Below are 55,816 nucleotides of genomic sequence, written 5' to 3'. Positions count from 1 at the left end.
GTTTTTCCTGACAAATGTCAAAAGATCCTCTTTTGTTTTCTTCAAATGTTTCTCCTTTCCAAACCACTATAGATTCTCGTCTCCAATATAACAAAAATTTGAAACAAAGGCACAAAAAAGCAAAGGGTTGTGAATACCTTTGCTTCTTGGTGTGTTTATTTACGAAGAAGATGCAGCTTCATCCCATCATGCGTAGCTTCAAATCCTAACTTTTCGTAAAAACGGCGTGCTTCTGGCCTCTGTTTGTCTGTTGTCAGCTGAATCATATGACAACCGCGGTCACTTGCGCGTTGAATAGCCCGTTTGATCAACAATGTGCCAATTCCTCTTCCTCTATGAGTCATGGCTGTACGAACTCCTTCTATTGAAGCTCTCCATCCACCTTGATACGTTAGAAATGGAATCATTGTTAATTGGAGAACACCGACTACCTCTTCCCGATCACAAGCGACGATTAATTCATTATTGGGATCCGCTTCGATCGAATGAAAGGCATTGAGGTAGCTTTCTAATAATGGACGAGTGTAGCGTTCTCTCTTTTGGCCTAATTTGTCATCTGAAAGCATCAAAACGATGTTGTCGAGGTCTCCTTGGACGGCTTCTCTAAATGTCAATTGATTCAGATTCAATGAACACACCTCCTATCACGGAATGGAAGCCTTTATTCATTTGCCAAAATACCAATTGATAGCGTTCTCATATAAAATTTTATCCGCCGCTTCCTCATCAAACATCTGTTGAACCAATTCGACATCACCGTATTCAAATGGACGTTTCGCCCTTGTAGATGGAAGATCTGTACCAAACATCAGTGCATCAGGATTCGTTTGATAAATAGACGTCAATGCCTGTTCGACCTTTAAATCAACACGACCAAAGCCCGTTGCTTTCACACGAACCCCTTTTTCAACCAGCTTGAGCAAATGCGGCAAGCCTTCTTCCGATAAGCCTAAATGATCAATCGAAACGGCCGGCAGCTGTTCAAGCGTTGATGAGATGTCAGGGAGATGCTTAGCGTCTATGTAAACCTCACTATGCCACCCAGCCAGCTCATACACCCTTCTCGCAAAATAGTCGAGCTTTGAAATATCCTCCGAACCACCCCGCTTCACATTAAAACGTAAAGCCTTTACCCCTTGTTGATTCAATTGAACAATCTCATCATCAGTTGCTGTAAAAGATAATTGAGTCACACCGCAAAAAGCCGGTCCCATTTCATCTAGTGCTTTCAACAAATAGCCTTGATCAAAGCCCTGAAATGACCCTGATACAATCGCTCCACCTACAATCCCCAGATCAGCCGTCTCTCTCCTATAATCATTCACCACATAACTCGTCGGTGTATATCCTTGGTTTTCTTGAATGGGAAAATCAAAATCAATGATATGAAAATGTGCATCAAAGATCCTCATGCCCGCGCCCCTCTTCTACTTATTTGACCTGATTATATCAATAGAGAAAGCCAAGGGATATTTGGAATGACGAATTACTTCATATCATGAAAACTTATCAAGTTTTCCATTCCTCTCGTAAGATGGCATAATAAAACTCATCCCACCACTCATTTCCTTGTGGTATACATTTTTTAAAATATCCCTCTCTTCTCATCCCCATTTTCTCCATCACTCTCCATGACGGCACATTTTCAGGCTGACAAGTGGCAATGATTCGATGTAAATGCATTGTGTGAAAACCATGATGTAGGACAGCATACGCCGCTTCAGAAGCAAAGCCTTTGTTTTGATATGCAGAATTGAAGACCCAGCCAATTTCATATGTGTGCTCACCAAAGTAGGGATGAAACACGATATGCCCGATGCATGTATGATCTTCTTTTAATAGAACAGCAAAATTCTTGGCCGTCTTAAGACGATTATTTTTGACAAATTCCTGCGCCTCTTCTCTAGAAAAAACACCTTCTGGCATATACTTCATCACCGCTAGATCAGATGTATATGCATAGACATCCTGCCAATCATCCTCAATAAACGGTCGAATGAGACATCTTTCTGTTGTTAGTTTCATAAATGCCATCCCCCTTTAACATCATTTTTTAAACAGAACCTGACTATGATCCTATTTTATATGTTTCCAGACAGAAAAAAACACAAATAAAAAAAGCACCAGCAGCATGCTGATGCTTTTCATATAGGGTTTGTCTGTACAAACCCTTGTAAAACGTCCATACAATATAATATTGATTAACGTTTTGAGAACTGAGGTGCGCGACGTGCGCCTTTAAGACCGTATTTCTTACGCTCTTTCATACGAGAGTCACGAGTAAGAAGTCCAGCACGTTTAAGTGGTGTACGGTACTCAGGATCTACTTCTAGAAGAGCACGAGAGATACCGTGACGAATTGCTCCAGCTTGACCAGAGAATCCACCACCGTGAACATTTACAAGAACATCGTAGCTGTTAGCTGTTTCTGTGATGTTCAAAGGCTGTTTCACGTCTTCGATTAAAGCAGCGAATGGAATGTATTCAGTAATTTCACGATTATTAACGACGATACGGCCTTCACCTGGAACTAAGCGAACGCGCGCTACAGAACTTTTACGACGACCTGTACCGTAATATTGAACCTGTGCCAAATTGTTAACCTCCCTTATAATTAACCGCGAAGTTCGTAAACTTCAGGTTGTTGTGCTTGATGTGGATGCTCAGAACCACGGTACACATTTAATTTTTTGAACATTTGACGACCTAGTGGACCCTTTGGAAGCATACCTTTGATAGCAAGCTCCAACATTTTTTCAGGGTAGTTTGTACGCATCTCAAGAGCAGTTCTTTGTTTCAAACCACCTGGGTGCATCGTATGACGGTAGTAAATTTTGTCCGTCAATTTCTTACCAGTTAATTCAATTTTCTCAGCATTGATGATGATCACGTGATCACCTGTGTCAACGTGTGGTGTATAAGTTGGTTTGTGCTTACCGCGCAAAAGTGATGCTACTTCAGTAGAAAGACGACCTAGAGTCTTACCTGCCGCATCAACCACTAGCCATTTGCGCTCAATTGTGCTTGCGTTCGCCATTGGTGTTGTACGCATGAGTTTCCCTCCTAAATAAATCAATGAATTTTCCTGAATCAAATGCTACGTTCTATTTCAAAACACAGATAAGTCTTCCGGGGCTTATTTGTGGGGTTGAAATACATACCATATGATATCTTATAACTTTCTGCTTCCTGTGTCAAGAACATGTTACACCTGGTTTAGTTGTCATAGAAAACTTCCCATAAATACAGTCCGTGACTGGGCGCAGTCTTGCCTGCCGCTTCGCGATTTCGGGCGGCAAGCATGGCTTTTATCTCCTCAGGGTGAAATTTACCAGAACCAACTTCAAGTAACGTTCCAGCGATAATTCGCACCATGTTGTATAAAAAGCCATTCCCTCTCACACGCATTTCAAGCCCGTCTGAGACGTTTTTCCACTCGAGGGCGTAAATCTCCCTCACCTTGTCCTGAACCTCTGTATTGGCCGCACAAAAGCTTGTGAAATCATGTGTGCCAATCAGGTGCCCAGCGGCTTCTCTCATTTTGTCGACATCCAGCGGATAAGGATAGTGACAGGCATACTGTCTCGTAAACACATTTTGGTGCGTTTCCGTTGAGACCCTATAACGGTACTCCTTTGAAGCGACACCAAATCTAGCATGAAATGACTCATCCACTTCCTCAGCCTTTAGAACACGAATGTCATCTGGCAGCAAGCTGTTGAGGGCAAACGGCCATCTCTCCATCGGAATGGCGAGCGGGGTGTCAAAATGGATGACCTGCCCCTTTGCGTGAACGCCACTGTCTGTCCGGCCGGAAGCCACAATCGGAATTAGTTCATCTTGTTTATGCATTCTAGCAAGAACAGATTCAATCTCCGTTTGTACAGTTCGCTGTCCTGGTTGCACTTGATACCCTTTAAAATGTGTCCCATCGTATGATACGGTACATTTTACTTTCATCTAGGCATCACCTAATTTCTAAGCAGCACAAGGAGTGCTGTTAACAGGATGAATAAAAGCAGCGTGAACGTGTCTTTCATTCCCCAGACAAGCTGACGGTATTTCGTGCGCCCTTCTCCCCCGCGGTAGCCTCTCGCTTCCATAGCGGTCGCCAATTCCTCCGCACGCTTAAACGCACTGACGAAAAGCGGGACAAGCAATGGAACAATCGCTTTTAAACGATCTTTCACGGGTCCGCTTGTAAAATCAACACCTCTTGCCATTTGTGCTTTCATGATTTTGTCTGTTTCTTCGAGTAAAGTCGGAATAAATCGAAGAGAGATAGACATCATAAGAGCAAGTTCATGAACAGGTAGCTTGATTTTACGGAAAGGATGCAGCAGCTTCTCCATACCGTCTGTCACTTCAATAGGCGTTGTGGTCAACGTCAGAAGTGTTGTCATCATGATGAGATAGACAAAACGGAGTGAAATGAAAATCCCCTGTTTTAGACCTTCTTCATAAATATTCAGAAAACCAAAGTGAAAGAGCAAAGCGCCATCCTTTGTCATGAAGATATGCAGGATAAAGGTAAACAGAACAATCCACAGGATGGGTTTCATTCCTTTGAGAATAAAGTACAGCGGCACCTGAGACACCATCACCACAAGGATCGTAAAGACCCCTAAAAGCCCGTAAGTGATGTAGTTATTCGCAAAAAAGACAATAAAGACAAAAAAGAAAATTGATAACAGCTTTGTCCTTGGATCAAGACGATGGACAAAGGATGTACCTGGCACATATTTGCCGATAATCATACTATCCATCATGATGTCGTGTCCTCCTGATATAAAGCTGTTAAGGCTTCTGCCATTTCATCCATGGTCAGAAGCGGTCTTGGAAACGTCATCCCCAGCTTTTCTTCGACAGCCTGCTGGAATTTGATCGTTTCCGGGAGGTCCAGTCCGAAAGAAGACATGTCGGTACGATTGGCAAATAGCTCCCTCGGCGTACCTGTCGCCTTTACTGTTCCTTTGTGCATCACAATCATTTGATCCGCATAATGAGCGGCATCTTCCATACTGTGTGTCACAAGGATCGTCGTCAGGTTGGCTTTTTGATGAAGCTCATAGAACATGTCCATGATTTCTTTACGTCCGCGTGGATCTAATCCCGCAGTCGGCTCATCAAGCACAAGCACTTCTGGCTCCATCGCTAGAACACCTGCAATCGCCACACGTCTCATTTGACCACCGCTTAATTCAAAAGGTGATCGAGATAACAAGGATTCAGGAAGGCCTACAAGCTTCAGCATTTCTTTAGCCTTGGCTTCTGCCTTTTCTTTTGGAACGCCGAAGTTCATCGGACCAAAACAGATATCCTTCAGAATCGTCTCCTCAAAGAGCTGATGTTCAGGAAACTGAAACACGATACCTACCTTTTTGCGAAGAGATTTCAGTTCCTTCTGCTTTTTATTGGCTTGTAAGACCGTATCTCCAAGCGCAATGCTCCCCTTCGTTGGTTTGAGCAGTCCATTTAAATGTTGCAGCAATGTCGACTTGCCAGAACCCGTATGACCAATGACAGCAACATAGCTGCCTTCTTTGATGGAAGCATTGACATCATACAAAGCGAGACGCTCAAACGGCGTTTTCATTTGATAACGATGCTCTAATTCTTTGATCGTAATGTCCATAGCTCTTTCACCAATCCTTCTTGTGTCAAATGGGCATTTGCAAGCGGCACACCTTGCTGCTTCAATTGCTTACTCAACCGGTAGGAAAATGGCAGATCAAGTCCAATCTGAACCAGCTGTTCATCTAGTTCAAATACTTCCTCTGGTGTTCCCTCGGCAAATTTCTTCCCGCCATTCATCACAATAACGCGGTCTGCCTTCGCAGCCTCGTCTAAATCATGTGTGATGGAAATGACCGTGACCGTTCCTTGTTCCTTCAGCAGTCTGACGGTTTCTAACACTTCTTCACGGCCAATCGGATCAAGCATTGATGTTGCTTCATCCAAGATCATGATGTCAGGGCTTGCGGCAAGTACACCAGCGATCGCTACTCTCTGCTTTTGCCCGCCTGATAGATGGTGCGGCTCTTGATCAAGAAACTCCTGCATATTGACCTGTTTGACAGCCCAATCTACACGCTCTATCATCAATTCCCGCTCAACCCCGTTATTTTCTAAACCAAAAGCCACATCATCACGAACCGTTGAGCCAACGAATTGGTTGTCTGGGTTTTGAAAGACCATGCCGACCTTTTTGCGAATATCCCAAACACTTTCTTCTTTCAGCTCAATCTCACCAACCTTGACCGTTCCTGCATCCGGTAAAATGAGCCCATTCAGTACACGGGCAAGTGTGGATTTACCTGAACCGTTGTGGCCAACAATGGCAAGCCATTCATTTTGATTCACATGCAATGACACTTGGTCTAAAGCGGGCTTGTCCGCATCTTTGTGATAACGAAATACAATGTCTTTTACGTCAATTAATGTCTTCTCCATCTCTACCGGACCTCCTCTCAGCTCAACCTCTACTTTGCCTATTGCTAAAAAGCCGTAGTATCTAAAAAAGGGCATAGATCCAGTTATGAACTGTCCCGCCCTTTCTTAGATACACGATATGTGATTAAACTAATTCAATGACAGCCATTGGTGCGCCATCGCCGCGACGAGGTCCAAGCTTCATGATACGAGTGTATCCACCTTGGCGATCTTCGTAGCGAGTTGCAACGTCAGCGAATAATTTTTGAAGTGCATCTTGGTTTGTTTCAGCGTTAGCTACTTCGTTACGAATGTAAGCTGCAGCTTGACGGCGAGCATGAAGATCTCCGCGTTTGCCAAGAGTGATCATTTTTTCAACTACAGAGCGAAGTTCTTTCGCACGTGTTTCAGTTGTTTCGATGCGTTCGTTGATGATCAAATCAGTCGTTAGGTCACGAAGCATTGCTTTACGTTGTGCACTAGTGCGTCCTAGCTTTCTGTATGCCATGTGATGTCCCCTCCTTAATTAGAGATGCTGTATGAATAAAAAACACACGAAAATCCTAGTTCACAATGAAACTAGTCAATCGTCTTTACGAAGACCCAGTCCAAGTTCTTCTAGTTTCGCTTTCACTTCTTCAAGAGATTTACGTCCAAGGTTACGAACTTTCATCATATCCTCTTCTGTCTTGTTAGCAAGCTCTTGAACAGTGTTAATACCCGCACGCTTCAAACAGTTGTAAGAACGAACAGAAAGATCAAGCTCTTCAATTGTCATTTCAAGCACTTTTTCTTTTTGGTCTTCTTCTTTTTCAACCATGATTTCTGCATGCTGAGCTTCGTCAGTTAACCCAACGAAAATATTTAGGTGTTCAGTTAAAATCTTAGAACCTAGAGCGATCGCTTCTTTCGGTCCTGTGCTTCCATCAGTCCATACATCTAGTGTTAATTTATCATAGTTTGTGATTTGCCCAACACGGGTGTTCTCCACTTGATAAGTTACACGAGATACAGGTGTATAGATTGAGTCGATCGGAATCACGCCGATAGGCTGATCGTCTCTTTTGTTTGCATCAGCAGGATTATACCCGCGACCTCTTTGTGCAGTCAAACGAACACGGAAGCTCGCATTTTTGCCAAGAGTTGCGATGTGAAGATCTGGATTTAAGATTTCAATATCGCTGTCGTGTGTAATATCAGCAGCTGTTACAGTTCCTTCATCTTGTACATCAATTTCAAGCGTCTTCTCTTCTTCAGAGTAGATTTTGAGTGCAAGCTTTTTAATGTTTAAGATAATCGTTGTAACATCTTCAACCACGCCTTCGATCGTTGAGAATTCGTGTAAGACACCATCTATCTGGATCGATGTTACAGCTGCACCAGGAAGTGAGGATAAAAGGATACGACGAAGGGAGTTCCCTAAAGTGGTACCATATCCACGCTCAAGTGGCTCTACGACAAACTTGCCATACTTGGCATCGTCGCTGATTTCAACCGTTTCGATTTTTGGTTTTTCAATTTCGATCATCTAATAAAACCCTCCTTCAAAACGTCGAAACCTCGAATAGAATCATATGAGATTCCATCCGAAATTCCTCATTGTTTAGTCCCGTATGTGCTCAGGCAACGAGTCGTGTATTCGTCTCATAAATAACTGTATCATAACCCATTATTGACAGGGACACAAAATCTATACAAACAAATTACACGCGGCGACGTTTTGGTGGACGGCATCCGTTATGAGGAACTGGAGTTACGTCTCTGATTGCAGTAACTTCAAGACCTGCAGCTTGAAGCGCACGAATTGCAGCTTCACGACCAGAACCAGGACCTTTAACAGTTACTTCAAGTGTTTTAAGACCATGTTCGATAGAACCTTTAGCAGCAGTTTCAGCAGCCATTTGTGCAGCGAAAGGAGTAGATTTACGAGAACCTCTGAATCCTAATGCACCAGCACTTGACCAAGAAATTGCGTTTCCATGAACATCAGTAATCGTTACAATCGTGTTGTTGAAAGTGGAACGGATATGAGCGATTCCAGCTTCAATATTCTTTTTCACGCGACGTTTACGCGTATTTTGTTTACGAGCAGCAGCCATTCTTTAACTACCTCCTTTACTTATTTTTTCTTGTTAGCTACAGTACGACGCGGACCTTTACGAGTGCGCGCGTTGTTTTTTGTGTTTTGTCCACGAACAGGAAGTCCTCTACGATGACGGATTCCGCGGTAGCTTCCGATTTCAATTAGACGCTTAATGTTAAGTGAAACTTCACGACGAAGGTCACCTTCTACTTTAAGTTTGTCAATGATATCACGGATTTTACCTAGTTCGTCTTCAGTTAGATCGCGAACGCGAGTGTCTTCAGAAACACCTGCTTCTTTAAGGACTTGTTGAGCCGTCGTACGACCAATTCCAAAAACATATGTTAAAGAAATGACAACACGCTTATCACGTGGAATATCTACACCAGCAATACGAGCCATGATTTGGGCACCTCCTTGTTATTAGCCTTGTTTTTGTTTATGTTTTGGGTTTTCACAGATCACCATTACTTTTCCTTTTCTGCGAATCACTTTACATTTTTCACAGATAGGTTTAACAGATGGTCTCACTTTCATGTGTTTCCAACCTCCTTCTTCCGGAGTTGCTTTATTTGTAACGGTACGTAATTCTACCACGAGTTAAGTCATATGGAGATAATTCTACCGTAACTTTGTCTCCAGGTAAAATGCGAATGAAGTGCATACGGATTTTTCCTGATACATGAGCCAAAACTGTATGACCATTCTCTAGTTCAACTTTGAACATTGCATTTGGCAAAGTTTCTGCTACAGTACCTTCCACTTCAATTACATCGTCTTTCGCCATTCAAGTGTTCTCCCTTCTTCAAATCAGTAACTTGCTCTCTGATAAATGTCCAAATGAGATGTTCTCAATTGTCCATCTATCACCCGACCTGTTTTGAATATACTGTTCTGAACTTCCGGAGATACGCAATCATAAAAGGTTAAATGATTGATATTTTTTCTTAGGAGAATGAATTTACGCTTTTCTCCGTCTGCGATTAGTACTTGGCAGCCATCGAACACGCCGATGACAACTGTATACTGATCTTGTTCTTTCCTTGGACTATACAGACAACCTGCCCGATTTGGGCCTGAAAGGCTTCAGTGAAGACCTAAATCTTAGTCAGTATATCAAAACCTGTATCTGTAATCGCAATTGTATGCTCAAAGTGAGCACACTTTTTCCCATCAACCGTTACAACCGTCCAGTTATCAGCCAGTGTTTTCACATATCGGCTGCCTTCGTTCACCATCGGTTCGATGGCCAACACCATTCCAGGTTTGAGCCGTGGGCCTTTGTTCGGCGGACCATAATGAGGAATTTGAGGGTCCTCATGAAGATCCTGTCCGACCCCATGTCCAACATATTCTCTAACAACTGAGAAATTCTCACCTTCAACATACGTTTGTATGGCATGGGAAATGTTTGACAGACGTTCACCTGGCTTTGCTTCCTGTAAGCCCTTATATAGAGATTCCTCTGTGACTTCCAGTAGTTTGCGGTCCTCATCACTGATTACCCCAACTGGATAAGTCCAAGCAGAGTCACCATGATAGCCATTTAACTTTGCGCCGATATCGATACTAATGATGTCTCCATCACGTAAAACCCGTTTACCAGGAATACCGTGAACGAGTTCTTCATTCACCGAAACGCAAATGCTCCCGCGAAAACCATTATACCCTTTAAAAGATGGGATTGCACCCTGCTTTGTAATAAAACGTTCGGCAATTTGATCCAATTCTTTTGTCGAAATACCTGGTTTTATGTGTTTCTTCAGCTCTTCATGAGTCAGTGCGACAATGCGTCCAGCTTCTCTCATAATCTCAAGCTCGCGAGGAGTTTTACAGATAATCATTTATTTAATCCCCCAAGCAGGTCCTTGATATCAGCGTAAACATCGTTAATGTGCTTCGCACCATCAATGTTTGCAAGATATCCTTTTTCTGAATAGAAGTTCAGTAAAGGTTCAGTCTGCTTTAAGTTCACTTCAAGTCTTGTCGAAACGGTTTCTGCATTATCATCTGCACGTTGATAAAGCTCGCCTCCACACTTGTCACAAACATTTTCTTTCGCAGGTGGATTGAATACTAAATGATATGTTGCTCCGCAATCTTTGCAAATTCTTCGGCCAGTCAGACGCTCCATCAAAGCATCTTTATCGACTTTAATATTAATGACATAATCAATCGTTCTGCCAAGGTCCTTTAGAATGTCTTCTAAAGCTTCAGCCTGAGCGACTGTTCGCGGAAATCCGTCCAGAAGAAAACCTTGTTCACAATCATTCTTGCCAAGTCTTTCTCTAACAATACCGATTGTGACCTCATCAGGAACAAGCTCTCCTTTATCGATAAAGGATTTTGCTTCGAGCCCAAGTTGTGTCTCCTCTTTCATAGCAGCACGGAACATATCTCCTGTTGAGATATGAGGGATCCCATAATCATCAACAATTCGTTCTGCCTGAGTGCCTTTACCAGCACCCGGAAGCCCCATTAAGACTAAGTTCATTTCGGATTTCCCCTTCCTTACTTAGAGAGGTTGGGCAGGAGCCCAGCCCTCTGTTTTATTTCATAAATCCACGGTAATTTCGTTTCACTAATTGGCTTTCAAGCTGTTTCATTGTTTCAAGTGCAACACCTACAACAATGAGAAGACTTGTGCCGCCAATTTGTGCAGCGGAAGGTAATCCAGCGAATTGAATGAAAAAGATAGGAAGTATTGAAATCACGGCTAAGAAAATGGCGCCCACAAACGTGAGTCGGTACAAAATGCTCGTAATTCTATCTTGAGTCATTTTCCCTGGACGAACTCCCGGGATATAGCCACCCTGCTTTTGCAGATTTTCAGCCATTTGTTCAGGGTTTACTTGGACAAAGGCATAAAAATATGTGAAAGCAACAATCAGTGCTACATAAATCGTCATACCGATTGGCTTAGTATAGTCAAAGTTGTTAGTTATCCAGGTTGTCACATTATTTGTTCCGAAGAACGATGCGATCGTCTGCGGAGTAATAATGAACGAAACGGCAAAGATGACTGGAATCACCCCTGCTGGATTCACTTTCAATGGAAGGTGCGTTGCTTGACTAGCAGACATTTGTGCACGGCCAGTTCCTTTTGAATATTGAATCGCAATCTTTCTCACTGCCATTTGAATGTAAATAACACCGATAACAATGACAAGAATAGCAATCACAATAAGGGCAATTTTCAGGATTTGCATGAACAGCTGTCCATCTCCACCTACAAATTGCTGAGCGTACACTTGCTTTAATGTTTGAGGGATACCTGCGATGATACCGGCAAAGATAATAATCGAAATACCGTTACCAACACCGTGAGCAGTAATCTGCTCTCCCAGCCACATTAAAAATGCTGTTCCCGCAGTGAGTACGACCGCAATTAAGAGATACGTTGAAACACCTGGGTTTTCAATCAGCATGCCTCCTGCCATATTGTTAAATCCATATGACATTCCTAACGCCTGGATAAATCCTAGAACAATTGTAAAATACCTTGTGAATTGTGCTAATTTTCGGCGGCCAACCTCTCCTTGCTTTGACCACTCAGTAAACTTCGGTACAACATCCATCTGCAAGAGCTGGATGATGATCGAAGCAGTGATATACGGCATAATCCCCATTGCAAGAATGGAGAATTGGAAAAGTGCCCCGCCCCCAAACGTGTTGAGGATTCCGAAAACACTCATTTGATCCTGTGCCTGGAGAACTTCGGCGTTCACATTAGGCACAGGGATGAAAGCACCTATACGAAAGACGACTAACATTAAAAGTGTAAATATAATCTTATTCCGTATATCTTTCACGCGCATAAAATTGGAGATTGTCTTAAACAAGTTAGATCACCTCGGCTGTACCGCCAGCAGCTTCAATCGCTTCTTTAGCAGAAGCAGAGAATTTATTGGCTTTTACAGTTAATTTTTTTTCTAATTTACCGTTGCCAAGAATTTTTACTCCTGCTTTTAACTTGCTTATTGCACCAGTCTCTAGAAGAAGTTCAGGAGTGACTTCCGTTCCTTCGTCAAAACTGTTTAATCTGTCTAAGTTGATTACCGCGTAATCTTTACGGTTGATGTTTGTAAAACCACGTTTTGGAAGGCGTTGGAATAAAGGCATTTGACCACCTTCGAATCCAGGGCGTACACCGCCGCCAGAACGAGCGTTTTGACCTTTATGACCTTTACCAGAAGTTTTACCGTTACCTGATCCAATACCACGACCAACACGGTTGCGTACTTTACGTGAACCTTCTGAAGGCTTCAATTCATGAAGTTTCATTTGGGCACCTCCTTATCGATTAAAAATGTTTTATTGTTCTTTAACAGAAACTAAATGAGACACCTTGTTAATCATGCCGCGGATCGCTGCATTGTCTTCATGTACGACTGTTTGGTTTGTTTTCTTTAGACCAAGAGTACGAACAGTGACACGCTGATCTTCCGGGCGACCGATTACACTGCGTTTGAGGGTAATTTCTAATTTATTTGCCATTATTGTTCCCTCCTTATCCTAACAGGTCTTCTACAGATTTTCCACGAAGCTTCGCTACATCTTCAGCACGTTTAAGTTCACTTAAACCTTGAAGTGTTGCGCGGATCATGTTGATCGGTGTATTAGAACCTAGAGATTTAGAAAGGATATCAGCTAGACCAGCAAGCTCAAGTACCGCACGCACTGGGCCTCCAGCGATAACTCCTGTACCTTCTGAAGCAGGCTTCAATAGAACGTTTCCTGCACCGAATCGACCGATGATTTCATGTGGAATTGTAGTTCCAACCATTGGTACTTCAATTAAATTCTTTTTCGCGTCTTCAACAGCTTTGCGGATCGCTTCTGGTACTTCTTGTGCTTTACCAGTACCGAATCCTACATGACCGTTTTTGTCACCGACAACAACTAAAGCTGCAAAACGGAAACGACGTCCACCTTTAACAACTTTCGCTACCCGGTTAACCGTAACTAAGCGTTCTTCTAACTCTAATTTGCTTGGGTCAATACGACTCATTCGGATGTGTCCCTCCTTCTTTTATTAAAATTTAAGTCCAGCCTCACGAGCAGCTTCAGCTAGAGCTTTTACACGTCCATGATATAAGTATCCTCCGCGGTCAAATACCACGTTAGAGATGCCTTTTTCAACAGCACGTTTTGCAACAAGTTCGCCAACTTTAGTAGCAGCTGCAGCGTCAGAACTATTCTCGATCTTTAACTCTTTATCAAGAGTAGAAGCACTTACAAGTGTTACACCGTTAACATCATCAATTACTTGAGCGTAGATGTTCTTGTTAGAACGGAAAACGTTAAGGCGAGGTCTTTCAGCAGTACCTGAAAGTTTCGCACGAACACGAGCGTGTCTTTTAAGACGAGTAGCGTTTTTGCTAGTTTTCGTAATCATCCGAGTCACTCCTTTCTTCACATTAAGCGATCTTACTTACCAGTTTTTCCTTCTTTACGGCGAACGAATTCACCTTCGTAACGAATTCCTTTACCTTTGTAAGGCTCTGGAGCACGGACAGCGCGGATGTTAGAAGCTAGAGCTCCTACACGCTCTTTATCGATACCTTTAACGATTACTTTCGTTTGAGATGGAACTTCTACTTCAACTCCAGCCTCAGGAACGATTTCAACTGGGTGAGAGTATCCAACGTTAAGAACAAGTTTGTTTCCAGATTTAGCTGCACGGTAACCGACACCGATTAGTTCTAAACCTCTTTCGAAACCTTTAGATACACCTTCAACCATGTTTGCAATTAAGCTACGTGTTGTACCATGTAATGCACGGTGTTCTTTATTTTCAGACGGACGGCTTACAGTTAAGACGTTGTCCTCAATTTTAATTTCCATATCAGGGTGAAATGCACGAGTTAGTTCACCTTTTGGTCCCTTTACTGTCACTGTGTTATCGTTGTTTGTCACAGTTACTCCTGAAGGGATCTCGATTAGCTTTTTACCTATACGAGACATACCAAGCACCTCCATTCATCTTAAACTTTTTTTACCATACGTAAGCAAGTACTTCTCCACCAGCTTGTTTAGCACGGGCTTCTTTGTCCGATAAAACACCTTGTGATGTAGAAATAATTGCGATTCCAAGTCCGTTAAGTACACGTGGTACTTCATTTGATTTCGCATATACGCGTAAACCAGGTTTACTGATTCTTTTAAGACCAGTGATAACACGTTCGTTGTTTTGGCCGTATTTAAGGAACAAACGGATAATTCCTTGTTTGCTGTCTTCGACGTACTCAACGTCACGGATAAAACCTTCACGCTTTAAGATTTCAGCAATTTCTCTTTTGATTTTTGAAGCCGGTACTTCTAGCTTCTCATGACGTACCATGTTCGCATTGCGAATACGAGTCAGCAAATCTGCAATCGGATCTGTCATAACCATTATTTAATAACCTCCTTCCCATTTATGGGGATTACCAGCTGGCTTTTTTAACGCCAGGAATTTGTCCTTTATATGCAAGTTCGCGGAAACAAATACGGCAAAGTTTAAACTTGCGAATTACTGAATGTGGACGTCCACAACGTTCGCAGCGCGTATACTCTTGAACTTTAAACTTTTGTTTGCGTTGTTGTTTCGCAATCATAGACTTTTTAGCCACGATTTCGCCTCCCTTTCATTGATTATTTCTGGAACGGCATACCTACTTGAGTTAATAACTCACGTGCTTCTTCGTCCGTGTTGGCAGTCGTAACGATAACGATATCCATACCGCGGACTTTTGTTACTTTATCGTAATCAATTTCTGGGAAGATTAACTGTTCTTTAATACCAAGCGTGTAGTTTCCACGACCGTCGAAAGATTTCTTAGAAATCCCGCGGAAGTCACGTACACGTGGTAAAGATACAGAAATAAGTTTATCAAGGAAATCGTACATGCGCTCTCCGCGAAGTGTTACTTTCGCACCGATTGGCATTCCTTCACGTAGACGGAATCCAGCAATAGACTTCTTCGCACGAGTAACGACAGGTTTTTGACCAGCGATAAACGTTAATTCTTCAACAGCAGTATCGATTGCTTTAGCGTTTTGAACGGCGTCACCAACACCCATGTTGATCACGATTTTTTCGATTTTTGGCACTTGCATTACTGATTTGTATTCAAACTTAGAAACTAATGCAGGTGTAATTTCTTTTACATACTTTTCTTTAAGGCGGTTCATGAGAAAGACCTCCCTTCCTTATTTACTATTTATCTAGAACTTGCCCAGATTTTTTCGCTACACGGACTTTCTTTCCGTCCTCAACTTTATATCCAATACGTGTCACTTCACCCGTTTTAGGATCAAGCGGCATTACGTTTGATACGTGGATCGGCGCTTCTTGTTCAGAAATTCCGCCTTGAGGGTTAGCTTGGGTTGGTTTAGAGTGTTTTTTCACAAGGTTAATACCTTCTACTAAAACACGGTCCTTTTTAGGGAAAGCAGCAAGGATGACACCTTGTTTACCTTTATCTTTACCAGAGATAACCACTACTTTATCGCCCTTTTTAACATGCATTTAATCGCACCTCCTTGAGTCGCGGATTGTATTCATTAAAGTACTTCTGGTGCTAAAGAAACAATTTTCATATAGTTGTTTTCACGAAGTTCACGTGCTACTGGTCCGAAGATACGAGTTCCACGTGGGCTCTTGTCGTCACGGATGATGACACATGCATTTTCATCAAAACTGATGTAAGATCCATCGTTTCTGCGAGCTCCGCTCTTAGTACGAACGATAACTGCTTTCACAACTTCACCTTTTTTGACAACGCCTCCTGGTGTTGCTTGTTTAACCGTACAAACAATGACATCACCGATGTTAGCCGTTTTACGTCCAGAGCCACCAAGAACTTTAATCGTTAGTACTTCGCGTGCGCCAGAGTTGTCAGCTACTTTTAAACGAGTCTCCTGTTGAATCATTAATGTTACCTCCCTTCGGAAAAAGAAATCCGAACTTTATTAGATAATAACAGCTTCTTCGACAACTTCAACTAGACGAAAGCGTTTAGTCGCAGATAATGGACGAGTTTCCATGACCTTTACGATGTCTCCGATTTTTGCTTGGTTGTTTTCATCATGTGCTTTGAACTTTTTAGAGTATCTTACACGTTTGCCATAAAGTGAATGCTTTTTGTATGTTTCAACTACAACAGTGATGGTTTTATCCATTTTGTCAGAAACAACACGACCTTGATACACTTTACGTTGGTTACGTTCGCTCATGTTTGCGGGGCCTCCCCTCTAATTATTATTTATTAGCAGCGATTTCTCTTTGACGAATCACAGTTTTCATGCGTGCGATTGATTTACGCACTTCACGAATGCGAGCAGTGTTTTCAAGCTGCCCAGTCGCTAATTGGAAACGAAGATTGAAAAGTTCTTCTTTAAGAGACTTTACTTTTTGTTCAATTTCAGCAGTGGTAAGGTCACGAATTTCATTAGCTTTCATTTGATTCACCACCAATTTCTTCACGTTTTACGAACTTCGTTTTAATTGGCAATTTGTGAGATGCAAGACGAAGAGCTTCACGAGCAACTTCTTCAGACACACCAGAAATTTCAAATAAAACTTTGCCCGGTTTTACTACAGCTACCCAGCCTTCTGGAGCACCTTTACCGGAACCCATGCGGACCTCTAGAGGTTTAGCTGTGTATGGCTTAGAAGGGAAAATTTTGATCCAAACTTTACCGCCACGTTTCATGTAACGAGTCATAGCAATACGAGCAGCTTCGATTTGACGGTTAGTGATCCAAGAAGCTTCAAGAGCTTGGATACCGAACTCACCGAAATGTACTTCAGTACCGCCTTTTGCACGACCACGCATTTTTCCACGATGTTCTCTGCGATACTTCACGCGTTTTGGCAATAACATATTATTTTCCTCCTTCCGCAGTATTCTTCTTAGTTGGAAGGACTTCTCCACGATAGATCCATACTTTTACGCCAAGCTTACCATAAGTAGTATCAGCTTCAGCAGTAGCATAGTCGATGTCAGCACGAAGTGTGTGCAATGGAACAGTACCTTCACTGTAATATTCAGAACGAGCAATATCTGCACCGCCAAGACGACCAGAAACCATTGTTTTGATTCCTTGTGCTCCAGCACGCATTGTGCGTTGGATTGTTTGTTTTTGTGCACGACGGAATGAAATACGATTTTCAAGTTGACGAGCGATGTTTTCAGCAACTAGCTGAGCATCAAGATCTGCTCTCTTGATTTCAAGAATGTTGATGTGTACACGTTTGCCAGTTAGGCTGTTAAGAGCTTTACGAAGTGCTTCAACTTCAGATCCGCCTTTACCAATTACCATACCTGGTTTAGCCGTGTGGATTGTGATATTTACGCGGTTTGCAGCACGTTCGATTTCTACTTTAGAAACAGACGCGTCAGACAAACGCTTGCTGATGAATTCACGGATTTTCAAGTCTTCATGTAAGAAGTCAGCGTAATCTTTTCCTGCGAACCATTTAGATTCCCAATCACGAATGACGCCAATACGAAGACCTACTGGATTTACCTTTTGACCCACGGATTATCCCTCCTTCTTTTCTGATACAACGATTGTAATGTGGCTAGTACGTTTGTTAATTGCGCTCGCACGACCCATAGCACGTGGACGGAATCTCTTAAGTGTTGGACCTTCGTCAACGAATGCTTGAGTAATCACTAGGCTGTTAGCGTCCAACTCGTAGTTGTGCTCAGCATTTGCGATAGCAGATTTTAATACTTTTTCAATAATTGGTGAAGCAGCCTTAGGTGTAAGGTTTAAGATAGAAACTGCTTCTCCTACTTGCTTACCTCGGATCAGGTCCATTACTAGACGTGCTTTACGAGGAGCAATACGGACTGTTCTTGCGACAGCTTTAGCTTGCATTTAAAAGCCTCCTCTCATTAGCGTCTTGTTTTTTTATCGTCACTAGCATGACCTTTGTAAGTACGGCTTGGTGCGAATTCGCCCAATTTGTGACCTACCATATCTTCAGAAATGAAAACAGGTACATGTTTGCGTCCGTCATAGACAGCGATTGTGTGACCGATGAATTGTGGGAAAATTGTAGAACGACGAGACCAAGTTTTTACGACTTGCTTTTTGTCAGTTTCATTCAATTTCTCGACTTTAGCCATCAAATGATCATCAACAAATGGTCCTTTTTTTAAGCTGCGAGCCATTGTGGAACCTCCCTTCGTGATTGAACTACGGTCCTAAATGAACCGTAGACAACCCCGTTACTTGTTTTTACGACGACGTACAATGAATTTATCAGACTTGTTGGTTTTCTTACGAGTCTTGAATCCAAGAGTCGGTTTACCCCATGGAGACATTGGTGATTTACGTCCGATTGGAGCGCGTCCTTCACCACCGCCGTGTGGGTGATCGTTAGGGTTCATTACAGAACCACGAACTGTTGGGCGTACGCCTTTCCAGCGAGAACGTCCAGCTTTACCGATGTTGATTAGTTCGTGTTGTTCGTTTCCAACTTGACCGATAGTCGCACGGCAAGCAGAAAGGATCATGCGTACTTCACCAGAGTTCAAACGTACAAGAACGTATTTACCTTCTTTACCTAGAACTTGAGCAGAAGTACCAGCAGAACGAACTAATTGTCCACCTTTACCTGGTTTTAATTCAATGTTATGCACAACTGTACCAACTGGGATGTTGATAAGTGGAAGAGCATTACCTGGTTTGATGTCAGCTTCTGGTCCAGAAGTAACTTCAGTACCAACTTGGATTCCTTTCGGAGCAAGAATGTAACGTTTCTCACCATCTGCATAGTTTACAAGAGCGATGTTCGCTGAACGGTTTGGATCATACTCGATTGTAGCAACGCGTCCAGGTATACCGTCTTTATCACGCTTAAAGTCGATGATACGGTATTGACGTTTGTGACCGCCACCTTGATGACGAACAGTCAATCTACCTTGGTTGTTACGTCCGCCTTTTCTGTGAAGCGGTGCAAGCAACGATTTTTCTGGTTTGTCAGTCGTGATTTCAGCAAAATCTGAAGTAGTCATGCCACGACGACCATTACTGGTTGGTTTATACTTTTTAATCGCCATTTTGAATTTCCCTCCTTCTTTTTAAGATTTACGCTTCAAAAATTTCGATTTCTTTGCTGTCAGCAGTTAATTTCACGATCGCTTTTCTGCGACGGCTAGTCATACCAGTGTAGCGTCCAACGCGTTTTGATTTACCTTTGTAGTTTTGAACGTTGACTTTCTCAACTTTCACTCCAAAGATCTCTTCAACAGCGTCTTTCACTTCTGTCTTGTTAGCTCTGACATCAACTTCGAACGTGTACTTCTTCTCTGTCATTAGATCAGCAGAACGTTCAGTAATGATAGGGCGCTTTAGAACATCACGAGGATCTTTCATTATGCAAGTCCCTCCTCTACTTTTTCAACCGCTGCTTTAGTGATCAGAAGTTTGTCGTGGTTGACAACGTCAAGAACGTTGATACCGTTAGCTTCAACAACTGTTACTCCAGGGATGTTACGAGCAGATAAAGCAACTGTTTCGTTTGCATCCGCAGTGACGATCAACGCTTTCTTCTCAACAGATAACCCTTTAAGGATGCCTGCGAATTCTTTCGTTTTCACTGCATCAAGAGTAAGATCTTCAAGAACGATGATGTTGTTGTCGATTACTTTAGAAGACAATACTGACTTGATAGCCAAGCGGCGAACTTTTTTAGGTAATTTATAAGAATAGCTGCGTGGTGTTGGACCGAATACGATACCGCCTCCGCGCCATTGTGGTGAACGGATAGAACCTTGACGAGCACGACCTGTACCCTTCTGTCTCCAAGGTTTACGACCTCCGCCACGTACTTCAGAACGAGTTTTTACTTTGTGAGTTCCTTGACGTAAGGAAGCTCTTTGCATAAGAATAGCATCGAATACTACGCTTTCGTTTGGCTCAATTCCAAACACAGAAGCGTTTAATTCGATTTCACCGTTAGTAGAACCGTTTTGGTTAAATAATGCTACTTTTGGCATGACTTGTTTCCTCCTTTCCTAAGAGAGTTATTTAGTTTTAACTGCACTCTTTACAGTTACTAGAGATTTTTTAGCTCCTGGTACGTTACCTTTGATCAAAAGAAGATTGCGTTCCGCATCAACTTTAACGATCTCAAGATTTTGGACAGTGATTTGCTCTCCGCCCATACGTCCTGGAAGAAGTTTACCTTTGAATACTCGGTTTGGATCAACAGGTCCCATTGAACCAGGACGACGGTGATAACGTGAACCGTGAGTCATTGGTCCGCGTGATTGTCCGTGGCGCTTGATAGCCCCTTGGAATCCTTTACCTTTTGATGTTCCTGTTACATCTACGATATCTCCATTTGCGAAAATATCAACTTTGACTTCCTGACCAACTTCATACGCATCTAACTCCACACCGCGTAATTCTTTTACGAAGCGCTTAGGAGCAGTTTCCGCTTTAGCAACGTGGCCTTTCTCTGGTTTGTTAGAAAGCTTCTCACGTTTGTCGTCAAAACCGATTTGGATTGCTTCATAGCCATCCGTGTCAGTAGTCTTCTTCTGAAGAACAACGTTAGCAGCAGCCTCAACAACAGTTACAGGGATAAGATCACCGTTTTCTGCGAATACTTGCGTCATACCAATTTTTCTACCTAAGATTCCTTTGGTCATTCGTCACACCTCCTATAATATGTGTTTTCTATTTGAATTAAAGTTTGATTTCGATATCTACACCGGATGGTAAATCTAAACGCATAAGTGCATCAACTGTTTGCGGAGTTGGATTCACAATGTCGATTAGACGTTTGTGAGTACGCATCTCGAATTGCTCACGAGAATCTTTGTACTTATGCACCGCACGAAGGATTGTGTAAACTGATTTTTCAGTTGGAAGCGGGATTGGACCAGATACACTAGCACCAGAACGCTTAGCCGTTTCAACAATCTTCTCAGCAGATTGATCAAGAATTCTATGATCATATGCTTTTAAACGAATACGAATTTTTTGTTTTGCCATTATTTTCCCTCCTTTTCGCCTACTTACGTTAGACAGTTCTCCGTGAGAAAAACCTGATCACCTTGCCATGGCAAAGCGGCCGGGTGTGTCAGCAACCTCTCACTTCATCGCAGTCAAAGACCAACATGCACTATTGTACCAAATTGGCCTGCGTGTTGCAATAATAAATCGGATAAATTTATGATTTGCACACTTTTCATATTATACAGGGGTTCAGCCTATAAATCAAGCTTTCCCTGAAGATGATGTGTAGCTGTCTTCCTGACGATACGAATAAATTCTTCTGGCTCTTCAATATGCGGAGAATGCGCAGATTCTTTAAAAGTAAACCACTCTTTTATTGGTGCTGTAAGTTGATCAACATATGGTTTTGATACAGCAGCTGGTGTAATCATGTCATGTTCCCCGATGATAAAGTAGCAGGGTATTAATATAGAAGAAACTCGGTATTGAATACTTTCGTTCATCAGCTCGTCCCACAGCAAATCCTGGCTATACTTCTGTCCCATAAGGAATTTCCACTTATCTTTTAGCTGATAATGCTTACTAACAAGAAATGCATACAGCATTTGAAAAAGTGGCTTCCACCTATGCGTGAGCCCTACTTTGGCGAACTCTTTGTATAGAGAGAACAAAGCATGAGCAGAGGTGCGTTTCCAAGGGGGTGGTGTCAGCAATCTTAGACATCTACTGAAGAAATGCTTGCCTTGATATTTTTTTAGAAGAAGTTCGTACGATACAATATCCTCTTTTAATACATCAACCACCTGACTAATTCCATAATAGGCATGATACAAATCTGGTCGTTTATGTACAGCTTGTATCGCAATTAATGATCCCCATGAATAACCCGCAATGTATATTTTCGTTTGATCATTATAAGAAAGCAGTTTTTCTGTCAGCTCAATCGTATCCTCTATGAATTGCCCAATGTTCATAGAAGACTCAGGAATGTTTTTTTGATAAGACAGTCCTGCACCGCGCTGGTCCCAATGAACAACAGTGAAGTCTTGATCAAGTTCCTTATGAAAGGAATCGATATAACTCATTTGAGCTGAGCCTGGGCCACCGTGTAAAAATAATAAAACAGGTTTTGTTTTTTCTGCTTGATCTTCTTTTATCATAAGCCATTGATCAAGCCCGCCAATCAGCCACTTTTTCAATATTGTCTTCGCCATTCCAGTGATCCTCTCGGTTCCATTTAGATTCTATAGCTTATAGTAGCCGTTATGCACTGGAAAAGCAAAAAAAGAGACCCTTTTGCAAGGAGTCTCTTTTAACTGTTATTACTTAATGATAGTAGAAACGACGCCAGAACCTACAGTACGTCCACCCTCACGGATAGAGAAACGAGTTCCTTCTTCGATAGCGATAGTAGAGATAAGTTCAACTTCCATCTCAGTGTTATCGCCAGGCATTACCATTTCAGTACCTTCTGGAAGATGTACGATACCAGTTACGTCAGTTGTACGGAAGTAGAACTGCGGACGGTAGTTAGTGAAGAATGGAGTATGACGTCCACCCTCATCTTTAGAAAGTACATAAACTTCAGCTTTGAAACGGCTATGTGGAGTGATTGTACCTGGTTTAGCAAGTACTTGACCACGTTGGATATCTTCACGAGATACACCACGAAGTAGTGCACCGATGTTGTCACCAGCTTCAGCATAGTCAAGAAGTTTACGGAACATTTCAACACCTGTAACAGTTGTTTTACCGTTTTCTTCTTGAAGACCGATGATTTCAACTTCGTCACCGACTTTAACTTGTCCACGCTCAACACGACCAGTAGCAACTGTTCCACGACCAGTGATTGAGAATACGTCCTCAACTGGCATCATGAATGGCTTCTCAGTGTCACGCTCTGGAGTTGGGATGTACTCATCAACCGCATCCATAAGTTCGAAGATTTTTGCTTCGTAATCAGCATCACCTTCAAGAGCTTTAAGAGCAGAACCTTTGATAACTGGTACATCGTCACCAGGGAAGTCATAGTCAGAAAGAAGGTCACGAACTTCCATTTCAACAAGTTCAAGTAACTCTTCATCGTCAACCATGTCACATTTGTTAAGGAATACTACGATGTAAGGAACACCTACGTTACGAGAAAGTAGGATGTGCTCACGTGTTTGTGGCATTGGACCATCAGCAGCAGATACTACTAAGATCGCGCCGTCCATTTGAGCAGCACCAGTGATCATGTTTTTAACATAGTCAGCGTGTCCTGGGCAGTCTACGTGTGCATAGTGACGAGTTTCAGTTTCATACTCAACGTGTGCAGTTGAGATTGTGATTCCACGCTCGCGCTCTTCTGGAGCACCATCGATTTGGTCATAAGCCATAGCTGTACCTTTACCAGATTTCTTATGAAGAACTGTTGAGATAGCAGCAGTTAGAGTTGTTTTACCATGGTCAACGTGTCCAATTGTACCAATGTTAGCATGCGATTTGGAACGGTCGAATTTTTCTTTAGCCATTCTAAAAATCCTCCTTAAAGGTTCATTGTATTTGGTATGAGTGATAGAAAGTGAAGAGTTACCTCTCACTTTCTGATCTTCAATAGTAGTTATACTTTAGTTTAAAGGCAAAATCAATTATTCACCTTTATTTTTTTTGATGATTTCTTCACTGATGCTCTTAGGCACTTCTTCGTAGTGATCCATGTGCATAGTGAAAGTACCGCGTCCTTGTGTGTTAGAACGGAGTGCAGTTGCATATCCGAACATTTCAGAAAGTGGAACCATAGCGCGAACAACTTGAGCGTTACCGCGAGCTTCCATACCTTCTACACGTCCACGACGAGATGTGATATCACCCATGATGTCTCCCATGTATTCTTCTGGGATAACGACTTCTACTTTCATCATTGGCTCAAGTAGAACTGGGTTACATTTGCTGACAGCATTTTTCAATGCCATAGATGCAGCAATTTTAAACGCCATTTCGTTAGAGTCAACATCGTGGTAAGATCCATCGAATAATTTTGCTTTGATGTCGATTAATGGGAATCCAGCTAATACACCATTTTCTAGTGAATCTTCAAGACCTGCTTGAATTGCTGGAATGTATTCACGTGGAACAACCCCACCGACGATTGCATTTGTGAATTCGAAGCCTGCGCCTTCTTCGTTTGGTTCGAATTCGATCCAAACGTGTCCGAACTGACCGCGTCCACCAGACTGACGTACGAATTTACCTTCAACTTTTGCACTAGAACGGAATGTTTCACGGTACGCAACTTGAGGAGCTCCTACGTTAGCTTCAACCTTGAACTCACGCTTCATACGGTCAACAATGATATCAAGGTGAAGCTCACCCATACCAGAGATGATCGTTTGACCAGTTTCAGTGTTTGTTTGTGTACGGAATGTTGGATCCTCTTCAGCTAGTTTAGCTAAAGCGATACCCATTTTATCTTGGTCAGCCTTAGATTTAGGCTCGATAGCTACATCGATAACTGGCTCTGGGAATTCCATAGACTCAAGGATAACAAGATTTTTCTCGTCACAAAGAGTATCACCAGTAGATGTATCTTTAAGACCAACAGCTGCTGCGATATCCCCTGCATATACAGTAGAGATTTCTTCACGGCTGTTTGCGTGCATTTGAAGGATACGTCCAACACGCTCACGCTTGTTCTTAGAAGAGTTCTTCACGTAAGAACCAGAATCAAGTGTTCCAGAGTATACGCGGAAGAAAGTTAGTTTCCCAACATAAGGGTCAGTCATAACTTTAAATGCAAGAGCTGCGAATGGTGCGTCATCAGTAGACTCACGTACAACCTCTTCATTTGTATCTGGCAATGTACCTTTAATTGCAGCAACATCAGTTGGTGCAGGAAGGTAGTCAAGCACAGCGTCAAGTACAAGTTGAACACCTTTGTTTTTGAAAGCAGATCCAACAAGAACTGGGTAGAATTCAACATTCAACGTTCCTTTACGGATTGCAGCTTTCAATTCAGGAATTGTGATTTCTTCACCCTCAAGGTATTTTTCCATAAGCTCTTCATCAAGCTCAGCGACAGCTTCAATTAAGCTGCTGCGAAGCTCTTCAGCTTTATCTTTATACTCAGCAGGGATTTCTTGTGCATCAGAGCGAGTTCCAAGGTCATCTTCGTAGAAGTATGCTACGTTTTCTACAAGGTCGATGATTCCTTCGAATTGATCTTCAGCGCCGATCGGCAATTGAATTGCATGAGCGTTCGCTTGAAGACGATCTCTTAATGTGCTTACAGAGTAAAGGAAGTCCGCACCGGTTTTATCCATTTTGTTAACGAATACGATACGAGGTACTCCGTAAGTTGTTGCTTGGCGCCAAACTGTTTCAGTTTGAGGCTCTACACCTGATTGTGCATCAAGAACAGCAACCGCACCATCAAGTACACGCAAAGAACGTTCAACTTCAACAGTGAAGTCTACGTGTCCTGGTGTATCAATGATGTTTACACGGTAACCTTTCCATTGTGCTGTAGTAGCAGCAGAAGTGATTGTAATACCACGTTCTTGCTCCTGCTCCATCCAGTCCATTTGTGAAGCTCCTTCGTGAGTTTCACCAATTTTATGGATACGACCAGTGTAGTACAAGATACGCTCAGTCGTTGTCGTTTTACCGGCATCGATGTGAGCCATGATACCAATATTACGAGTTTTGTCTAAGGAGAACTCTCTTGCCATTGGGTAATTTCTCCTTCCTTATTAGGGAATAGTTTTTTTAGTTTGGTATAAATCCTACCAGCGGTAGTGAGCGAATGCTTTGTTCGCTTCTGCCATTTTGTGTGTATCTTCACGTTTCTTAACAGCAGCACCAGTGTTGTTAGCTGCGTCAAGGATTTCGTTAGCAAGACGCTCTTCCATCGTTTTTTCTCCACGAAGACGAGCGTAGTTTACTAACCAGCGAAGACCTAAAGTCGTACGACGATCTGGGCGAACTTCTACAGGAACTTGGTAGTTAGCTCCACCTACACGACGTGCTTTAACTTCAAGAACTGGCATGATGTTTTTCAAGGCTTGTTCGAAAACCTCCATCGCTTCATTACCAGTACGTTCTTTGATGATATCAAATGACTTGTAGAGAATAGTTTGTGACTTTCCTCTTTTACCGTCGATCATCATTTTGTTGATCAAACGAGATACAAGTTTAGAATTGTAAATTGGATCTGGCAAAACGTCTCTTTTTGCTACAGGACCTTTACGTGGCATCTGAATAGCCTCCCTTCTCTTTTAAAAGGATTTCTATCTGTCTTTCATCTCAATTTCATTGTCAGCTGCCTGACTCCACTGATCTGAACTCAACTTCTAAAAACCCTTATGTTTGTTTATATTATTTGCTTTGTTTAGGGCGTTTTGTTCCGTATTTAGAACGTCCTTGCATACGACCGTCAACTCCGGCAGTATCAAGCGCACCACGAACGATGTGGTAACGTACACCCGGTAAGTCTTTTACACGTCCGCCACGGATAAGTACTACACTGTGCTCTTGTAGGTTATGTCCGATACCAGGAATGTAAGCTGTTACCTCAATCAGGTTAGACAAACGTACACGAGCATATTTACGTAGTGCTGAGTTTGGTTTTTTCGGTGTCATTGTACCGACACGAGTACAAACCCCGCGCTTCTGTGGAGATGTTACGTTAGTGTGCTCTTTTTTGAAACTGTTGTATCCTTTGTTAAGTGCAGGAGACTTTGAGTTTTCAACTTTACTCACGCGTCCTTTGCGTATTAGCTGATTAATTGTAGGCATGTTGTTATTCCTCCCTTCATTACTTTTTTTATAACCCACATACCCAGGTGGTTCATCAAAAGGCAAAAAACAATGCTTTTGCATTTTAAGCATGCAAAAACAAAACAAGTACGCTATAACATAATGGCAACAGCTGCTGCCCCAACTTCAATTCCGCAGGCCTTGCCGAGCTTTTTCATGGAATCTACCACTAAAATGTCTACACCCTTCTCTTGCGCTAGTTTCATTACACTAGCGGTTAAAGCAGGATCAGCATCTTTCGCTACGACGATTTCCTTCACTGAATCTCGTTTCAGAGCTTTTACTGTTTGCTTCGTACCAATAATAATGGATTGAGCCTGTGATACTTTATCATAAGACATCGAATATCCTCCAAAGTAACAGGTTTTATTTTGAGCACCTTGGTTATATTATCATCATGGCAGAAGGATGTCAATATCGTTTGACAGATTATCTTGACATCCTTCACCATTTTTTGATGATTTTTATAGAAATCTTAAGAGAAAGATTACTCTACAGGAACCATATCGTCAGACGGCTGCACTTGTGAAACCGGCTTAACTTTACGGTAGTTTGGCATTCCAGTTCCAGCAGGAACAAGTTTACCGATGATGACATTCTCTTTCAAGCCAAGCAGTTCATCACGTTTTCCTTTGATCGCCGCATCTGTTAGGACACGAGTCGTTTCTTGGAAGGATGCTGCAGACAAGAACGAGTCTGTTTCAAGCGATGCTTTTGTAATACCAAGAAGAACTGGACGGCCTGTTGCAGGACGTTTGCCTTCGAATAGTACTTTTTTGTTCGCTTCTGTGAATTGGTGTACATCAAGAAGTGTGCCTGGTAATACATCTGTATCCCCTGCATCAGCGACACGCACTTTACGAAGCATTTGGCGAACCATTACTTCTACGTGCTTATCTCCGATTTCTACCCCTTGCATACGGTATACTTTTTGTACTTCATGAAGCAGATATTCTTGAACAGCTGTCATATCAGTCACTTTAAGAAGTTCTTTCGGATCGATCGAACCTTCTGTCAGTACTTGACCACGAGTGACTTTGTCACCTTCAACAACTTTCAGACGTGCATTGTAAGGAGCTGTGTAAGAGCGAGTTTCAACTTCGCCTTGAACCACAATTTCCTGTTGCTTGTCACGAACATCGTTAATTTCAGCAACGACACCATCAATTTCAGAAATGGTTGCCTGCCCTTTCGGATTACGCGCTTCAAATAACTCTTGGATACGAGGTAAACCTTGAGTGATATCGTCTCCTGCTACCCCACCGGTGTGGAACGTACGCATTGTAAGCTGTGTTCCTGGCTCACCGATCGATTGTGCAGCGATGATTCCAACTGCTTCACCGACTTCAACGTCAGTACCAGTTGCAAGGTTACGGCCGTAGCATCGTTTACATACACCATGAGGCGTGTTACATGTAAATGCAGAACGGATCCATACTTCCTCGATTCCTGCTTCAACTACTTCAAGTGCTTTATCTTCATCAATTAGTTCGTTTTCGCCAACAATGACTTCGCCCGTTTCAGGATGAACAATTGGTTTTCTTGCAAAACGTCCGATCAGACGTTCTTCAAGTTTCTCAATAATTTCATTTCCTTCTTTAATGGACTTCGCCAAGATTCCACGGTCTGTACCGCAATCTGTTTCACGGATGATAACATCCTGTGCAACGTCAACGAGACGACGCGTGAGGTAACCTGAGTCAGCTGTTTTAAGAGCTGTATCGGCAAGACCTTTACGCGCTCCGTGAGTGGAAATAAAGTATTCCAATACGGTTAAACCTTCACGGAAACTAGATTTAATCGGAAGTTCAATGATACGTCCAGCCGGGTTGGCCATCAGACCACGCATACCAGCCAGCTGAGTGAAGTTAGATGCGTTACCACGCGCTCCAGAGTCACTCATCATGTAGATAGGGTTGACTTCATCAAGGGACTTCATCAGTTTACCTTGGATGACATCTTTAGAAGAACTCCAGATCGAAATGACTCTCTCGTAACGCTCTTCTTCAGTAATCAAACCACGTCTGAATTGCTTCATGACGTTATCTACTTTTGCTTGCGCTTCTTCGAGGATCTTCTGTTTATCATCTAATACGACGATATCAGACACCCCAACCGTAATACCCGCTTTAGTAGAGTATTTGAAACCAAGATTTTTCATGCGGTCAAGCATTTTAGATGTTTCAGTGATATGGAATCTCTTAAAGATTTCCGCAATGATTTTACCTAAAATACCTTTTTTGAACGGCGCATTGATTTCTTGTTTCTCGATCGCAGCTTTGACATCTTCACCTTTTTCAAGGAAGAAGCGGTCAGGCGTTTTTTCTTCAATATTGCTCTTAGTCGGTTCATTCATGTATGGGAATGATTCCGGTAAGATTTCGTTAAAGATTAGTTTTCCAACTGTTGTAATCAACAATTTAGAACGCTGTTCATCAGTGAATGTCACATTCTTCAACGAGTTAGCTGCAACAGCTACACGTGTATGAAGATGCACATACCCATTTTGATAAGCTAGAAGGGCTTCGTTCGTATCTTTGAAGACCATACCTTCTCCGATAGCACCTTTACGCTCAAGTGTAAGGTAGTAGTTACCTAGCACCATATCCTGAGATGGCGTAACAACAGGTTTTCCATCTTTCGGGTTCAAAATGTTTTGAGCAGCAAGCATTAAGATACGAGCTTCAGCTTGAGCTTCAGCAGATAATGGTACGTGAACCGCCATTTGGTCACCATCAAAGTCAGCGTTGTAGGCAGTACATACAAGTGGATGCAGACGAATTGCGCGTCCTTCCACAAGTGTAGGTTCAAACGCTTGAATACCAAGTCTGTGAAGAGTTGGTGCACGGTTTAGTAAGACTGGATGCTCACGAATCACTGATTCTAAAACATCCCAAACTTCCGGCTGCACGCGCTCAATCTTACGTTTCGCGCTCTTAATGTTGTGAGCTAATCCTTTTTCAACAAGCTCCTTCATCACGAATGGTTTGAATAGTTCAAGAGCCATTTCTTTCGGAAGTCCACACTGATACATTTTCAAATGTGGTCCAACGACGATAACGGAACGTCCAGAATAGTCAACACGTTTACCAAGCAAGTTTTGACGGAAACGCCCTTGTTTCCCTTTCAGCATGTGAGAAAGAGATTTCAATGGTCTATTTCCTGGTCCTGTTACTGGTCGGCCTCTACGTCCATTATCAATCAAGGCATCGACAGCTTCTTGAAGCATACGCTTCTCGTTCTGAACGATGATGCTTGGCGCGCCAAGATCTAATAAACGTTTCAGACGATTGTTACGGTTGATGACACGACGATAAAGGTCGTTCAAGTCAGAAGTAGCAAAACGTCCGCCATCAAGCTGAACCATTGGACGTAATTCTGGTGGAATAACCGGAAGTACATCAAGGATCATCCAAGACGGTTTGTTTCCTGAGTTACGGAAAGCTTCCAACACTTCAAGGCGTTTGATCGCACGTGTACGACGCTGTCCTTGAGCTGTTTTTAGCTCTTCTTTGAGTGTATCTACTTCTTTCACAAGATCGATATCTTGAAGAAGTTTGTTAATTGCTTCTGCACCCATAGCTGCTTGGAAGGTGTTACCGTATTTATCTAAATAAGCACGGAATTCTTTCTCAGAAAGAAGTTGTTTCTTCTCAAGCGGTGTGTTGCCAGGATCAGTCACGACGTAAGAAGCGAAGTAAATCACTTCTTCTAACGCACGTGGTGACATATCTAGAACAAGACCCATACGGCTTGGGATACCTTTGAAATACCAAATGTGGGAAACTGGAGCAGCCAGTTCGATATGCCCCATTCTCTCACGACGGACTTTTGCCCGTGTTACTTCTACACCACAACGGTCACATACAACACCCTTATAACGAACGCGTTTATACTTTCCACAATGACATTCCCAGTCTTTTTGCGGTCCGAAGATACGTTCACAAAAGAGACCATCTTTTTCCGGTTTCAGTGTACGATAGTTAATCGTTTCAGGCTTTTTCACTTCACCAAAAGACCAAGAACGGATTTTATCAGGTGATGCGAGACCGATGTTCATATACTCAAAATTGTTCACATCTAGCAAGGGGCCTACCTCCCTTTTAATCTTCGGGTTATACCCTAGTCACTTGCTCTAATCGTTTCTGCTATTCTTTTGTGACTGCGTCACGTTCAAGATCGACAGGTGCGAGGTCTGCAGCATCTTCGTCATTAGATAACGCTAATCCGTCTGCTTTCTTCGTTTCCTCATCGTCTTCTAAATCTCTCATTTCTATCTCTTCTTCATCGCCAGATAGGATTTTCACATCCATACCTAAACTTTGAAGTTCTTTAATTAATACTTTGAATGATTCAGGGACACCTGGTTCAGGTACGTTATCCCCTTTGACGATCGCTTCGTATGTTTTCACACGACCCACAACGTCATCCGATTTTACAGTTAAGATTTCTTGAAGTGTATATGCTGCACCGTAAGCTTCAAGTGCCCATACTTCCATCTCTCCGAAACGCTGTCCACCAAACTGTGCTTTACCGCCCAGTGGCTGCTGCGTAACAAGTGAGTATGGTCCAGTTGAACGTGCGTGAAGTTTATCGTCAACCATGTGAGCCAGTTTGATCATGTACATGATTCCCACTGATACACGGTTATCGAATGGTTCACCAGTTCGACCGTCATAAAGGACTGTTTTCGCATCACGGGACATACCTGCTTCTTCAAGCGTTTCCCAAACATCTTCCTCACGCGCACCATCAAATACTGGTGACGCAATGTGGATGCCTAGGTAACGTGCAGCCATACCCATATGAAGCTCAAGTACCTGACCGATATTCATACGAGATGGTACCCCTAGAGGGTTTAACATGATATCAATCGGTGTTCCATCTGGAAGATACGGCATATCTTCTTCTGGAAGGATTTTGGAGATAACCCCTTTGTTACCATGTCGTCCGGCCATTTTGTCACCTTCAGAAATTTTACGCTTCTGAACGATGTATACACGGACTAACTGGTTAACACCTGGTGGTAATTCATCTCCATCTTCACGGTTAAAGACTTTGACATCGTGGATGATTCCGCCGCCGCCGTGTGGTACACGTAGAGACGTATCACGTACTTCACGAGCCTTTTCACCAAAGATTGCATGTAATAGACGTTCTTCAGCTGTTAGTTCTGTTACACCTTTAGGCGTTACTTTCCCGACAAGAAGGTCTCCGTCTTTTACTTCTGCACCAATACGGATAATTCCACGCTCGTCAAGGTTGCGTAATGCATCTTCCCCAACATTTGGAATATCACGCGTAATTTCTTCTGGTCCAAGCTTTGTATCACGAGCTTCTGATTCATATTCTTCAATATGAATAGAAGTGTAGACGTCATCTTTTACAAGGCGCTCACTCATAATGATCGCATCCTCATAGTTGTAACCGTCCCAAGTCATGAAGCCGACCATGACGTTACGTCCTAGAGCCAATTCACCTTTTTCCATAGAAGGACCGTCTGCAAGGATTTCTCCTTTGACGACTTCATCTCCAACACTTACAATTGGGCGCTGGTTGTAGCAAGTCCCTTGGTTAGAGCGGACAAATTTCAGCAAGCTGTATTTGTCTAGGTTTCCTTTGACTTGTTGTCCGTCAACGTCTTCATAACGGCGAACCCAAATATTCTTCGCTTCAACACGTTCTACAACACCTGGGTAACGGCAGATCACAGCAGCACCAGAGTCTTTACCTGATACATACTCCATACCTGTACCAACAATCGGTGATTCCGGCTGCATCAAAGGCACAGCCTGACGTTGCATGTTCGCTCCCATTAGAGCGCGGTTAGAGTCATCGTTTTCTAAGAATGGGATACATGCTGTCGCTGCAGAAACAACCTGCTTCGGCGAAACGTCCATGTAGTCAACGCGGTTTCGAGGAACAACGGTGTTTTCCCCTCTGAAACGAGCAATGATATTATCATCAATAAACGAACCATCTTCACCTAATATAGCGTTCGCTTGTGCTACTACGTAATTATCCTCTTCATCAGCCGTTAAGTAATCGATTCTCGGCGTCACTTTACCTGTTTCAGGATCAACCCGACGGTAAGGTGTTTCGATAAATCCGAAGCGATTCACTTTCGCAAATGAAGATAGAGAGTTGATCAAACCAATGTTTGGACCCTCTGGTGTTTCAATCGGACACATACGACCATAGTGAGAATAGTGAACGTCACGAACTTCCATTCCTGCACGCTCACGTGTCAAACCACCCGGTCCAAGCGCTGATAGACGACGTTTGTGTGTCAATTCAGCAAGCGGGTTTGTTTGATCCATGAACTGAGAAAGCTGAGAGCTACCAAAGAACTCTTTGATAGAAGCGATCACAGGACGGATGTTGATCAGCTGCTGAGGTGTGATCGTGTTCGTGTCTTGAATCGACATTCTTTCACGAACAACACGCTCCATTCTGCTTAAACCAATACGGAATTGGTTTTGCAGAAGTTCACCTACAGAACGCAGACGACGGTTACCAAGGTGATCGATATCATCTGTGTCGCCTACTCCATGAAGTAGGTTAAAGAAGTAACTGATTGAAGCAATGATGTCAGAAGGCGTGATGTTCTTCACAGCTTCCTCTACATATGCATTACCAATCACGTTGATCACTTGCTCGCCTTCTTGATCAGTTGGTGCATAAATCTTGATAGATTGAAGTTCTACTTCATCCTCTACTACGCCACCGTTTGGATAAAGCTTTCTAAATCCGATGCCGTTTTCTAAGTATGGAAGAACTTTATCAAGCACTCTTCTATCTAAAATTTGACCTTTTTCTGCTAGGATTTCACCTGTTTCAGGATCAACTAGCGTTTCAGCCAATTTTTGATTGAATAGTCTATTTTTAATATGAAGCTTCTTATTAATCTTGTAGCGTCCAACATTTGCTAAGTCATATCTCTTCGGATCAAAGAAGCGAGAGTCTAGCAAGCTTTTCGCATTTTCAACAGTTGGCGGCTCTCCGGGACGAAGACGCTCGTAGATTTCGAGAAGTGCTTTATCAGCATTCTCTGTATTGTCTTTTTCCAACGTGTTGCGTAAGTATTCATTCTCGCCAATGAGGTCAAGTATCTCTTGATCAGAGCTGAAGCCGAGAGCACGCAAAAGAACCGTAACCGGCAACTTACGTGTGCGATCGATGCGTACATAGACTACATCCTTCGCATCAGTTTCGTATTCTAACCATGCGCCACGGTTTGGAATGACAGTCGCAGTAAAACCTTTTTTACCGTTTTTGTCTACTTTACCACTGAAATATACACTTGGAGAACGTACTAACTGAGAAACGATTACACGTTCCGCACCATTAATGATAAAAGTACCTGTGTCTGTCATGATTGGGAAATCACCCATAAACACATCTTGGTCTTTTACTTCTCCAGTTTCTTTGTTAATTAAACGAACTTTTACTCTTAGTGGAGCAGAGTAAGTTACATCACGTTCTTTTGATTCTGCTACAGGATACTTAGGATCCCCTAGGCTGTAATCAATGAATTCAAGAGAAAGGTTACCAGTAAAATCCTCAATTGGGGATATATCTTGAAACATCTCTCTAAGACCCTCATCAAGAAACCACTGATAAGAAGAGGTTTGAATTTCAATGAGATTTGGTAATTCTAACACTTCGCTTATGCGTGCGTAGCTTCTGCGCTGGCGGTGTCGTCCATACTGAACTAGTTGACCTGTCAACTGATTCACCCCTCAAATCATGCGTATTATATGTGTAAAAAGTATTTCTGTCTTTCAAATGTCAGTAAAGAAATACTTTTACAAGACAAAAGAAAAAAGGGTTTCTAAAATAAGAAAACCACATCCAAAAACAAATACCGATTTTATTAGTTTTCCCAAGTATGCATAATTTATACAAAATAGTTGTTTTTTAAACCTATCAAGCAAAATATACACATTGGCATTTTATAATGTTAACACAGCTAGGAAACTGCGTCAAACTTTTTTAGCTTTGATAATATAGTAGCCCTTTTTTTTCATAACGACCGTCACTTCTCCAAAAAGCTGCTCTAATTTCTCAATCGCAGATGGTCCACCTTGTTTTTTCTGAATAACCACCCACAACTCACCTTCCGGCAATAAATGATCAGCACTTTTTTCAAAGATCGCATGTACTACTTTCTTCCCTGCCCGTATTGGGGGATTGGTCAGTATAGAGGCAAAAGCAGCTGATGAATGAACATTCGAGAACAAATCACTTTGATAGATGCGGACATTATCAATGCGATTATGCTTAGCGTTTTCCTTTGAAAGTTCGACTGCTCTTTCGTTCACATCAATCATATGAATGGTGCGGCCTGTCATTTCGTTTGCTAACGATAAGCCGATCGGTCCATAACCGCAACCGACATCTAAGACGTCGCCATCCAAGTCAGGTTCTTCAAAAGCTTCAATTAAAAGCCTCGAACCATAGTCGACTTCTTTCTTAGAAAACACTCCACTGTCACTTGTAAAAGTAAAGCTACGGTTTCTCAAGGTGAAGTCCCATGTCTGTTTATTGCTTTTCACTGATGGCTTTTCCGTATAATAGTGGTCACTCATGGTGAATGGACCTCCTCTGGATTCAATCGTTTCAGGAGATAAGAAAAGAAAAAGCCCGCCAGTAAAAGCGAGCTTTCCCAAAAGGTTAGGCGAAGATTACTTAACTTCTACAGAAGCGCCAACTTCTTCAAGCTTAGCTTTAAGTTCTTCAGCTTCTTCTTTAGCAATACCTTCTTTAAGTGGTTTTGGAGTGTTGTCAACAAGTTCTTTAGCTTCTTTCAAGCCAAGACCAGTGATTTCACGAACCACTTTGATAACTTTGATTTTTTGGTCTCCAGCACCAGCAAGTACTAGATCAAAATCAGTTTTTTCTTCAGCAGCAGCACCGCCACCAGCAGCTACAGCTACAGGAGCAGCAGCAGTTACGCCAAATTCTTCTTCGATTGCTTTTACTAAGTCGTTTAACTCAAGTACAGTTGCTTCTTTAACTGAAGCAATGATTTCTTCGATATTTAAAGCCATTTGTAATTCCTCCATTTTTAAGTTTTTTACGTCAAGTACGCATTAAGCGCCTTGTTCTTCTTTTTGATCTGCAACTGCTTTAGTAGCAAGAGCAAGGTTACGAACTGGAGCTTGAAGAACGCTAAGCAACATAGAAAGTAAGCCTTCGCGAGACGGAAGTTCCGCAAGAGCCTTCACTTCTTCTACAGTCGCTACGTTTCCTTCGATAACACCAGCTTTGATTTCTAAAGCTTCGTGGCTTTTCGCAAATTCGTTGATGATTTTCGCAGGTGCGATAACATCTTCGTTACTGAATGCGATAGCGTTTGGACCTGTTAAGAAATCGTTTAAACCCGTTAGTTCAACTTGTTCAACTGCACGGCGAGTCAAAGTATTTTTGTAAACTTTGAATTCTACGCCAGCATCACGAAGCTGTTTACGAAGTTCAGTCACTTCAGAAACTGAAAGACCGCGGTAATCTACGATTACAGTAGACAAACTGTCTTTAAATTTAGAAGTAATTTCATCAACGACAACTTTTTTAGTATCGATTGCATTGCTCATGGTTACACCTCCTGTACATTCTTTGTGTAACACTTATACCGATCAGGCCATCACGTTCCTAACGAACGGTTCTCCATATAAAAAGCCTCCATTAAGACATGGAGGCTGTATATACAAGCATACGTTAACGTAAGACTGTGACATATACACCTCGGCGGGTTAATTAAGCCATAAGGCCCCTGCTGTCTACGGTATAAATGATTATTCTATTTTACAACATTTTGATATTACCAAAACGGTTGTGACAAGTCAAGAATTATTTTGCAGAGAAAGAAGATGGGTCCACTTTCACGCCAGGGCCCATAGTAGATGTAACAGAAACGTTTTTCACGTATACACCTTTAGCCGCTGCAGGTTTTGCTTTAAGGATTGTGTCATAGATTGTTGCAAAGTTCTCAACAAGCTTTTCGTCCTCGAAAGAAACCTTTCCGATTGGCGCGTGGATGTTACCAGCTTTATCAACGCGGTATTCTACTTTACCAGCTTTGATTTCATTGATTGCTTTTTCAACTTCGAAAGTTACAGTTCCTGTTTTAGGGTTTGGCATAAGACCTTTTGGTCCAAGTACACGACCGATCTTACCAACTTCACCCATCATGTCAGGTGTCGCAACGATTACATCGAATTCGAACCAGCCTTGTTGGATTTTAGTGATGTAATCAGAATCTCCAACGTAGTCTGCTCCAGCAGCTTCTGCTTCTTTTGCTTTTTCGCCTTTAGCGAACACAAGAACGCGTTGAGTTTTACCAGTTCCGTTAGGAAGTACAACTGCACCGCGGATTTGTTGATCGTTTTTACGAGGGTCTACGCCCAAACGAAAAGCAACTTCTACAGTCGCATCAAATTTCGCTGTATTTGCTTTTTTTGTAAGAGAAACAGCTTCAGCTACATCATACGCTTTAGTACGTTCGATTAGCTTAGCAGCTTCTACATACTTTTTACCTTTTTTAGCCATTATAAAAATCCTCCTTATGTGGTTTTAGCGGAATAACCTCCCACGAATAAGGGTTGCGAACTTGTCAAAACCAAACTCGCAACCCAACAAGACAAAAAATTAATCTTCGATGACAATACCCATACTGCGTGCAGTACCTTCAACCATGCGCATAGCTGATTCAACGCTAGCAGCGTTTAAGTCAGGCATTTTTGTTTCCGCGATTTCGCGTACTTTATCACGCTTAACAGTTGCCACTTTATTACGGTTAGGTTCACCAGAACCAGACTCAATACCAGCTGCTTTTTTAAGTAAAACTGCAGCAGGTGGAGTTTTAGTAATAAATGTAAATGAACGGTCTTCAAAAACCGAAATTTCAACAGGAATGATAAGACCAGCTTGGTCAGCTGTACGAGCGTTAAACTCCTTACAGAATCCCATGATATTAACACCGGCTTGACCTAGTGCAGGTCCAACTGGTGGAGCTGGGTTAGCTTTTCCAGCAGGAATTTGCAATTTAACAACTTTTACTACTTTTTTAGCCACGAGACACACCTCCTTAAAGTCCGTGATGTGGTAATAGGGGAATCCCCCTCCCACTCAACAACTTCATTCTTTATATGAATGACGAAATAACTAGCTAGCGATCTTGAGCGAACTCAAGACGTACCTTTGCTATATTACCACTTCTATACACTCATTTCAAGCTCTTTTAAATTACAATTTATCGATCTGTGTGAACTCAAGTTCCACAGGAGTTTCTCTACCAAACATATTAACGAATACTTTGACTTTGCTTTTATCATAATCAATCTCTTCGATAGAGCCTGTGAAGTTAGCAAATGGTCCATCGATGACCTTGACTGTTTCTTTTAGTTCAAAGTCGATTTCTGTCTTGCGCTCTTCAAGTCCCATTCTCTTCAGAATGGTTTCTGCTTCGCCAGGTAATAACGCTGTCGGCTTAGAGCCTGATCCAGCTGATCCAACGAATCCTGTCACACCTGGTGTATTACGAACGACATACCAAGAATCGTCAGTCATGACGATTTCTACTAGCACATATCCAGGGAATACTTTCTTTTTCACTACTTTTTTCTTACCGTTTTTAATGTCCGTTTCTTCTTCTTCTGGTACAACAACGCGGAAAATTTTATCCTGCATGCCCATTGATTCAACACGCTTTTCCAAGTTTGCTTTCACTTTGTTTTCATAGCCAGAGTACGTATGCACAACATACCAATTCTTTTCCATTTTCGTTCAGGACTATTTAGTCCTTCCCTCCCCACATTTCGTAATGTCTATTTGACGAATCTCGAGTACCGGTAAATATTTTCAAGCAATTGAAAAAACCCGTAAAACGGGTTTTTTGGCAAGTCATATTATGATCTATTATAGCACGTTCAGCAGACCATTATTCAAGTATTAATGAATTAATTCGATTAATTGTGAGATTCCTATATCAAGAAAAGAGAAAAAGATGGCAAAAAATACGACTGTTAAAATAACAGTGATCGTGTAGCGGACCATTTCGTTTTTCTTTGGCCAGCTGACCTTTTTCATTTCTTTCCCGACACTTTTTAAGAAACTGATAATACGCATGTAAAAGACCTCCACAGATTAAAGAACGCAAATCCTACTTCGTTTCTAAATGTGTTTTATGTGAATTACAAGTCTTGCAATATTTCTTAACTTCTAATCTTTCAGCTGCTGAAGCAACACTTTTCATTGTCGTATAATTGCGGCTTCCGCAGTCTTTACAGGCTAGAGTAATCTTTTTCCTCATATTTACACCTATTTTCTCGACATCATTTCCTTAGTACCTTATCACAGTGTCGAAAAAGCTGTCAATATAGGTTTGATTAGAGACTGATCTCGCGCAGCTCTAAATATTTCTCTAACTTTCTCTTTACTCTTTGGAGTGCGTTATCAATTGATTTCACATGACGGTTTAAATCTTCAGAAATCTCCTGATAGGACCTGCCATCAAGATAAAGCACAAGTACCTTTCTTTCCAGCTCGCTTAGTAATTCACCCATTTTCATTTCAATATCATCAAATTCTTCTTTGCTAATGATTAAATCTTCTGGGTTAAGCGCTTTAGCACCGGAAATGACGTCCAATAATGTTCTGTCCGATTCTTCATCGTATATCGGCTTGTCTAATGATACATAGGAATTTAACGGGATATGTTTTTGGCGAGTAGCTGTTTTAATTGCGGTGATAATTTGGCGGGTAATACATAATTCTGCAAAAGCCTTAAATGAAGTAAGCTTGTCCTCTCTGAAATCGCGGATAGACTTATAAAGTCCGATCATCCCCTCTTGGACAATGTCCTCTCGATCCGCTCCAATCAAGAAATAAGATCTTGCTTTCGCACGTACAAAATTGCGGTATTTCGTTATTAAATAATCTAGCGCATCACTATCTCCGACATGAACCCTTTCAATGACTTGTTCATCTTCCAACTGGCAAAATTGCTCTCTGATGGACTTACCCTTGCTGTTGTTTAGATTCACTTCGATCCCCCCGACCGCACCTAGATAGAAATATTATACAATAATGGTTGAAATATCGTCAAGCTATTCCAAGTTTCCCCGCCGCCATTTTTCAAACGTTTTCAATACATCTTCTGACAATTCAATTTTGGATGCTGGTTTATCAGAAGTAATCTTTTTGACACGTGTTTCAATCTTTCGTTCAATCACTTCTATCTCTCTTAAGAGCTCACGTGCTGACTTACGAAGTGCACCCTGTCCAAAAATTGCCCATTGTTCTGTATAATCAGAGGTCGCCACATGAATTTGCGTCCGAATGTTATTCAAGTCTTGTGCCAGTTTTTCAATCCGCTCATCAGCCGTTTCATTTTCTCTTGTAAAGATGACCTCTACTCGGTGGTTTGTCCGCTTCTTTTCGATTCCTTTGACCATATGGGCATCGAATACGACAATGACTCGATACCCTGTATATGCTTGATATTCTGCTAAATGTTGAATCAGCACGTCTCTGGCTTCTTCAAAGCTGTTTTCTTTTAAGTGCTGCAAACGAGGCCATGCACCTATCATGTTGTATCCATCGACTAAGAGGATGTCCATCTCTATTCTCCTAACGGATAACGTTTTCGATACACTTCATACATCAATAGACTAGCGGCAACTGATGCATTTAATGAAGTGACCTTCCCGGCCATTGGCAATTTAATCAAGAAATCACATTTTTCCTTAATCAATCGGCCAATTCCTTTTCCTTCACTGCCAATGACAAGAGCGAGAGGCATCGTGCCATCAAATTGTCTGTAGTCCTGCTTCGCAGATGCATCTGTTCCTGCGACCCAAATTCCTCTTTCTTTCATTTCATCAAGAGCTCTGGAAAGATTGGTTACTTTTGCGACCGGGATATGTTCAATGGCTCCAGTAGATGCTTTCGCAACAGTTGTCGTCAAGCCTACCGCTCGTCGTTTTGGAATGACGATTCCATGTGCACCAACAGCATCGGCCGTACGCATGATCGACCCTAAATTGTGCGGATCTTCAATTTCATCTAAGATGATGAAAAATGGTTGTTCATTCCGCTTTTCAGCAATTTGATACAGATCGTCCAATTCTGCATATTCATATGCTGCTACTTGTGCAACGATTCCCTGGTGCTGACCTGTTACCATCTGATCAAGCTTTTTCCTCGGAACATACTGAATGGTGATATTTTGCTTTTTCGCGAGTTCAATGACCTGCTGGGCTTGTCCTTTTACAGTGTTTTCTGCCATCCAGAGCTTGTATAACTCCCGATCTGACTTCAGTGTTTCAATCACTGCATTTTTCCCAATCACATAATCATGTTGCTGACTCATTTGTCTTCCTCCCTGACGTTCCGATTTCAATCGCCTGACTAATCAACTCTTCTAAGCGTTCGTCCTGCTTCTCGATAAATAAATAACCCATGAGCGCTTCAAACGCTGTACTATAACGATACGTTTGAACGTCTGTGTTTTTAGGCACTGTGCCTGATTTTGCATTTCTTCCTCTTTTCAGCACCGCTTCTTCCGCTTCTGTGAAAAAGCCCTTCTGCTGAAGCTCAAATAAAATAGCGGCCTGAGATTTAGCTGAAACGATCTTACTTGCACGTTTATGAAGCTCATTCGGTTTGGTCGCCCCCGTTTGGAGGAGGTGATGCCTCACGTATACTTCAAAAATGGCATCACCCATATAAGCAAGCGCAAGCCCGTTCAACTGTTTTCCGTCTTTCAGCTTTTCAAAATTCAACATGACCTATTCTCCTCTTTTCCAGCGCGTACCTTGAGGAGTGTCCTCCAATACAATATTCATGCTCTTTAGCTGATTACGAATTTGATCAGACAATGCGAAGTCACGATTCCTTCTAGCTTCATTCCGCTTCTCAATTAATGCTTCTACCTCTTCGTCAAGCGTGTGCTTTTCTTCTAGTGAGAAGCCGAGGACGGATGTGATTTCTTGGAACAAGCCAATAAATGCCTTGATCACTTCCTCGGAAGTATGATCAGTTTCCATATAGTAATTCGCTTGTTTCGCTAGTTCAAATAAAACAGAGATGGCATTTGCCGTATTGAAGTCATCATTCATTTCAGAAATAAATGTCGCTCGCTGCTCTTCAATCTTTGTCAGCCATTCAGTGTTATCCTCTGTTAAATTGGTACTGCTCTCAAGGCGATGATGTAGATTTGAATAGGATGTTTTGAGTCTGTTAAATGCACTCTTTGTACTTTCCAATAAGTCAATGGAGTAATTGATTGGATGACGATAGTGAACCGACAGCATAAAGAAACGAAGCACATCTGGATCTTGTTCTTTAATAATGTCATGTACGAGCACAAAGTTCCCAAGTGATTTTGACATTTTTTCATTCTCAATATTAATATACCCGTTATGCATCCAATACTTCGCAAAAGGTTTTCCTGTCAAAGCCTCAGATTGAGCAATCTCATTCTCGTGGTGAGGGAACGTTAAATCCTGTCCGCCAGCATGAATGTCAATCGTATCGCCTAAATATTTTTTGACCATCGCAGAGCACTCGATGTGCCAGCCTGGACGCCCTTCGCCCCACGGGCTATCCCAAGAAATCTCCTGATCCTTTGCGGCCTTCCATAATGCAAAGTCGAGTGCATCCCTTTTCTTTTCACCTACACGAATACGGGCACCTGTCTTTAATTCATCAATCGATTGGTGAGACAGTTTTCCGTAGCCTTCAAATGAGCGTGTGCTGTAATACACGTCACCATCTGCTTCATAGGCGTAGCCTTTTTCAATCAATGTGGCGATAAACGCAATGATATCATCCATATTTTCTGTCACTCGCGGGTGAAGGTCTGCTTTTTTGCAGCCTAATGCACTGACGTCCTCAAAGTATGCTTGGATAAATCGATCAGCAATCGTTGGGACATCTTCGCCTAATTCATTTGCTGCTTTGATGAGTTTATCATCCACATCAGTAAAGTTGGATACGAAATTCACATCATAGCCGCTATATTCTAAATACTTACGTACCGTGTCATATACAATGGCAGGTCTTGCATTCCCGATGTGAATGTAGTTATACACGGTTGGTCCGCACACATACATCTTGACCTTTCCTGGTTCAAGTGGGACAAACTCTTCCTTCTTACGTGTCAATGTATTATAAATATTGATTGTCATGATTGTTCTTCCTTTCTGCTCAATGAAGCCAGCTCACGTTTTAGCTTTTCCATTTCTCGCTCCAATTCTTTGAAACGATCAGAAACTGGATCTGGCAAATCTTGATGATTGAGATCACGATTGATTTTCTTTCCATTTTGAACGACCACTCGCCCAGGTATACCTACAACAGTAGAATGGTCTGGTACGTCTTTTAACACAACAGACCCCGCACCAATCTTGGACCCTTTTCCTACGGTAATAGAACCGAGCACCTTAGCACCAGTCGCAATCAGCGCATCGTCCAAAATAGTTGGATGCCGCTTTCCCTTTTCTTTCCCTGTTCCCCCTAATGTCACGCCTTGGAAAACAGTGACGTTATCGCCAATTTCACATGTTTCCCCAATCACGACGCCCATGCCGTGATCAATAAAGAACCGCCGGCCGATGGTTGCTGCTGGGTGAATCTCAACCCCTGTGAAAAACCGGCTGACCTGAGAAATGATCCGCGCAAGAAAATACAGCTTACGCTTGTAAAATGCATGCGCAACACGATGAGCCCAAATCGCATGAAGCCCTGAATAGGTTAGCACTACTTCAAGATAGCTTCTAGCAGCAGGATCTTGATCAAACACAGTATCAATATCTTCTTTCAGCATTTTGAAAAACACATGCTCCCCCCGTTCTTCCCCATCAATCTCTCTTAGGACTTGCTCTCTTTTTTGGACAAATAAAAAACGCCTCTGCCATATGACAGAGACGTTTTGAAAACGCGGTTCCACTCTGTTTAGAAAGCCCTCATTTCGCAGCCTTCTCAACTTCATCCCATAACGGAGGGTACCGCCCTTGCATACTAACATACGTGTTCCTCAAGGGTCTTGAGGGTGCATTTCCAACGTCTGCCCATAAGTCTCTTTCAGCCGGTGAAGACTCTTTCTGTGATAGGCGAAAACATTGTACTTCTCCCTCGCAACGATTTTCCTTATATTTGTTTAATGCGGTTTAATACCGTCTCTTTACCTAGTAGTTCAATACTTTGCGGAAGCTCTGGGCCATGCGTTTGTCCTGTGACAGCCACACGAATTGGCATGAATAGTTTCTTGCCTTTATGCCCTGTTTCTTTTTGTACCGCTTTAATGGCAGCTTTGATTTCATCAGGTGTGAAAGACTCTAGACGTTCAAGCTGACCTGCAAACGAAGCCATCACTTCTGGTACTTGCTCTTCTGCAAGAACTTCCTTTGCCTCTTGATTATACTCAATTTGTTCCTTAAAGAACAACTCTGTTAACTCAACAATTTCTGCTCCGTAGCTCAATTGCTCGTGGTATAGAGAAATGAGTTTGCGCACCCACGTGTTTTCTTCTTCTGACAGCTGCTCGCTTACCTTGCCTGCCTTTTGAAGATGTGGAAGTGTAAGAGCCACAACTTGATCAAGATCAAGTGCTTTTACGTATTGGTTATTCACCCATTTTAGTTTATGCATATCGAAGAGAGCTGGTGACTTAGAAAGTCGATTGACATCGAAAATATCGATGAACTGCTCTTTTGTAAATAGTTCCTCTTCACCAACTGGAGACCACCCAAGTAGTGCAATGAAGTTAAACAAAGCTTCTGGTAAATAGCCCAAGTTCTTATACTGTTCGATGAACTGGATAATTGATTCATCACGCTTGCTTAATTTCTTGCGGTTCTCGTTTACAATCAGCGTCATATGTCCGAACAGCGGAACATCCCAGCCAAATGCATTGAAGACCATAATTTGTTTAGGTGTATTCGAGATGTGATCCTCACCACGAAGAATGTGAGTCATTTTCATCAAATGATCATCCACTGCTACAGCGAAGTTATACGTTGGCGTACCATCTTTCTTCACAATGACAAAGTCACCGATGCCGTCTGTTTCAAATGAAATCTCGCCTTTGACCATATCATCAAATTTGATGATCTCTCCTTTAGGCACTCGGAAGCGGATGCTTGGCTCTCTTCCTTCAGCAATCAGCTTGTCCTCTTCTTCTTTTGATAAATGACTGCATTTACCAGAGTATCGAGGCATTTCACTGCGGGCAATTTGTGCTTCACGCTCTTCTTCTAGTTCTTCAGCCGTACAATAGCACTTATACGCCAAGTCTTTCTCTAGCAGCTCGTCATAATATTTTTTGTAAATATCATTACGCTCTGATTGTCTGTAAGGACCGTAGCCCCCATCTTTATCAATGCTCTCGTCCCAATCAATCCCGAGCCACTGCAAATGGCGAAGCTGGCTTTCTTCTCCGCCTTCTACATTACGCTTTTGATCCGTATCCTCGATTCGAATAATAAATTTGCCGCCTTGGCTGCGTGCGAACAAATAGTTGAAAAGAGCCGTTCTAGCATTCCCAATATGTAAATGACCAGTTGGACTCGGTGCATAACGAACACGCACTTCATTTCCCATGAGTTTAACTTCCTTTCATCTGCATCATGTTGTCTGACACCAATTTTTTATAAACGTATTTTATCATCAAAACCCATTCTCATCAAAACGGATTTTACTTTTTCTGAAGAAGTACGGTTGCTTGAGAGGCAATTCCTTCGCCTCTTCCTGTAAATCCAAGTTTCTCTGTCGTTGTTGCTTTGACATTCACCTGTGTGACATCTGCCTCAAGGGCTTCTGCGATTTTCTCACACATTGGCTGAATGTATGGTGCCATCTTTGGTTTTTGCGCCATGATCGTGCAATCGATATTCACCAGTGTATAGCCTTTTTCTTTTACAAGCGCCCACACGTGCTGAAGTAATTTAAAAGAGTCTGCATCTTTAAACTCCGGATCCGTGTCTGGGAAATGTCTGCCGATATCTCCTTCTGCAATCGCACCTAGGCAGGCATCCGCCACAGTATGAAGCAGTACATCCGCATCTGAATGCCCAAGTAGACCCTTTTCATAAGGGATCGTCACACCGCCAATAATAAGAGGTCTTCCCTCTGTTAATTGATGTACATCAAAACCTTGTCCTATTCTAAACATGTTCTAGTACCCTCTTTCCGCATCCATAATTGCCTTGGCAACCAATAAATCATCCGGTGTTGTCAGTTTAATATTGGTATAGTCTCCTTGGACAATATACACACTCTCACCGTGTAATTGTTCCACAAGACTGGCGTCATCTGTTCCAAGAAAGCCTGTCCGCTCCGCATGTTCATGCGCTTCTTTTAAAATAGAATGACGAAAAGCTTGTGGGGTCTGGACTGCCCACAAGCTCTGACGTTCAATGGTTTGTTCCACTTTGCCTTCTTGAACGCGTTTGATTGTGTCTTTCACTGGTACCGCTACGACTGCGGAGCCTTTTTCAATCGCTGCTTTAACGAGCAAGTCAATCTGTGTATGCTTAATAAAAGGCCTTGCGCCATCATGAACAAGCACGATGTCCGCATCTTGCACAGCCTTCAATCCTTCGTATACACTTTGCTGCCGTTCTTCACCGCCAGTGACAAGTGAAACAGGCGTTTGAAAAGCGTGTACCTTCAGTAGCCTTTCAAAGTCACGACGCTCTTCTTCATTGATCGCTAAGATCATGCGTCTGCATTGTGAATGAGCGTCAAACACCTTCAGTGTGTGGATGATGACCGGCATTCTTTTCAATTCAATAAAAAGTTTATTGCGGCCGGCCTTCATTCGCTTCCCCTGCCCCGCAGCCGGAATAACTACTTCATAATACATGTTCGTTCTCCCTTTAGAGCGCCTTCTCCAGAAGTTTTGGCTTCGCAAAAATCATTCTTCCAGCAGCAGTTTGCAGCACACTCGTGACGAGCACATCAATGTCTTTTCCAATATAATTGCGTCCTTCTTCGACCACAATCATCGTACCGTCATCTAAGTAAGCAACACCTTGGTTATGCTCTTTCCCATCTTTGATGACCTGTACCTTCATTTCTTCCCCAGGCAGTACAACCGGTTTGACTGCATTGGCTAGATCATTGATGTTTAACACTGCTACTTTTTGAAGTTCGCATACTTTATTTAAATTAAAATCATTTGTCACAACAACACCTGAAGTTAACTTAGCGAGTTTCACAAGCTTGCTGTCAACCTCTTGAATATCTTCAAAGTCACCTTCGTAAATTTCAACTTTAATATCCAGTTCTTTTTGGATACGATTTAAAATATCAAGACCTCTTCGGCCTCTATTTCTCTTTAATACATCAGAAGAGTCGGCAATATGCTGTAATTCCTCAAGTACAAATTGAGGAATGACCATCACACCTTCTAGGAATCCAGTTTGACAAATATCTGCGATTCTTCCATCAATGATAACACTTGTGTCTAAAATTTTCAGCTTTTTATCTTCTATTTCAGGTTCATCATCAGCTGCTCCTTTTTTCTTTGTGACCTTTGCAGATCGAGAGAACAGCCCCATCATTTCATCCTTCTTCTTAAACCCTACCTGAAATCCAAGGTATCCTAAAAAGAAAGCCAGGAAAATCGGAATAATGGTACCAAAAATATGATATGGGATATTGTTTAGCGGGATCACGTTTACAATAAGATATGCTAGAATAAGTCCAAATACTAAACCGAAACTTCCAGATATAAGATCAGGAAGAGGCGCCTTCAATAGAGAATCCTCGATCCATTTCACCCAATTAACCACATAGCCTGTGCACCATTTACCAATGATAAAGAACACAGCGGCTCCTATTAGTGCTGAAGAGTAAGCATTTGTTATGAAAGGTATGTCCTTCACATTTAACAGCAGAAATAACTCTGGAATGATAAAAATCCCTACAACTGCACCGAAAATGATAAAAAACGCCTGAACGATTCTTTTTAACATACCTTCACCTCCTTTATTTTTCATCTGTCAATCCACCTTCATCTGACATTGATATATGCTTAAGTTTCCTATCATCATGAACAGAAAACAAAACCATCATTAATATACCCATATTCATCCATTTTTAACCGTATTTAAGAAAAATTTCTCTTTTTATAGCTGACGGTCGATATAATGTTTTTCTTGCAGTCTTTTTAATCCTTTTTTTATCTTTTTCGCTCTTACTTCTCCAATTCCTTCTACTTCATCCAAATCTTGTACATCTGCTTCCATAATTCGATCTAGCACACCAAATGCTTCGACCACGTTTTCAACGATCGGCATAGGCAATCTAGGGATTTTATGAAGTAATCTGTATCCTCTTGTGTACACATATTCGTCAATATTTGTAGATGCTGGATAGCCGAGTAACTTGTACAAAATAGAGTCATCTAAAAGTTCAAAGCTCGACATATCTTGGAGCTGTTTCAGCAGCACATATGGATCTTTGATCTTTTCTTTCACGTAATCTTTAATAAATAAAGCCGCTTCCTGCTCCATATCTGTAATCAGCTCATTGACTTGCAGACGGATCAAGTGTCCTTCTGTCCCAAGCTCTTTGATATACATATTGATTTCATTTTTGATTCTAAGTACCATTTCATAACGATGCAGCACGGATAATACATCACCAAAGGTCACAAGCTCTTCAAATTCTAAGGCGCTTAACGCAGAAATGGCATGATCTAAAATGGTTTTATATTTCTCAAGTGTTTGTATCGCTTGGTTGGCCTTCGTCAAAATAAAACCAATATCTTTCAGCGTATATCGTCGATTCCCTTGGTATAAGGTAATGACGTTCCGACGTTCAGAAATGGCAATGATTAAGCAGCCTGTCTGCTTTGCTACACGTTCAGCCGTTCGGTGTCTCATGCCTGTTTCTGATGAATGAATGGTTGCATCCGGCATGAGCTGTGTATTCGCATACAAGATTTTTTGACCAGAGTCACTTAAAATAATCGCCCCATCCATCTTCGCCAATTCATATAAATGTGCTGGGGAGAATGCAGAATTAATATGAAATCCTCCATCTACCACACTTTTCACTTTATCGTTATAACCAACAACAATGAGCCCTCCAGTATTGGCTCTTAGGACGTTTTCAATCCCTGCCCGCAGGGGTGTCCCCGGTGCCACAAACTGGACAATATCTAAGAGATCGACTTCTCTCGCTCCTTTTTTCTCTTTTTCCATTTCTATGATCCCCCTAGTGAAATACGAAGTGCCTCTGCTACATTTTCTACACCGACTAACTCAATCCCTCTCGGTTTTTTCCATCCATCTATATTCGCCTGAGGAATAAACATTCGCTTAAATCCTAGTTTAGCAGCTTCCTGCACACGCTGTTCAATTCTTGATACTCTTCTGACTTCTCCCGTCAGACCCACTTCTCCTATAAAGCAATCTGCTTGATGCGGCGCTGCATCTTTAAAGCTTGATGCAATACTAACGGCAATAGCCAAGTCAATCGCTGGTTCATCAAGTTTCACACCACCTGCGACCTTTAAATAGGCATCTTGGTTTTGCAGCAGCAGCCCTACCCGTTTTTCTAAAACGGCCATAAGCAATGACACTCGGTTATGATCAAGGCCAGTAGCCATTCTCCGTGGATTCCCAAAGCTCGTCGGTGAAATAAGTGCTTGTATCTCCACTAGAACAGGTCTTGTTCCTTCCATTGAGGCAACAACACACGATCCAGATACACCTGCTGACCGCTCTTCTAAGAAGATTTCTGATGGGTTTAATACCTCTGTGAGCCCTTCCTCTCTCATTTCAAAAATTCCTAATTCATTCGTTGAACCAAAACGGTTTTTCACTGCCCGTAAAATACGAAACGTATGATGACGCTCCCCTTCAAAATAAAGAACTGTATCTACCATATGCTCTAAAAGGCGCGGCCCAGCAATCGAGCCCTCCTTCGTCACGTGACCAACGATAAAAATAGGAATACCATTCGTCTTGGCAATTTTCATCAGCTGAGCAGTACATTCCCTCACCTGAGAAACAGACCCAGGAGCTGACGTGATATCGCTTTGATAAACGGTTTGAATTGAATCGACCACAACAAAAGCGGGTTTCATCTCTTGTATAGCAGACGTTATATACTCCATATCGGTTTCAGCCAAAACATGTAAAGAGGCACTTTCAATACCGAGACGGTCCGCCCTAAGCTTCGTTTGTTTGATTGATTCCTCACCAGATATGTATAACACATTCTGATTTTGATCTGATAGCTGTGCTGAAACTTGTAATAATAGTGTGGACTTCCCAATCCCAGGATCACCGCCAATAAGAACGAGTGAACCTTTGACAATTCCACTTCCTAATACTCGGTTAAATTCTTCTAAATTCGTTTTAATTCGGGGTTCTTCGGATGTTTCAATTGCAGATATAGGTGAAGGTTTTTGAATGGTTTGAACAGAATGATTAAACGCACTTCGACGATTTGCCGGCTCTTTACGAACGACCTCTTCTGTCATACTGTTCCAAGTGCCGCAGCCGGGACATTTCCCCATCCATTTGGCTGACTCATAACCGCACGATTGGCATATAAATTTTGATTTTGACTTAGCCATAGATTGAAGAATACAACTCCTTATACTGGTCAGAAAATAAGTAAAGGGAGGCATCCAACTTACTGGTATGCCTCACACTTTTTTCTTACTATATTAGTTCGTAGCAGCCGTTGCTTTTACGACAATTTCTCCATCTTCTACATCTAATACGATATGTTGGCCTTTTTCAATATTGCCTTTCAGCAATTCCTCAGAAAGTCGATCCTCGACGTGCTTTTGAATCGCTCTTCTTAACGGACGAGCACCATACTCAAGATCTACACCTTCGTCGGCAATCTTGGCTTTTGCTGCTTCCGTCAATTCAATTGAAAGGTCCTGCTCTTTTAGTCGTTTTGTCAATTGATCAGACATGAGAGACACAATCTCTTTTAGATGTTTCTTTTCGAGTGAGTGGAAGACAATGATTTCATCAATACGGTTGATGAACTCCGGTCTAAACGCACGTTTCAGCTCACCCATTACTTTGCCTTTCATATCTTTGTAATTTTGACTTTCATCCTGCACGTTAAAGCCAACATATTTATTGCGCTTCAGCTCACTAGCTCCAACGTTTGAAGTCATAATCAAAATCGTATTTCTAAAGTCAACAGTACGACCTTTAGAATCAGTGAGACGACCATCTTCTAACACTTGAAGTAAGATGTTAAACACATCAGGGTGCGCCTTTTCAATCTCATCTAGAAGCACGACAGAATACGGCTTTCTTCTCACTTTTTCAGTCAGCTGACCGCCCTCATCATAGCCCACATAGCCTGGAGGTGATCCAACAAGTCTTGAAGTCGAGTGTTTTTCCATGTACTCAGACATATCAATACGAATCATCGCTTCTTCATCACCGAAGATAGACTCAGCGAGTGCTCTTGCAAGCTCAGTCTTACCAACACCTGTTGGCCCTAAGAAAATAAAGGAGCCTATCGGACGTTTCGGATCTTTTAGTCCAGCACGGGCACGTCTTACAGCTTTTGCAACAGCAACAACTGCTTCATCCTGTCCAATGACGCGAGAGTGGAGCAATTGTTCCATGTTTAGAAGCTTATCTGTTTCTGTTTGAGCAATTTTTGAAACAGGTACTCCCGTCCAGCTAGAAACAACCATTGCGATATCATCAACAGATACCTCTGAATTCTCTTGTCCCTGCTTTTCTTTCCAAGATTTCTTCGTCACTTCTACCTTTTCACGCAATCGCTGCTCAGTATCACGAAGAGAAGCGGCTTTTTCAAATTCTTGACTTTGAACAGCTGCATCCTTTTCCTTGCGTACTTCATCCAGCTTTTGCTCAAGTTCCTTTAGATTAGGCGGTGTTGTGAAAGAACGTAAGCGAACTTTTGAACCCGCCTCATCAATTAAGTCAATCGCCTTATCTGGAAGGAAACGATCAGAGATATAACGATCAGAAAGTTTTACCGCCGCCTCAATGGCTTCATCTGTAATAGACACACGGTGATGTGCTTCATAACGGTCTCTAAGCCCTCTTAAAATTTGAATACTTTCATCAACAGATGGCTGGTCCACTTGAATTGGCTGGAATCGACGTTCAAGTGCAGCATCTTTTTCAATATATTTACGGTACTCATCTAACGTTGTTGCCCCGATACATTGAAGCTCACCACGTGCTAAAGATGGTTTTAGAATATTAGAGGCATCAATCGCACCCTCTGCTCCTCCTGCACCAATCAGTGTATGAAGCTCATCAATGAAGAGAATGATATTTCCAGCCTGACGGATTTCGTCCATGACTTTTTTCAAACGATCCTCGAATTCACCACGATATTTCGTTCCCGCTACAACGGTTCCCATATCAAGTGTCATGACTCGTTTATCACGCAAAATTTCAGGCACTTCGTTGTGAATAATTTGCTGTGCGAGGCCTTCTGCGATCGCTGTTTTACCAACACCAGGCTCTCCAATCAAGACAGGGTTATTCTTTGTTCTTCTACTTAGGACCTCAATGACACGCTGAATTTCTTTGCTACGGCCAATCACAGGGTCCAAACTGTCTTCTTTCGCAATAGCCGTTAAGTCTCTTGCCAAGCTATCCAAAGTTGGTGTATTGGCATTGCTATTAGATCCTGCCGCAGATGCACCCGTTTCATTGCTGCCTAGAAGCTGCAATACTTGCTGGCGTGCTTTATTTAAGCTCACTCCGAGGTTATTTAAGACACGGGCAGCTACACCCTCTCCCTCACGAATAAGACCTAAAAGAATATGTTCTGTCCCTACATAGGAATGACCAAGCTTTCTCGCTTCATCCATAGAAAGCTCCGTAACCTTCTTCGCTCTAGGTGTGTAATGAGGAATAGCTTGAGACACCTCTTGCCCTCTTCCAATCAAGCTCTCGACTTCTTTTTGGATTTTATCTGAAACAAGGCCCAGTGCTTCTAATGCTTTTGCGGCGATGCCCTCACCTTCACGTACAAGACCAAGTAAAATATGCTCTGTTCCGATGTTCTTATGGCCTAGGCGAATGGCTTCTTCTTGTGCAAGTGCTAATACCTTTTGAGCTCTTTCAGTGAATCTTCCAAACATCATATCGTTTCATCCTCCTGTCCATTCCTATGCATTTCTAAGCGCAGCCTTTCTCTGATAATTGCTGCTCGTTTTATATCTCTTTCATTTGGTTCCAAGGCTCCTCCTGAATATTGCTGAAGGAAGCCAGGCTGTGTCAAAATCATGAGTTCATTCAGTATATTACTTGAAAGCCCCTTAATGATACCTAAATCAATTCCAAGTCGCACATCTGACAAACACTTAGCCGTTTCCTTAGATTCAATCATGCGACAATTAGCCAAAATCCCCAAGGAACGGTACACTCTGTCTTCAAGTTCAATTTTAGACGTCTGATATAATGCCTTACGTGCAGATCGCTCTTGTTCAATGAGCTGTGCCGTCACACTATTCAAGTCATCTACAATATCTTCTTCTGATTGACCCAGTGTCATTTGATTTGAAATTTGAAAGATGTTTCCTATTGCTTCGCTACCCTCACCATAAATTCCTCTGACCACAAGACCTAATTGATTAATTGCAGGAATAATGCGATTCATTTGTCTTGTCAGGGCTAATGCTGGTAAGTGCATCATGACTGAAGCCCTAATACCTGTACCTACATTGGTCGGACAGCTCGTTAAGTATCCTCGCTTTTCAGAAAACGCATAATCCACTTGCTCTTCAATCCAGTCATCTATTTGGTTAGCTGCTTTTAGTGCATTAGCCAGCTGAAATCCTGGGAACAAGCATTGAATACGAATATGGTCTTCCTCATTCAGCATGACACTGATTTCTTCATTTTCTGAAAGCAAACAGCCACCAAATCTTGATTCTGCTAAATTGGGGCTAATCAAATGCTTTTCAACAAGTACCCTTTTAGCCAAAGGCTGCGTGTCATTCATTCGAATCAGAACAAAGTTTCCAATGTCCTTCACTTCCTGGCTCGCAAACTTTTGCTCGAATTGCTGAAGAACAGCTTCAGCCTCCTCTTGAGAAAACTGAGTTGGGAAACGAACATGCTCTAGATTGCGTGCCAGCCGAATACGACTGCTTAGAACAATGTCACTTTCTGGTCCTTTCTGTTTCATCCATTGACTTAATGCGTCTTGAATAAAATGCTGGAGCGACATGTCGTTAATCTCCCTCCCTCTGCTGAGATTGCTCATGCTCTAATGCACGAATTTGATCTCGAACTTCCGCTGCTTTTTCAAACTCTTCCTGTTCAATCAGCTGCTTCAGTTCTTGCTGCATTAACTCAAGTTTCCGGCGAACATGCAGACTGCCGGCAATCCGTTTAGGGACTTTTCCGTTATGGACTGTATTTCCACTATGGACTTTCCTTAAAACAGGATTTAAATACTGATCAAAGGTTCGATAACATTCTGCACAGCCAAAACGGCCTGTTTTCCTGAATTGCTGAAAAGTTAAGCCACACTTAGGACATTGATCCACTTCTCTTGCCTCTTGAAAAATAGATGATCCTTTATTCGCACTTGTGGTAAAGCTAGGATCAATATTCAATAAGCCTGATAATAAGTTGTGAATCGAGAAACCTTGGTTTCCACTCATAGCATATGAATCACTGTTTTCTTTTGCACATTGTTCACATATGTGCATTTCTTGTTTTTCTCCATTTATTACTTTCGTAAAGTGAAAAGTGGCTGGTCTCTCATTGCATTCTTGACAAATCAATCTTTTCACCCGCTTTACTTTAATTTCAAAGCATTTAACATCGCTTTCATCATCCGAGCCCGCAGTTCATCTCGTTCAGGTAAATCAATGTGTAAAACAGAACGGTCCATGACACTAATCATCATCTTTGCTTCTCTTTCGGATAAAATGTTGTTCTCAACAAGACGCATGATGATATGATCAGATGCAGCCTGTGATAAACGATGATATATTTGGGAAATAATGTTGTTCAATAAATCGACTTCATCATTCATTTTGACTTTAATGATACGGATATAGCCACCGCCGCCACGCTTACTTTCGACGATATAACCTCTTTCGCTCGTAAAGCGTGTATTGATAACATAGTTAATTTGTGAAGGTACGCATTGAAACTTATCTGCAATTTCATTGCGTTTAATTTCTAATATTTCTCGACCATTCTGATCCAAGACTTCCTTCAAATACTGCTCGATGATATCAGAAATATTTTGTGCCACTCCGCCTCCTCCTCCATTGACTTTGACTATATTTGACTTTAATCTTACTATAAATTTTTTCGATCGATTTTTCAAGATAATCGCTCAACTAACAATATTATTTCCACATTTATCTGGTGCCAAACGTCCCAAAAACACAAAAAAGACCAGTTCCGATTGGAACTGATCCTTTGACAAGCTTGGCGGCGTCCTACTCTCACAGGGAGAAACCCCCAACTACCATCGGCGCTGAAGAGCTTAACTTCCGTGTTCGGTATGGGAACGGGTGTGACCTCTTCGCTA

The 55,816-nt window shown here is 42.1% G+C and carries 72 protein-coding genes, 1 rRNA gene and 2 other annotated features (1 of these 75 cut by a window edge); all 73 genes read right to left on the bottom strand.

The features are described 5' to 3' along the window. Positions 1–45: the 5' portion of a serine hydrolase gene (locus FXF70_RS18225; protein ID WP_148780872.1), read on the bottom strand. It extends 954 nt beyond the left edge of the window; 45 of the gene's 999 nt are visible here — the first part of the coding sequence; the start codon lies at positions 43–45; its stop codon lies beyond the left edge, outside the window. A gap of 110 nt (positions 46–155) precedes the next feature. Continuing rightward, the gene (locus tag FXF70_RS18220) at positions 156–629 is read right to left on the bottom strand and encodes a GNAT family N-acetyltransferase (RefSeq protein ID WP_083495532.1); all 474 of its coding nucleotides are present in this window, start codon (positions 627–629) and stop codon (positions 156–158) included. Positions 630–665: 36 nt separating this feature from the next. Next, entirely contained in the window at positions 666–1,412 is a 747-nt protein-coding gene (locus tag FXF70_RS18215; protein WP_148780871.1) for an amidohydrolase family protein, read from the bottom strand. 97 nt (positions 1,413–1,509) lie between these two features. Beyond that, positions 1,510–2,025, bottom strand: a complete 516-nt coding sequence (locus FXF70_RS18210) for a GNAT family N-acetyltransferase (protein ID WP_148780870.1) — start codon at positions 2,023–2,025, stop codon at positions 1,510–1,512. Between the two features lie 176 nt (positions 2,026–2,201). Next, positions 2,202–2,594, bottom strand: coding sequence for a 30S ribosomal protein S9 (gene rpsI / locus FXF70_RS18205; protein ID WP_007496354.1), 393 nt, complete (start codon positions 2,592–2,594; stop codon positions 2,202–2,204). 20 nt (positions 2,595–2,614) lie between these two features. After that, positions 2,615–3,052 (bottom strand): 50S ribosomal protein L13, encoded by a 438-nt coding sequence (gene rplM / locus FXF70_RS18200; protein ID WP_003217042.1) that lies wholly within the window; start codon positions 3,050–3,052, stop codon positions 2,615–2,617. A gap of 164 nt (positions 3,053–3,216) precedes the next feature. Continuing rightward, positions 3,217–3,960, bottom strand: coding sequence for a tRNA pseudouridine(38-40) synthase TruA (gene truA / locus FXF70_RS18195; RefSeq protein WP_148780869.1), 744 nt, complete (start codon positions 3,958–3,960; stop codon positions 3,217–3,219). A gap of 11 nt (positions 3,961–3,971) precedes the next feature. Next, positions 3,972–4,769 (bottom strand): energy-coupling factor transporter transmembrane component T family protein, encoded by a 798-nt coding sequence (locus FXF70_RS18190; RefSeq protein WP_008345215.1) that lies wholly within the window; start codon positions 4,767–4,769, stop codon positions 3,972–3,974. Continuing rightward, positions 4,766–5,635 (bottom strand): energy-coupling factor ABC transporter ATP-binding protein, encoded by an 870-nt coding sequence (locus FXF70_RS18185; RefSeq protein ID WP_007496346.1) that lies wholly within the window; start codon positions 5,633–5,635, stop codon positions 4,766–4,768. The genes FXF70_RS18190 and FXF70_RS18185 overlap by 4 nt, the downstream gene beginning before the upstream one ends. After that, positions 5,611–6,453, bottom strand: coding sequence for an energy-coupling factor ABC transporter ATP-binding protein (locus tag FXF70_RS18180; protein WP_008345218.1), 843 nt, complete (start codon positions 6,451–6,453; stop codon positions 5,611–5,613). Before FXF70_RS18180 ends, FXF70_RS18185 begins: the two co-directional genes overlap by 25 nt. Before the next feature lie 124 nt (positions 6,454–6,577). Next, on the bottom strand, positions 6,578–6,940 hold the full coding sequence (rplQ, locus tag FXF70_RS18175) for a 50S ribosomal protein L17 (RefSeq protein WP_003216944.1): 363 nt from the start codon (positions 6,938–6,940) through the stop codon (positions 6,578–6,580). Between the two features lie 75 nt (positions 6,941–7,015). After that, positions 7,016–7,960 (bottom strand): DNA-directed RNA polymerase subunit alpha, encoded by a 945-nt coding sequence (locus FXF70_RS18170; RefSeq protein ID WP_003217009.1) that lies wholly within the window; start codon positions 7,958–7,960, stop codon positions 7,016–7,018. Positions 7,961–8,135: 175 nt separating this feature from the next. Continuing rightward, the gene (rpsK, locus tag FXF70_RS18165; RefSeq protein ID WP_003217231.1) at positions 8,136–8,531 is read right to left on the bottom strand and encodes a 30S ribosomal protein S11; all 396 of its coding nucleotides are present in this window, start codon (positions 8,529–8,531) and stop codon (positions 8,136–8,138) included. Positions 8,532–8,551: 20 nt separating this feature from the next. Beyond that, complete coding sequence (gene rpsM, locus FXF70_RS18160) at positions 8,552–8,917, bottom strand: 30S ribosomal protein S13 (RefSeq protein WP_003217023.1); 366 nt, start codon at positions 8,915–8,917, stop codon at positions 8,552–8,554. Positions 8,918–8,938: 21 nt separating this feature from the next. Beyond that, positions 8,939–9,052 carry a 50S ribosomal protein L36 gene (gene rpmJ / locus FXF70_RS18155; RefSeq protein WP_003156543.1) on the bottom strand — a complete coding sequence of 38 codons (114 nt, stop codon included), beginning with the start codon at positions 9,050–9,052 and terminating at the stop codon, positions 8,939–8,941. A 31-nt stretch (positions 9,053–9,083) separates the two neighbouring features. Then, complete coding sequence (gene infA, locus FXF70_RS18150) at positions 9,084–9,302, bottom strand: translation initiation factor IF-1 (protein ID WP_003217190.1); 219 nt, start codon at positions 9,300–9,302, stop codon at positions 9,084–9,086. A 310-nt stretch (positions 9,303–9,612) separates the two neighbouring features. Then, positions 9,613–10,359, bottom strand: a complete 747-nt coding sequence (map, locus tag FXF70_RS18140; RefSeq protein WP_148780868.1) for a type I methionyl aminopeptidase — start codon at positions 10,357–10,359, stop codon at positions 9,613–9,615. Then, positions 10,356–11,009, bottom strand: a complete 654-nt coding sequence (locus FXF70_RS18135) for an adenylate kinase (protein WP_007496336.1) — start codon at positions 11,007–11,009, stop codon at positions 10,356–10,358. The genes map and FXF70_RS18135 overlap by 4 nt, the downstream gene beginning before the upstream one ends. Before the next feature lie 55 nt (positions 11,010–11,064). Next, positions 11,065–12,357, bottom strand: coding sequence for a preprotein translocase subunit SecY (gene secY, locus FXF70_RS18130; protein WP_007496334.1), 1,293 nt, complete (start codon positions 12,355–12,357; stop codon positions 11,065–11,067). A gap of 1 nt (position 12,358) precedes the next feature. Beyond that, positions 12,359–12,799: a 50S ribosomal protein L15 gene (gene rplO, locus FXF70_RS18125; RefSeq protein WP_003216888.1), complete on the bottom strand. Its 441-nt coding sequence runs from the start codon at positions 12,797–12,799 to the stop codon at positions 12,359–12,361. Positions 12,800–12,829: 30 nt separating this feature from the next. Further along, entirely contained in the window at positions 12,830–13,012 is a 183-nt protein-coding gene (rpmD, locus tag FXF70_RS18120) for a 50S ribosomal protein L30 (protein WP_003217067.1), read from the bottom strand. Between the two features lie 13 nt (positions 13,013–13,025). After that, positions 13,026–13,526, bottom strand: a complete 501-nt coding sequence (rpsE, locus tag FXF70_RS18115) for a 30S ribosomal protein S5 (protein WP_007496332.1) — start codon at positions 13,524–13,526, stop codon at positions 13,026–13,028. A 24-nt stretch (positions 13,527–13,550) separates the two neighbouring features. Next, entirely contained in the window at positions 13,551–13,913 is a 363-nt protein-coding gene (gene rplR / locus FXF70_RS18110; protein ID WP_003216951.1) for a 50S ribosomal protein L18, read from the bottom strand. Positions 13,914–13,945: 32 nt separating this feature from the next. Further along, positions 13,946–14,482 (bottom strand): 50S ribosomal protein L6, encoded by a 537-nt coding sequence (rplF, locus tag FXF70_RS18105; protein ID WP_008345395.1) that lies wholly within the window; start codon positions 14,480–14,482, stop codon positions 13,946–13,948. Positions 14,483–14,513: 31 nt separating this feature from the next. Then, on the bottom strand, positions 14,514–14,912 hold the full coding sequence (gene rpsH, locus FXF70_RS18100) for a 30S ribosomal protein S8 (RefSeq protein WP_007496327.1): 399 nt from the start codon (positions 14,910–14,912) through the stop codon (positions 14,514–14,516). A 31-nt stretch (positions 14,913–14,943) separates the two neighbouring features. Further along, positions 14,944–15,129 (bottom strand): 30S ribosomal protein S14, encoded by a 186-nt coding sequence (gene rpsN / locus FXF70_RS18095; RefSeq protein ID WP_008356542.1) that lies wholly within the window; start codon positions 15,127–15,129, stop codon positions 14,944–14,946. Between the two features lie 22 nt (positions 15,130–15,151). Then, positions 15,152–15,691: a 50S ribosomal protein L5 gene (rplE, locus tag FXF70_RS18090; RefSeq protein ID WP_003217159.1), complete on the bottom strand. Its 540-nt coding sequence runs from the start codon at positions 15,689–15,691 to the stop codon at positions 15,152–15,154. Between the two features lie 25 nt (positions 15,692–15,716). Then, complete coding sequence (rplX, locus tag FXF70_RS18085; RefSeq protein ID WP_007496325.1) at positions 15,717–16,028, bottom strand: 50S ribosomal protein L24; 312 nt, start codon at positions 16,026–16,028, stop codon at positions 15,717–15,719. 35 nt (positions 16,029–16,063) lie between these two features. After that, on the bottom strand, positions 16,064–16,432 hold the full coding sequence (gene rplN / locus FXF70_RS18080; protein ID WP_003216882.1) for a 50S ribosomal protein L14: 369 nt from the start codon (positions 16,430–16,432) through the stop codon (positions 16,064–16,066). Positions 16,433–16,471: 39 nt separating this feature from the next. Then, complete coding sequence (gene rpsQ / locus FXF70_RS18075) at positions 16,472–16,735, bottom strand: 30S ribosomal protein S17 (protein WP_003216906.1); 264 nt, start codon at positions 16,733–16,735, stop codon at positions 16,472–16,474. Between the two features lie 25 nt (positions 16,736–16,760). After that, positions 16,761–16,961 carry a 50S ribosomal protein L29 gene (rpmC, locus tag FXF70_RS18070; RefSeq protein ID WP_003217155.1) on the bottom strand — a complete coding sequence of 67 codons (201 nt, stop codon included), beginning with the start codon at positions 16,959–16,961 and terminating at the stop codon, positions 16,761–16,763. Continuing rightward, on the bottom strand, positions 16,951–17,385 hold the full coding sequence (rplP, locus tag FXF70_RS18065) for a 50S ribosomal protein L16 (RefSeq protein WP_003225801.1): 435 nt from the start codon (positions 17,383–17,385) through the stop codon (positions 16,951–16,953). The genes rpmC and rplP overlap by 11 nt, the downstream gene beginning before the upstream one ends. Before the next feature lies 1 nt (position 17,386). After that, the gene (gene rpsC, locus FXF70_RS18060) at positions 17,387–18,043 is read right to left on the bottom strand and encodes a 30S ribosomal protein S3 (RefSeq protein ID WP_003217241.1); all 657 of its coding nucleotides are present in this window, start codon (positions 18,041–18,043) and stop codon (positions 17,387–17,389) included. 3 nt (positions 18,044–18,046) lie between these two features. Further along, positions 18,047–18,388: a 50S ribosomal protein L22 gene (gene rplV / locus FXF70_RS18055; RefSeq protein ID WP_007496316.1), complete on the bottom strand. Its 342-nt coding sequence runs from the start codon at positions 18,386–18,388 to the stop codon at positions 18,047–18,049. 17 nt (positions 18,389–18,405) lie between these two features. After that, a complete protein-coding gene (gene rpsS / locus FXF70_RS18050; protein WP_003216920.1) occupies positions 18,406–18,684 on the bottom strand; it encodes a 30S ribosomal protein S19 in 279 nt (92 codons plus the stop codon). Positions 18,685–18,741: 57 nt separating this feature from the next. Then, positions 18,742–19,575, bottom strand: coding sequence for a 50S ribosomal protein L2 (gene rplB / locus FXF70_RS18045; RefSeq protein ID WP_007496314.1), 834 nt, complete (start codon positions 19,573–19,575; stop codon positions 18,742–18,744). A gap of 28 nt (positions 19,576–19,603) precedes the next feature. After that, entirely contained in the window at positions 19,604–19,891 is a 288-nt protein-coding gene (rplW, locus tag FXF70_RS18040) for a 50S ribosomal protein L23 (RefSeq protein ID WP_003217016.1), read from the bottom strand. Then, positions 19,891–20,514: a 50S ribosomal protein L4 gene (gene rplD, locus FXF70_RS18035; protein ID WP_007496312.1), complete on the bottom strand. Its 624-nt coding sequence runs from the start codon at positions 20,512–20,514 to the stop codon at positions 19,891–19,893. The genes rplW and rplD overlap by 1 nt, the downstream gene beginning before the upstream one ends. 27 nt (positions 20,515–20,541) lie before the next feature. Continuing rightward, complete coding sequence (gene rplC, locus FXF70_RS18030; protein ID WP_007496311.1) at positions 20,542–21,171, bottom strand: 50S ribosomal protein L3; 630 nt, start codon at positions 21,169–21,171, stop codon at positions 20,542–20,544. Between the two features lie 37 nt (positions 21,172–21,208). Then, positions 21,209–21,517 (bottom strand): 30S ribosomal protein S10, encoded by a 309-nt coding sequence (rpsJ, locus tag FXF70_RS18025; protein ID WP_003156464.1) that lies wholly within the window; start codon positions 21,515–21,517, stop codon positions 21,209–21,211. A 218-nt stretch (positions 21,518–21,735) separates the two neighbouring features. Further along, positions 21,736–22,695, bottom strand: a complete 960-nt coding sequence (locus FXF70_RS18020; RefSeq protein ID WP_148780867.1) for an alpha/beta fold hydrolase — start codon at positions 22,693–22,695, stop codon at positions 21,736–21,738. A 108-nt stretch (positions 22,696–22,803) separates the two neighbouring features. Beyond that, positions 22,804–23,994 carry an elongation factor Tu gene (gene tuf, locus FXF70_RS18015; RefSeq protein WP_125590982.1) on the bottom strand — a complete coding sequence of 397 codons (1,191 nt, stop codon included), beginning with the start codon at positions 23,992–23,994 and terminating at the stop codon, positions 22,804–22,806. Between the two features lie 117 nt (positions 23,995–24,111). After that, positions 24,112–26,190: an elongation factor G gene (gene fusA / locus FXF70_RS18010; RefSeq protein ID WP_007496301.1), complete on the bottom strand. Its 2,079-nt coding sequence runs from the start codon at positions 26,188–26,190 to the stop codon at positions 24,112–24,114. A 54-nt stretch (positions 26,191–26,244) separates the two neighbouring features. Next, positions 26,245–26,715, bottom strand: coding sequence for a 30S ribosomal protein S7 (gene rpsG / locus FXF70_RS18005; protein ID WP_003216884.1), 471 nt, complete (start codon positions 26,713–26,715; stop codon positions 26,245–26,247). A gap of 121 nt (positions 26,716–26,836) precedes the next feature. Next, the gene (gene rpsL / locus FXF70_RS18000) at positions 26,837–27,256 is read right to left on the bottom strand and encodes a 30S ribosomal protein S12 (protein ID WP_003216962.1); all 420 of its coding nucleotides are present in this window, start codon (positions 27,254–27,256) and stop codon (positions 26,837–26,839) included. Positions 27,257–27,369: 113 nt separating this feature from the next. Then, entirely contained in the window at positions 27,370–27,618 is a 249-nt protein-coding gene (locus FXF70_RS17995) for a 50S ribosomal protein L7ae-like protein (RefSeq protein ID WP_008345416.1), read from the bottom strand. A gap of 146 nt (positions 27,619–27,764) precedes the next feature. Beyond that, positions 27,765–31,364, bottom strand: coding sequence for a DNA-directed RNA polymerase subunit beta' (gene rpoC, locus FXF70_RS17990; RefSeq protein WP_007496298.1), 3,600 nt, complete (start codon positions 31,362–31,364; stop codon positions 27,765–27,767). Between the two features lie 61 nt (positions 31,365–31,425). After that, entirely contained in the window at positions 31,426–35,007 is a 3,582-nt protein-coding gene (gene rpoB, locus FXF70_RS17985; RefSeq protein WP_007496297.1) for a DNA-directed RNA polymerase subunit beta, read from the bottom strand. 255 nt (positions 35,008–35,262) lie between these two features. After that, positions 35,263–35,868, bottom strand: coding sequence for a class I SAM-dependent methyltransferase (locus FXF70_RS17980; protein ID WP_007496296.1), 606 nt, complete (start codon positions 35,866–35,868; stop codon positions 35,263–35,265). 96 nt (positions 35,869–35,964) lie between these two features. Further along, complete coding sequence (gene rplL, locus FXF70_RS17975) at positions 35,965–36,330, bottom strand: 50S ribosomal protein L7/L12 (RefSeq protein ID WP_008345418.1); 366 nt, start codon at positions 36,328–36,330, stop codon at positions 35,965–35,967. Positions 36,331–36,372: 42 nt separating this feature from the next. Then, positions 36,373–36,873, bottom strand: coding sequence for a 50S ribosomal protein L10 (gene rplJ, locus FXF70_RS17970; protein WP_007496293.1), 501 nt, complete (start codon positions 36,871–36,873; stop codon positions 36,373–36,375). Positions 36,874–36,942: 69 nt separating this feature from the next. After that, positions 36,943–37,083 (bottom strand) — a sequence feature (ribosomal protein L10 leader region). A 46-nt stretch (positions 37,084–37,129) separates the two neighbouring features. Then, a complete protein-coding gene (gene rplA / locus FXF70_RS17965) occupies positions 37,130–37,828 on the bottom strand; it encodes a 50S ribosomal protein L1 (RefSeq protein ID WP_007496292.1) in 699 nt (232 codons plus the stop codon). A 99-nt stretch (positions 37,829–37,927) separates the two neighbouring features. Beyond that, entirely contained in the window at positions 37,928–38,353 is a 426-nt protein-coding gene (gene rplK / locus FXF70_RS17960; RefSeq protein WP_003216956.1) for a 50S ribosomal protein L11, read from the bottom strand. 171 nt (positions 38,354–38,524) lie between these two features. Further along, a complete protein-coding gene (gene nusG / locus FXF70_RS17955; RefSeq protein ID WP_003217197.1) occupies positions 38,525–39,058 on the bottom strand; it encodes a transcription termination/antitermination protein NusG in 534 nt (177 codons plus the stop codon). Between the two features lie 171 nt (positions 39,059–39,229). Beyond that, complete coding sequence (gene secE, locus FXF70_RS17950; RefSeq protein WP_008345422.1) at positions 39,230–39,406, bottom strand: preprotein translocase subunit SecE; 177 nt, start codon at positions 39,404–39,406, stop codon at positions 39,230–39,232. 34 nt (positions 39,407–39,440) lie between these two features. Further along, positions 39,441–39,590, bottom strand: coding sequence for a 50S ribosomal protein L33 (gene rpmG / locus FXF70_RS17945; protein ID WP_008356502.1), 150 nt, complete (start codon positions 39,588–39,590; stop codon positions 39,441–39,443). Positions 39,591–39,666: 76 nt separating this feature from the next. Next, complete coding sequence (gene sigH / locus FXF70_RS17940; protein WP_008345424.1) at positions 39,667–40,323, bottom strand: RNA polymerase sporulation sigma factor SigH; 657 nt, start codon at positions 40,321–40,323, stop codon at positions 39,667–39,669. 63 nt (positions 40,324–40,386) lie between these two features. Continuing rightward, positions 40,387–40,899 carry a ribosome-dependent mRNA decay endonuclease Rae1/YacP gene (rae1, locus tag FXF70_RS17935; protein ID WP_007496285.1) on the bottom strand — a complete coding sequence of 171 codons (513 nt, stop codon included), beginning with the start codon at positions 40,897–40,899 and terminating at the stop codon, positions 40,387–40,389. A gap of 2 nt (positions 40,900–40,901) precedes the next feature. Further along, positions 40,902–41,651 (bottom strand): 23S rRNA (guanosine(2251)-2'-O)-methyltransferase RlmB, encoded by a 750-nt coding sequence (gene rlmB / locus FXF70_RS17930; RefSeq protein ID WP_017359163.1) that lies wholly within the window; start codon positions 41,649–41,651, stop codon positions 40,902–40,904. Then, the gene (locus FXF70_RS17925; RefSeq protein WP_008345428.1) at positions 41,635–42,066 is read right to left on the bottom strand and encodes a Mini-ribonuclease 3; all 432 of its coding nucleotides are present in this window, start codon (positions 42,064–42,066) and stop codon (positions 41,635–41,637) included. Before FXF70_RS17925 ends, rlmB begins: the two co-directional genes overlap by 17 nt. A gap of 3 nt (positions 42,067–42,069) precedes the next feature. After that, positions 42,070–43,470 (bottom strand): cysteine--tRNA ligase, encoded by a 1,401-nt coding sequence (cysS, locus tag FXF70_RS17920; protein WP_025206613.1) that lies wholly within the window; start codon positions 43,468–43,470, stop codon positions 42,070–42,072. Then, entirely contained in the window at positions 43,467–44,120 is a 654-nt protein-coding gene (gene cysE / locus FXF70_RS17915) for a serine O-acetyltransferase (RefSeq protein ID WP_017366453.1), read from the bottom strand. Before cysE ends, cysS begins: the two co-directional genes overlap by 4 nt. Positions 44,121–44,201: 81 nt before the next feature. Next, positions 44,202–44,431 (bottom strand) — a binding site (T-box leader). Then, complete coding sequence (gene gltX / locus FXF70_RS17910) at positions 44,432–45,883, bottom strand: glutamate--tRNA ligase (RefSeq protein WP_035391581.1); 1,452 nt, start codon at positions 45,881–45,883, stop codon at positions 44,432–44,434. Between the two features lie 94 nt (positions 45,884–45,977). Beyond that, a complete protein-coding gene (gene ispF / locus FXF70_RS17905; RefSeq protein WP_007496273.1) occupies positions 45,978–46,454 on the bottom strand; it encodes a 2-C-methyl-D-erythritol 2,4-cyclodiphosphate synthase in 477 nt (158 codons plus the stop codon). A gap of 3 nt (positions 46,455–46,457) precedes the next feature. Then, positions 46,458–47,147, bottom strand: a complete 690-nt coding sequence (gene ispD, locus FXF70_RS17900) for a 2-C-methyl-D-erythritol 4-phosphate cytidylyltransferase (RefSeq protein WP_008345432.1) — start codon at positions 47,145–47,147, stop codon at positions 46,458–46,460. A 13-nt stretch (positions 47,148–47,160) separates the two neighbouring features. Then, positions 47,161–48,261 (bottom strand): PIN/TRAM domain-containing protein, encoded by a 1,101-nt coding sequence (locus FXF70_RS17895; RefSeq protein ID WP_003217214.1) that lies wholly within the window; start codon positions 48,259–48,261, stop codon positions 47,161–47,163. A gap of 153 nt (positions 48,262–48,414) precedes the next feature. After that, positions 48,415–49,494: a DNA integrity scanning diadenylate cyclase DisA gene (gene disA, locus FXF70_RS17890; RefSeq protein ID WP_007496267.1), complete on the bottom strand. Its 1,080-nt coding sequence runs from the start codon at positions 49,492–49,494 to the stop codon at positions 48,415–48,417. Between the two features lie 2 nt (positions 49,495–49,496). Continuing rightward, the gene (gene radA, locus FXF70_RS17885) at positions 49,497–50,876 is read right to left on the bottom strand and encodes a DNA repair protein RadA (protein WP_017359160.1); all 1,380 of its coding nucleotides are present in this window, start codon (positions 50,874–50,876) and stop codon (positions 49,497–49,499) included. A gap of 93 nt (positions 50,877–50,969) precedes the next feature. Further along, complete coding sequence (gene clpC, locus FXF70_RS17880; RefSeq protein ID WP_007496263.1) at positions 50,970–53,405, bottom strand: ATP-dependent protease ATP-binding subunit ClpC; 2,436 nt, start codon at positions 53,403–53,405, stop codon at positions 50,970–50,972. Beyond that, positions 53,402–54,493 (bottom strand): protein-arginine kinase McsB, encoded by a 1,092-nt coding sequence (mcsB, locus tag FXF70_RS17875; RefSeq protein WP_008345444.1) that lies wholly within the window; start codon positions 54,491–54,493, stop codon positions 53,402–53,404. The genes clpC and mcsB overlap by 4 nt, the downstream gene beginning before the upstream one ends. A 4-nt stretch (positions 54,494–54,497) precedes the next feature. Then, entirely contained in the window at positions 54,498–55,055 is a 558-nt protein-coding gene (gene mcsA, locus FXF70_RS17870) for a protein-arginine kinase activator protein McsA (RefSeq protein WP_007496258.1), read from the bottom strand. Between the two features lie 14 nt (positions 55,056–55,069). Continuing rightward, positions 55,070–55,534 (bottom strand): CtsR family transcriptional regulator, encoded by a 465-nt coding sequence (locus tag FXF70_RS17865; RefSeq protein WP_003217184.1) that lies wholly within the window; start codon positions 55,532–55,534, stop codon positions 55,070–55,072. A gap of 177 nt (positions 55,535–55,711) precedes the next feature. After that, a 5S ribosomal RNA gene (gene rrf / locus FXF70_RS17860) occupies positions 55,712–55,816 on the bottom strand; the annotation flags it as partial.

Origin of the sequence: Bacillus sp. Y3, from assembly GCF_008123875.1 — a bacterium.
Classification (GTDB): domain Bacteria; phylum Bacillota; class Bacilli; order Bacillales; family Bacillaceae; genus Bacillus; species Bacillus altitudinis.
The sequence above is the reverse complement of the archived record's forward strand: the minus strand, read 5'-3'. Positions and strand labels throughout refer to the sequence as shown.

Bases quoted from the DNA above. Each gene is read 5' to 3' on its own strand.
- FXF70_RS18215 (WP_148780871.1), bottom strand. From the start codon at position 1,412: ATGAGGATCTTTGATGCACATTTTCATATCATTGATTTTGATTTTCCC.
- FXF70_RS18210 (WP_148780870.1), bottom strand. From the start codon at position 2,025: ATGAAACTAACAACAGAAAGATGTCTCATTCGACCGTTTATTGAGGAT.
- rplM (WP_003217042.1), bottom strand. From the start codon at position 3,052: ATGCGTACAACACCAATGGCGAACGCAAGCACAATTGAGCGCAAATGG.
- truA (WP_148780869.1), bottom strand. From the start codon at position 3,960: ATGAAAGTAAAATGTACCGTATCATACGATGGGACACATTTTAAAGGG.
- FXF70_RS18190 (WP_008345215.1), bottom strand. From the start codon at position 4,769: ATGATGGATAGTATGATTATCGGCAAATATGTGCCAGGTACATCCTTT.
- FXF70_RS18185 (WP_007496346.1), bottom strand. From the start codon at position 5,635: ATGGACATTACGATCAAAGAATTAGAGCATCGTTATCAAATGAAAACG.
- FXF70_RS18180 (WP_008345218.1), bottom strand. From the start codon at position 6,453: ATGGAGAAGACATTAATTGACGTAAAAGACATTGTATTTCGTTATCAC.
- rplQ (WP_003216944.1), bottom strand. From the start codon at position 6,940: ATGGCATACAGAAAGCTAGGACGCACTAGTGCACAACGTAAAGCAATG.
- FXF70_RS18170 (WP_003217009.1), bottom strand. From the start codon at position 7,960: ATGATCGAAATTGAAAAACCAAAAATCGAAACGGTTGAAATCAGCGAC.
- rpsK (WP_003217231.1), bottom strand. From the start codon at position 8,531: ATGGCTGCTGCTCGTAAACAAAATACGCGTAAACGTCGCGTGAAAAAG.
- rpsM (WP_003217023.1), bottom strand. From the start codon at position 8,917: ATGGCTCGTATTGCTGGTGTAGATATTCCACGTGATAAGCGTGTTGTC.
- rpmJ (WP_003156543.1), bottom strand. From the start codon at position 9,052: ATGAAAGTGAGACCATCTGTTAAACCTATCTGTGAAAAATGTAAAGTG.
- infA (WP_003217190.1), bottom strand. From the start codon at position 9,302: ATGGCGAAAGACGATGTAATTGAAGTGGAAGGTACTGTAGCAGAAACT.
- map (WP_148780868.1), bottom strand. From the start codon at position 10,359: ATGATTATCTGTAAAACTCCTCGCGAGCTTGAGATTATGAGAGAAGCT.
- FXF70_RS18135 (WP_007496336.1), bottom strand. From the start codon at position 11,009: ATGAACTTAGTCTTAATGGGGCTTCCGGGTGCTGGTAAAGGCACTCAG.
- rplO (WP_003216888.1), bottom strand. From the start codon at position 12,799: ATGAAACTTCATGAATTGAAGCCTTCAGAAGGTTCACGTAAAGTACGC.
- rpmD (WP_003217067.1), bottom strand. From the start codon at position 13,012: ATGGCAAATAAATTAGAAATTACCCTCAAACGCAGTGTAATCGGTCGC.
- rpsE (WP_007496332.1), bottom strand. From the start codon at position 13,526: ATGAGTCGTATTGACCCAAGCAAATTAGAGTTAGAAGAACGCTTAGTT.
- rplR (WP_003216951.1), bottom strand. From the start codon at position 13,913: ATGATTACGAAAACTAGCAAAAACGCTACTCGTCTTAAAAGACACGCT.
- rplF (WP_008345395.1), bottom strand. From the start codon at position 14,482: ATGTCTCGTATAGGTAAAAAGCTAATCGAGATCCCTTCAGGAGTAACT.
- rpsH (WP_007496327.1), bottom strand. From the start codon at position 14,912: ATGGTTATGACAGATCCGATTGCAGATTTGCTGACTCGTATTCGCAAT.
- rplE (WP_003217159.1), bottom strand. From the start codon at position 15,691: ATGAACCGCCTTAAAGAAAAGTATGTAAAAGAAATTACACCTGCATTA.
- rplX (WP_007496325.1), bottom strand. From the start codon at position 16,028: ATGCATGTTAAAAAGGGCGATAAAGTAGTGGTTATCTCTGGTAAAGAT.
- rplN (WP_003216882.1), bottom strand. From the start codon at position 16,432: ATGATTCAACAGGAGACTCGTTTAAAAGTAGCTGACAACTCTGGCGCA.
- rpsQ (WP_003216906.1), bottom strand. From the start codon at position 16,735: ATGAGCGAACGTAACCAACGTAAAGTGTATCAAGGTCGTGTTGTTTCT.
- rpmC (WP_003217155.1), bottom strand. From the start codon at position 16,961: ATGAAAGCTAATGAAATTCGTGACCTTACCACTGCTGAAATTGAACAA.
- rplP (WP_003225801.1), bottom strand. From the start codon at position 17,385: ATGTTATTGCCAAAACGCGTGAAGTATCGCAGAGAACATCGTGGAAAA.
- rplV (WP_007496316.1), bottom strand. From the start codon at position 18,388: ATGCAAGCTAAAGCTGTCGCAAGAACAGTCCGTATTGCTCCTCGTAAA.
- rpsS (WP_003216920.1), bottom strand. From the start codon at position 18,684: ATGGCTCGCAGCTTAAAAAAAGGACCATTTGTTGATGATCATTTGATG.
- rplB (WP_007496314.1), bottom strand. From the start codon at position 19,575: ATGGCGATTAAAAAGTATAAACCAACCAGTAATGGTCGTCGTGGCATG.
- rplW (WP_003217016.1), bottom strand. From the start codon at position 19,891: ATGAAAGATCCTCGTGATGTTCTAAAGCGCCCTATCATTACTGAACGT.
- rplD (WP_007496312.1), bottom strand. From the start codon at position 20,514: ATGCCAAAAGTAGCATTATTTAACCAAAACGGTTCTACTAACGGTGAA.
- rplC (WP_007496311.1), bottom strand. From the start codon at position 21,171: ATGACCAAAGGAATCTTAGGTAGAAAAATTGGTATGACGCAAGTATTC.
- rpsJ (WP_003156464.1), bottom strand. From the start codon at position 21,517: ATGGCAAAACAAAAAATTCGTATTCGTTTAAAAGCATATGATCATAGA.
- FXF70_RS18020 (WP_148780867.1), bottom strand. From the start codon at position 22,695: ATGGCGAAGACAATATTGAAAAAGTGGCTGATTGGCGGGCTTGATCAA.
- tuf (WP_125590982.1), bottom strand. From the start codon at position 23,994: ATGGCTAAAGAAAAATTCGACCGTTCCAAATCGCATGCTAACATTGGT.
- fusA (WP_007496301.1), bottom strand. From the start codon at position 26,190: ATGGCAAGAGAGTTCTCCTTAGACAAAACTCGTAATATTGGTATCATG.
- rpsG (WP_003216884.1), bottom strand. From the start codon at position 26,715: ATGCCACGTAAAGGTCCTGTAGCAAAAAGAGACGTTTTGCCAGATCCA.
- rpsL (WP_003216962.1), bottom strand. From the start codon at position 27,256: ATGCCTACAATTAATCAGCTAATACGCAAAGGACGCGTGAGTAAAGTT.
- FXF70_RS17995 (WP_008345416.1), bottom strand. From the start codon at position 27,618: ATGTCTTATGATAAAGTATCACAGGCTCAATCCATTATTATTGGTACG.
- FXF70_RS17980 (WP_007496296.1), bottom strand. From the start codon at position 35,868: ATGAGTGACCACTATTATACGGAAAAGCCATCAGTGAAAAGCAATAAA.
- rplL (WP_008345418.1), bottom strand. From the start codon at position 36,330: ATGGCTTTAAATATCGAAGAAATCATTGCTTCAGTTAAAGAAGCAACT.
- rplJ (WP_007496293.1), bottom strand. From the start codon at position 36,873: ATGAGCAATGCAATCGATACTAAAAAAGTTGTCGTTGATGAAATTACT.
- rplA (WP_007496292.1), bottom strand. From the start codon at position 37,828: ATGGCTAAAAAAGGTAAAAAGTATGTAGAAGCTGCTAAGCTAATCGAA.
- nusG (WP_003217197.1), bottom strand. From the start codon at position 39,058: ATGGAAAAGAATTGGTATGTTGTGCATACGTACTCTGGCTATGAAAAC.
- secE (WP_008345422.1), bottom strand. From the start codon at position 39,406: ATGCGTATTATCAGTTTCTTAAAAAGTGTCGGGAAAGAAATGAAAAAG.
- rpmG (WP_008356502.1), bottom strand. From the start codon at position 39,590: ATGAGGAAAAAGATTACTCTAGCCTGTAAAGACTGCGGAAGCCGCAAT.
- rae1 (WP_007496285.1), bottom strand. From the start codon at position 40,899: ATGGACATCCTCTTAGTCGATGGATACAACATGATAGGTGCATGGCCT.
- rlmB (WP_017359163.1), bottom strand. From the start codon at position 41,651: ATGAGTCAGCAACATGATTATGTGATTGGGAAAAATGCAGTGATTGAA.
- FXF70_RS17925 (WP_008345428.1), bottom strand. From the start codon at position 42,066: ATGTTGAATTTTGAAAAGCTGAAAGACGGAAAACAGTTGAACGGGCTT.
- cysS (WP_025206613.1), bottom strand. From the start codon at position 43,470: ATGACAATCAATATTTATAATACATTGACACGTAAGAAGGAAGAGTTT.
- gltX (WP_035391581.1), bottom strand. From the start codon at position 45,883: ATGGGAAATGAAGTGCGTGTTCGTTATGCACCGAGTCCAACTGGTCAT.
- ispF (WP_007496273.1), bottom strand. From the start codon at position 46,454: ATGTTTAGAATAGGACAAGGTTTTGATGTACATCAATTAACAGAGGGA.
- ispD (WP_008345432.1), bottom strand. From the start codon at position 47,147: ATGTATTATGAAGTAGTTATTCCGGCTGCGGGGCAGGGGAAGCGAATG.
- FXF70_RS17895 (WP_003217214.1), bottom strand. From the start codon at position 48,261: ATGTTAAAAAGAATCGTTCAGGCGTTTTTTATCATTTTCGGTGCAGTT.
- disA (WP_007496267.1), bottom strand. From the start codon at position 49,494: ATGGAAAAAGAGAAAAAAGGAGCGAGAGAAGTCGATCTCTTAGATATT.
- radA (WP_017359160.1), bottom strand. From the start codon at position 50,876: ATGGCTAAGTCAAAATCAAAATTTATATGCCAATCGTGCGGTTATGAG.
- clpC (WP_007496263.1), bottom strand. From the start codon at position 53,405: ATGATGTTTGGAAGATTCACTGAAAGAGCTCAAAAGGTATTAGCACTT.
- mcsB (WP_008345444.1), bottom strand. From the start codon at position 54,493: ATGTCGCTCCAGCATTTTATTCAAGACGCATTAAGTCAATGGATGAAA.